The sequence below is a fragment of the Pelagicoccus mobilis genome (genome assembly GCF_016595505.1).
Taxonomy (GTDB): domain Bacteria; phylum Verrucomicrobiota; class Verrucomicrobiia; order Opitutales; family Opitutaceae; genus Pelagicoccus; species Pelagicoccus mobilis.
This window is the reverse complement of record NZ_JAENIL010000002.1, coordinates 1-57,671: the sequence shown is the minus strand read 5'-3', so window position 1 is coordinate 57,671 and position 57,671 is coordinate 1. Positions and strand designations below refer to the sequence as shown.

Genomic DNA, 57,671 nt, shown 5'->3' with positions numbered 1-57,671 from the left:
CTGTCTGTCTTAGAGGCTTGGTCGGACACTATTCCGATGCGGACATTGCCTTCCTGGTCTGTCATCCATCCAACCACTTTTCCTGGGTTCGAGAGAACGATCTTTTTGCGTTGCTCCTTCTGAATGTTCATCAGGTAGACGTCCGGGTAGTCCTGATGCTTGTCGTTGCTGGAAACGAGAATGTGGTCTGGGTCGTCTTCGAGCAGATCGATGATGGAGGTGATCCGAAGTTTGATTTTGGACTGTGACTGGACTGTGGGTACGAGAATCTGCGGATTGCCCCCGTCCTTATCGATGGCAAACATGCCAAAGGTCTCGTTGCCGTCCTCATCCATTCGGTAGATGATGCGGTCGTTGCTGGCCCACACGATACCGCCAACGTTATTGCGTTTCATCTCTGTCAGGCGACGTGGCTGTCCGGTCTCTAGATTGAATACAAAGAGGTTGTATCGGTCTTCCCATTCGCCGAGGGCTGCTACGTGAGTGCCGTCAGGCGATATCTGGAAGCCGACGAATTCTGAGTTTCGAAAAAGGTCTTCAACGGGAATGGGCTTTGAAAAAGCGAGGAATGGGATTGCGATGAAAGCGATGATGTGGGCGCGCAGCATGGTCTCGAATCAGTAATTTGGGAGTTGCCTATTTGTGCTTAAGTTTGCCGCAGGTTGCGTATGTTGTTGTTACTCGTGATTTTGGCCGAGAAGGGCTCACAAGAAAAGAACCTCGCCGCCGCGATACGACAGCGAGGTTCCCGTTAAGTTGCTTTAAGTCGGCAAGGTTCGACTAGAAATCACGCTCGAAACGGAGGAAGAAGAAGCGAGGCTCCCATGGATAAACTCCGGAGAGGTATCCGCCGTTTGTTTGAGTGATGTCGCGTGGTGGCTCTTCGTCGAGGAGGTTGCGAATACCGAAGGTGATCTTGGTATCCCAGTAACCTGAGTAGCTGACTTGCGGATTGAAGATGAAGTGGCTTCCGAGGTCGGGAGCTGGCCAAGTAGCGTAATCCAAACCACTTACGTAAGTGGTGTAGAGCGATGCTGCCCAGTCTTCGCGTCTCCAAGCGATGGTACCTGCGGCACGCCACTTTGGAGCGAGGCCATTCCATTCACCAACGAGGTTACCTTGGTCGTCACGCTCGCCAGTTGTCTGGTCGATGGTGACGGTGCGGTTTTCGAAGAGAACGGTTGAGGATACTTGGAAGCGGAAGTCGCCGTGGTTTTCAGTTTCCCAGAGGTAGCGGAAGTCGAGGTCCATACCTTCGTAGGTGTACTCGTCTGCATTGTAGAAGGGACGAGTGATCTGCTCGATAACGCCGACTGTGTATGGATCACCAGTGATTGGGTCCACATCGCCAGGGATGAGCGGCTGACGGATTACGCGGCCGCCTGCGAAGTTTGGATTGAGCTCGTTCGCTAGGATGGTGTCCGCGCTTGATTGCGTGAGGAGGTTCTCCTGGTCGAACTTGAAGTAGTCGATACCGATTTCGAAGTTGTCGAGCTTGTCCCATAGTTTGCCGGCCTCGATGACGACACCAGCGTAGTCGACGTCGGTTTCCTCTGGATCGAGGATCGGGTTACCTGGAGTGAGCTGCTTCATTTGCTCTGGGGCGTCGTTCGGACGAAGCGGGTCGACCTTACCGCCGGAAGTGAAGGTTACCTGACCTTGCGAGTAGAGTGCTGCTAGGTCTGGAGCCTTGAATGCTTCTGAGTGGGAGGCACGAACGAGTAGCCAATCGAGCGGACGCCATTTCGCGCCGATCTTTGGCTTGGTTGTGGTACCGAAGTCGCTGTAGTCCTCGTGGCGAGCAGCGATTTGGATGTCGATTGTCTCGTGGACTGGGATATCCATTTCGGCGTAGAGAGAGACGACGTTACGGTCGCCCTCAGTGCCGAAGCCTTCTGAACCACCGATGATGTTGCCTGTGGCGTTTTCGATCGTGCGAGTGTCAGACAGGGAGCTCTTGCGGAACTCAACACCCGCAGCCAAAGAGGCAGCTCCGGCTGGCATGTCGAAGAGTTCGCCAGCGGCGCTAGCGGACGCTTGGAACATGTTGAACTGCGAACGTGTTGGGTTGGTGCCAGTGTAGTAGGTGCCGACCCAATCGGTCTCTGGTCCGAACGGATTGGAGAACTCAGTGATACCGGTGCTTGGGTTTACAACGCCACGGAGCGACTCTTGGAGACGGCTTTCGAAGGCTGTACCTGGGTTTGCATTCTCGTAGGAGCTTTGTGAATACGTTAGGTACGCATCCCACTCCCAAGTGAATCCGAGTTCGCCGCGAAGGCCACCAACCATACGAGGATAGTTGACTACGACGTCGTTCTGACGCTTGGCGCCGCTATTCAAACGCCAACCGGTGATCTGGATGTCTTGGTTGTACGGGTTGTTTGGATTCTCAACCGGCATAACCATGGCCCCAGGAACGTTTCTCAGGATTACCTCTTGGTCGTTGTATGGGTTAAGTGTGTTGCCAATGGCGAGAACGCGATCGCCGTCGGTGATCAGTCCATCTGGGTCACCTACGGAATCGTATCCAATTCCGAGTGGAATGCGCATTTGGCCGTCTCCCTTATCCGCAGTCGAATAAGGAGCTGCTGCTGCGTAGTTGTAGATGTCGATGTGACGGTAGGAGAGATCTGCGTACGCTGTGATCGTATCGGAAACCTCGTGCTCGATGTGAGTGTAGAAACCGTAGTTCTTCAACTCGGGGAAGAGGAGAATATCTTCCTGATAGTTGTAGAAACCGTGTCCGGTGACGTTGCTCGGAGGCACCGCGTTCGCTGGGTCTTGATTTTGACTGAGCGATGGGAAGGTGAGGGTCCGGCCTGATGCGGGGTCGACGAAACGACCTGGGTAAGGACGAGAGGATCTCCAGTCGACACCGTCGATTCTTTCGCCTGCGTCATCAAATGTGAACCAGGGACCGTCACGCTTGTCGAGTGGACGAGTGTCGGCGTCGCGAGTGAAAGGAAGATCGCGGGTGTTAACCGAGTTGCGAGTGTAGAAATCGATCGTCGTGACCATGCTGGTCTTGGCGCTCGAAGTACCTGTGATGAAGAAGATCTTCTGCTCGGCGCTGTCGTGTCCTTCTGTGTTGCCGTAGTAAGCTTGGGCAGACATGCCTTCGAAGTCTTTGGCGAGCTCGATGTTGATAACACCGGCAACCGCGTCGGAACCGTAGATTGCAGAGCCACCGTCCTTCAGGATTTGGATTTCCTCAATCGCGTCCACTGGAAGCGAATTGAAATCGAATACGGATTGGAAGCCGTTGAATCCAGGTTGGGAGAAAGGAACGGCACGTACCCCATTTATGAGTACAAGCGTGTTTCCGTTGCCCAAGCCGCGGAGGTTGAAGGAGGAGGCACCAGGAGTGAAGCTGTTGGAAGCGTCGTCTGGTGTGAGTGATTGGCCGCTATTGAAAGGAACCGCACGAAGTGCGTCACCCACAGTAGAGAAGCCAGTGTTCTCCAGATCTTCCGCAGTCATGCGAGTTACTGGAGCGATCGGTTCTGCATCGATACGGCTGATACGCGAGCCGACGATGCGGATTTTCTCTTCTTCTTGATCGTCTTCGCTTTGTGCGAAGAGAGGAGCTGCGAGAAGAGATAGTGCAGCAGATCCGAGCAGTGCCTTTTTGGATACAGCACAGCCACGGAGTACGTTTAGGTACTTCATATGTTTATACAGGTCTCAGTTCAGTTTGAATCTAGAATCTGACTCAGCATGACAGATCTAGAGATTAGTTTGAAAATAAGCAGCTAGCATCACCCGCGCCTCTAGTCAACTTGCGCTCTTCAAATGAGGGTAAAATGCTCGTTATTTCAACAAACTATTAGTTTTTTTTATGGTGCATTCTTTTGCGCCTTATCGTTTGCTACTAGCGTAGCGTATCGCAGCCTCGATTATCTGGAAATCCTCCTCGGTGTGTCGGGCGGAAATGGCTGTTCTCACCAGGTCTTTTCCTGGGGGAACGCCGGGAGCGGTGGATATGATGGAGAAAACGCCTTTCTCCCATAGGTGCTTCCAAAAGTAGTATGCTTTTTCTCGGGTGCCTAAAACGATCGGGATGGCGGGAGTTTCGCTCTCCCAGGTATCCAGTCCGAGCTCGTCGAGTAGCGCTTTGTAGCGACGAGTGTTTTCCCAAAGCTTCTGATTCCACTCCGGTTCCTCTTGCATGACTTTGAGCGCCGCTCGAGCGCAGGCGGCCTGAGAGGGGCTGATGGCCGCGGAGAAGATCGACTGCTTGCAGTGAGTACGCATGTATTCGATACAGGCTTTGCTGCCGGCTACGAACCCACCCGTGCTGGCGAGCGATTTGGAGAGGCTGCCTGCGATGATGTCGATCTTGTCGGTGAGACCAAAGTGGTTGGCTGTCCCGCGTCCTTGATTTCCCAATACGCCAAGACCGTGCGCGTCATCTAGAGAGACGAAGCAGTTGTAGCGCTCTGCGAGTTCGCAGATTTCGGGAAGAGCTCCGATGTGGCCTTCCATGGAGTAGATTCCTTCGACGGAAATCAGTTTTGGGGTCTCGGCTTCGAGTTGCTCAAGAACGCTGGCAAGGTGTGCCGGCTTGTTGTGGCTGAACCTTTCCACGCTCGCCATGGAGAGGCGGATCCCGTCCCAAAGGCTGGAGTGGAGGTTCTTGTCGGCGAGGACGATGTCTCCTCGCTGGGCGAATCCGGTGATGGATGCCATGCACGCGAGATAGCCTGCGGCAAAAACGTGGCAGGCTTCCTTGCCCAAGAATTCGGCGAGTTCCTCTTCGAGTTCACGATGAAAGCCGCGACCTCCGTTTGCAGAGCGGGCGCCCATGGTGCCGCTACCCCATTTTTCGAGGGCTTTTTTTCCGGCCTCGACGACCTTAGGATGTTGGGAGAGACCTAAATACTCGTTGCTAGCGAGCATAACGAGCTCTTTGCCATCGATTGTGATCCGCGTACCGGATTGGGATTCGGCGATTCGGTAGTACAGGTCGTACTTTTGGCGGAGTTTTGTGAAGTTGTCCTTATCGCAGCGTTCGGCGATTGGATTGCGAGACTTGGACTGGAAGAAGTTGCGGATCATTTAGGGAGTTGAACAAGCCGAGGAGATTGCGCGGGAAGATCGATTTGAGAAGGCAATTCTCTCTGGTCACGTTAAGTGCCAGACGAACGGGGGCGGGGATAAGACCTTTGAATTTTATTTTGTAACGTTACAAAATAGATTTCAAAGCGGATACAGGGATCGGAGCGGCTAGGTTGGGAAGATGAGTCTGCTTAGCGCTTTGCAGGCGAGGGAAGGGTTTATCCTCCACCAAAAACGGGCGTAGCGGCGAAAGTACTCACGGGCCCATTCCTGTTCTCCGAAGGGCTTGGCGAAAGCGCTCCAGCGTTCGCGGAAGATCTTGGTGTTGTTGTCGTTGTGAAGGTTTCGGCCCGGCGAAACGCTGATGTGGTGGCGAATGACGCTGTCGAGGGCTACGTAGATTCGGTAGCCTCGGGATTTGAGTTTCATGCACAGGTCCACATCTTCGCAGCCATTCCGGTAGGAAGTGTCGAATCCGCCAATCTCTGCGAAGGTTTCTTTGCGTATGGCAAGGCAGGCGGCGGTCGCGGCGTTTCGCTCGATGATTTTGCCTCGCGGAGGATTTGCTCGGTTTTTGTGGGCGTGGGTGGGGAGGCCCTCGAGATCGAAGTAGATACCTGCGTGGTCGACTAAGCCGCTTTTGAAGTTTCGCTGCACGTTGCCAACGGCTCCTGCTTGGGGTTCGTTTTCCAACGCGGTTACCACAGGGGCGAGCCAATCGGGTGAAAACTCTAGGTCGTTGTTTATAAAAACAAGAATTTCGCCGGATGCCGACTCGGCGGCTCGGTTGTTTGAAATCGCGAAGCCTTGATTCTCGCTGTTATTCAGGAGTCTGAAGTTCTCTCGTTCTTTGAGAGTGTCGATGTAGTCGCTCGTGCCATCACTCGATGCATCGTCTATTAGCACCACCTCTTTGTCGGATAGGTCCACTGTGGCCTCGAGGCTCTCGAGCATGGCTTTCGTGAGCGGAAGGCAATTGTGCAACGCCGAGATGAAGCTGATGCGGACTGGTGGATTAGAGCCCAAGCGTTAGTTGAGTCGATTTTCCAAGTAACTAGCCAAACCGACTAGGAAGTCTGTTTCACCCGGGAGGGTGGAGCAGATCTCAATCGCTTTTTGAGTGCGGGAGGCTGCGAACTCGCGTGACTTCTCCAAGCCGTGAAGCTTGACGTAAGTTGTCTTGTCGAGTTCGGCGTCGGAGCCGATACTTTTGCCCATGGTGGCTTCGTCGCTCGTCGCGTCCAGGATGTCGTCGATGATCTGGAATGCGATACCGATCTCGCGCCCGTAGGCTCGCAAGGCGTCAATTTGCTCCTGATTTGCGCCTCCGATGACACCGCCCATTACGAGACTGCATTCGATGAGGGCGGAGGTCTTGTTCAGGTGAATGAAATTCAGAGTGTCTTCGGATAGGGGAGCTCCTTCGCCGAGGATATCTTCCATTTGCCCACCGATTAGTTTTTCGCTACCGGCGGTTTCTCCCAGCTCCCCAACGAGTTTTGCGCAGACTTCCGGTTGATCCGAGTAGTGACGAGCTAGGAGCTGAAATGCATAGGTGAGAAGGGCATCGCCCGCGAGGACGGCAGTCGCCTCATCGAATTGCTTGTGGCTTGTGGGGGAGCCGCGACGGAGGTCTGCATTGTCGATCGAGGGGAGGTCGTCGTGGATGAGCGAATAGGTATGAAGGCTCTCGACAGCTATCGCTGCAGGCATTGCATCCGAAGTGTTCTCGAAGAGTTCGCTTGCCGCGAGAACGAGTACAGGGCGTAGGCGCTTCCCTCCGGCCCTCATGCTATAGAGCATCGCATCGTGGATACGGCTGGGGCGCGTTCCCTCAGCGGGTAGGTATTGATCCACAGCGGACTCAATTTCGCTTTGGTAGGTTCGTAATTTCTCTTTGAACTCGATCATAAATGCGCGTATTGCAGACAGTTAAAGAACCAGAGCATCCTCAATGCCCACAATCGAGCAAGTATCTAAACAGGTCTTTTCAGACAATAATTGGCTTAAGAAGTGCGCCATTGGCGGTGTCGTGAGCCTCATCCCGATCGTGAACATTTTTGCGCTGGGTTATCTCTACCGGATTTTTATGCAAGGTCGCACCGAAAAGACGATCAGTCTTCCGGAGTGGGACGACCTCAAGACGCTGTTTATCGACGGTCTTCGATTCCTCGTCGTGGGGCTCATTTTCGCTGGCTTGCCGATCGGGCTTGTGACCCTTTGCGCGGAATTCGCCTTCGATGGTATGATCGCACGGATCCCTGTGATTCCGGTTTTGTTCTTAGCGGGGCCTGTGATGAGCGCTGCACTCTATTTGTATTCAGTGAAGCAAGACATAGCCGACTGTTTTAATATCGATGCCTTGTCTGTCATGCTGCGCAAAACCGCGATCAACTACACGGTGCCAACTTTGGCTTACCTTGGTTTGTGTTTGCTCGGACTCGTTTTGCTCCCGTTTCCATTTTTCTTCGGGGGCGTATTTTACTTTTACCTGATGGGATTCGCCTTCCGTGATTTGGAAAATCGAGCGCGTAAGTAACAAATTTTCAGCTTAGAACGTATGAAGAAAATGAAACCGAAGGAGCCAAAGCTCCTAACGCTGATTCTAACAGCCACTTCTGGTGTGGTTCTGGGCGGATTGCTTGGTATTTCTGTGCTCTTGTCTCGCTCACCTGTCACGGTGACTACGGTTCCTGAGGAGGACGAGTATACGAAGGTTGGCGATTATAATACGTACTTCACTCCGGGAAGAGTCGATGCAGGTGAGTCTGCAAATCTTCGAAGTGGGACAAGCCGCATTAAACGTCGCACGAATGGACCGGTTTCTTTTAGCGAGGCTGAGGTCAACCGCTTTTTCAAGAACATCAAATTTGGCGACCCCGTCGTGGAGGAAGGGGGGAAGAAACCTGCGAATATTGGACCGTTTAATGTCCGTATCAGCGGCGATCAAATTTACGCGACTCTCAAGATTACTGTAGACCCGGAGGGAAGCCCGTTTGAAGTGCTCGTGCTTGCTGATCTCGGGTTTGAGAACAGCGACGCTGGGCCGGAGCTGGTTGTTAATAGTCTTCGCGTGAATTCCCTTCCTATTCCTGGTTTTGCTGGACTTGTTACCTCGATGATCGAGTCGAAAGTCGCTGAAACCCCGTGGCCGGAAGACATCCTGGAGATGTGGCAGAATATCAAGAGCATCGAAGTGGAATCGGGTAAGTTGATTACCGAAGTTGGCCTTCGTCGCGCCTAGTTTCTGGATACGTCTTGCTCTAGTGCTGAGCCTTTGGGGTAAAGGCTTGCTGTTCGGTTCCAAGCAAGGAATATGCCTTGCTGATGGCTAAGCTTGTTAAACGTATCGGACTCGTATCCGCGTTCACCATGATCTCGCGCGTAGTGGGATTGCTGCGCGATATGATGACGAGCTATATGCTTGGTACTACCGTATGGAACTCCGCCTTCATAACAGCGTTTACCCTGCCAAATTTGTTCCGTCGTTTGCTGGGAGAGGGGGCGTTGACGGCTGCCTTGATGCCGAATCTGAGCGAAGAGCTAGAGGAAAACGGGCGGACTGCGGTACACGTTTTGGTAAACAAGATTCTAAGCTGGCTTGTTGTGATCTGCCTTGGAATCACGCTTTTGGCCTTCGTTGGTTTGGAAGTGCTTCAGCATTTGAGTGTATCCGAAAAATGGGTTATCGCTGCTAAGCTCGGTCAAATCGTTTTCCCTTATGTATTGTTGATCTGTGTCGCTGCGATCTTGTCGGCGGCCTTGAATCTGTTCTCTCGTTTTGGCATTCCAGCTCTGACTTCCGTTTGGTTGAACACGAGTATCGTAATTGCGTTAGGGATTGCCGGGTGGCATCTAGGCGCTGATCTCGAGACGAAGACGTATTGGCTTTGCGGGGGAGTTATGGTCGGCGGGACGCTGCAAATGCTAGCTCCGGCTGTTGCTTTAACCAAAGAAGGTTGGAGGCCACGGATTGACTTCTCGGTTTCGCCACGCGTGAGAGAGGTCGCGTTCCTTACCGTTCCTGGAATTCTCGGGGCCGCCGTTTTCCAGATCAACATCATGGTTAGTCGCGGATTGGCGCTCGCAGTTGATGACTCGGCCGCGTCCCTTCTGTATTATGCTAATCGTTTGGTTGAGCTTCCGGTTGGCGTGTTTGCGATCGCTATCTCCACAGTTGTTTTTCCGAGTCTAACTGCAGCGATTGCTGGCAATCGGCTGGGGGAGTTTTCCGAGACTTACCGAAAAGGAATCTTGCTTTGCCTCTTGATGGCAGTGCCTTCGGCGATCGGTTTGTCGGTTTTGGCGCCGGAGATCATCGGACTATTATTTGAGCGAGGAGAGTTCGCGAGCAGCGATACTGCAGGAGCTGTTCCACTGGTAATCGTATTCGCTATTGGCATGCCGTTCTATTCGTTCGTTTCGGTAGAAACTCGAGCGTTCTATTCGTTGAAAGATACTAGAACCCCTGTTCGGGCTGCGGTTGTAGCGTTTATCGTGAATGTGGTGTTGAGTGTCATGCTGATGAAACCGTACGGCGCTGTTGGATTAGCCATCGCGACCAATACGGCCGCCATTGTTCAAACCGTGATTCTTCATGTTGCACTTAGTCGCAAAAATGTGGATACGAGTTTGCGGAGTCTGATTCCGGATGTCTCACGCATCGCGGTGGCTGCAGTATTAATGGGGCTATTGGTGATTGCTGCTTCAGGCTGGTTGGCGACCCGATGTGGAGAGGGTTCGCTTGGTGGCTTGCTGATCGTCTTTGGTTCAATTGGCGTTGGAGTTGCGGCGTATTTTGGAGTTCTTCTACTCTCTGGAGCTAAGCTCAAGCAGCTGCTAAAATAGACGATTGCGATTCCTCGGGGGCGTGTTGTAGTTCTCCGCCCTTATGGCACGCACATCCAAGAAACGGCAATTGGCAACAAAAGCGCTTCTCGACAAACTGGGGAAAGGAAAGGTCAAGCTTGAGGGCGACCAGAAGTACATGGCGTCCTTCGACAGCCTCAAACTTGCGTTCGCTTATGATGCTTTAGTCATTGCACGATCGGAGAAGGATGTGGGAGTTACCCTGAAGCTAGCTAACGAGCACGGTGTGCCAGTGACCACGAGAGGAGCGGGGACTTCCTTGACCGGGTCTGCGGCACCGGCAAAAGGAGGCTGGGTTTTGGATGTGTCGAAGATGAATCGCATCAAGATCGAGAAGACCAAGTCTATGGCGATCGTTGGCCCGGGTGCGGTTGTAGGGCAGATTCAGGCAGCGGCAGAAGAGCTGGGACTGTTTTATCCACCCGATCCATCATCCCTCAAATACAGTACTATCGGTGGAAACATCGCATGTAATGCGGGCGGGATGCGTTGTGCGAAGTATGGCGTGACTCGTGATTTTGTATTAGCTCTCGAGGGTTACTTACCGACTGGAGAGAAGGTGTCTTGGGGTGGTGAATACAAGAAGTTTGCGACTGGGTACAACATCCGCGACTTGTGGGTTGGAAGTGAAGGTACACTTGGTGTCGTGACGAAGGCCGTCCTGCGCTTGCTGCCCAAGCCAGAGAAAAAGTGGACGATCCTTGTGGCGTTTGATTCCGACATTAAGGCGCTGGAGGCGGTCCAAAAATTGTTGGGAGAGGGACAGAATCCCTCGATTTTGGAATTTTTGGACCAGAACTCAGTCTACTGCGCTGAAGAGATCGCTGGTGTTAAGCTCTTTGAAGGTTTGTCGCTGAAGCCGCTGTTGCTGGTAGAGTTTGATGGAAATGCGGCCCAGTTGCGTGCCGACAAAAAGAGAGCGCTCGCGTGGGCGACTGAAAATGGCTTGGCCTACCGTGAGGCGAAGACTGAGAAGGAGACGGAAGTTCTTTGGTCAGCTCGACGTGCGTGCTCGCCAGCGATGTTCTCGATGGGTGATTCAAAGATAAACGAGGATATTGTAGTGCCGCTGGAGAGTCAGGCGAAGTTTGCTCGCTTCTTGAAGCAAATGCAGAAGAAGTGGAAGATCAACGCTCCCACTTTCGGGCATGCTGCGGATGGCAATTTTCACGTGAACATCATGTACACCCGAAGTGATAAGGAGGAGTGCAAACGTGCGAAGTGTGCGGTCGCTGACTTGATGAAGAAGGTTTGTCAGCTCGGTGGTACGATATCCGGCGAGCATGGGATCGGCCTCGCGAAGACTCCGTTTATGACGGTGGCGCGTAACGAGGCGGAAATGGGAGCGATGAAAGCGATCAAGAAAGCCCTCGATCCGAAGGGGATTTTGAATCCCGGCAAGATTTTCCAAGAATACGAAGTCTGGGATAAGACGCTCGAGAAGGTGAAGCTCCCGTGGGACAAGAAACCGATCGTGAGGGGGTAGCGAGAAACATGACCTTGAGGAGGGGAATCACCGTGAAAAATGTAACGTTGCATTTTTCACGGTGGAGCTTTGTTGTTTGAGTGGTCGCGGGCTGAAGCACCGCGCTACGAAAAACGGCCACTCTGCTAGAGTGGCCGTTTCGTGTTTTAAATGCGATTTGTCTAGGCTCCTGCCTTCACTTCCGCGTAGGCCCAGTCGAGCCATGGGAGAAGGGCTTCGATGTCAGCGGTGTCGACAGTCGCTCCGCCCCAGATGCGGAATCCTGTTGGCGCGTCGCGGTAAGCTCCGAAGTCGAAACCAATGCCTTCGGCGTCGAGGATTGAGACAACCTTCTTCGCTGCTGCCGCTTGTTCCTCGTCGGAAAGCGCGGTGAACCAGCTGTCTGTGATTTTCAGGCAGATCGAAGTGTTTGAGCGGATGGCTTTGTCCTCTGCGAGGAAGCCGATCCAGTCGCTCTTTTCTACCCATGCCTCGATTGCCGCTAGGTTGGCGTCGGAACGCTTAACCAAGGCATCGAGCCCGCCGATTTCTTCAGCCCACTTGAGACCGTCGAGCGCGTCTTCCACACAGAGCATGGAAACAGTGTTGATGGTTGCTCCGGTGAAGATGCCGCTGATGAGCTTACCGCCTTTAGTGAGACGGAAGATCTTTGGAAGCGGCCAAGCTGGAGTGTAGGATTCGAGGCGTTCTATTGCGCGTGGGCTGAGGATCAGCATGCCGTGAGCAGCCTCGCCGCCCATGACCTTCTGCCAAGAGTAGGTCACAACATCGAGTTTTTCCCATGGTAGTTCCATGGCAAATACGGCTGAAGTCGCGTCACAGATTGTTAGACCTTCGCGATCGTCTGGAATCCAGTCTCCGTTTGGAACCTTGGCTCCGGAGGTGGTACCGTTCCAGGTGAAGACAACGTCGTTGTCGAAGTTGACTTGGCTGAGATCAGGGATTTCGCCGTAGGGCGCCTCGAGCTTGCGAGAGTTGTCGAGCTTGAGCTGCTTAACGACGTCGGTCACCCAACCGGAACCGAATGATTCCCATGCGAGCATGTCGACACCACGAGCACCGAGCAATGACCAGAGAGCCATCTCGACGGCGCCTGTGTCAGATGCTGGGACGATACCGCAGACGTAGCCTTCCGGGAGGTTGAGAAGCTGCTTGGAGCGATCGATTACTTCCTGGATGCGGGCCTTGGCGTTCTTGGCGCGATGGGATCGGCCGACTAATGCGTTTTCGAGGGCGGAGAGGCTCCAGCCCGGACGCTTCGAGCAGGGGCCCGATGAGAAGTAAGGACGATTCGGTTTATTGGCGGGTTTCATTCGCGTGTTCGATTAAAGGAGCGAGGTGTGTAAGCGGGGAGTATGTGGCTGTCAATCGCAGGGCTGCTCAGGGTATAAAAAGCCTTTGACCTAACGGTTAGCTGAGGAAATACAGGAGCTACATGAAAAAGCTCTTCTCGAAACTAAGGCTCCTGGATAAAAAGCGTCGTATTAAAAAATCAGCGAAGGAGTTGGAGGTGGATAAGTTCGAGACGGTGGAAGACCTTTTCACCAGCTATTACGAAAACAACACTTGGTCGGGTGGAGGCGAGGAGACGCGCTCTGGCTCTGGTTCGACTCTCAAGAAAACGGCCTTGTTGCGAGACGAGTTGCCTGCGTTTCTAGCGAAGCACAATTTCACGCGAATGCTCGATGCTCCTTGTGGCGACTACAATTGGTTCAGGGAAATCAAGCGGCCAGGAGTGACGTATATCGGTGGCGATATCGTAAAGGAAATGGTTGAGAAAAACCAGGCGTCCTACGGAGACGAGTCCACGTCGTTTATTCACTTCGACATCGTTTCGGGCGAGCCGCCGGAAGTTGATGTCTGGTTTTGTCGGGACGTGCTTCTGCATTTCTCGTACGACTTGATATTCTCTTTCCTCGAGAATTTCGTGAAGAGTGGCGTTCCTTATCTGCTCGTGAGCAACTACCACGAGTTCGAGGAGAATATCGATATACCCACAGGAACGGGCCGTCCGTTGAATCTTCAGGTCGAGCCCTTTAATTTGCCGGAGCCGAAAGACTACATCGACGATGACGTCGCGGGACGCCGCCCTAAGCGGATGGCGCTTTGGGCGCGTGAGACAGTCGCGGAAGCTCTAGAGAAATCGGGAAAGCTCAGCTAAGGCGGCCGATCTGTGAGAAATCGAGGCGTGAGTAACTGATGTTACCTGCCTTGAGCGTTTCTCTGTCGGTAGGTGTGGCTGCTTTGTTCTCGCCGAGTTCGCGGTAGATGAATTTGTAGGCGTTGCCGGTTTGGGCGAAAAAGCTACCTGCTTCGGTGCGGGCGGGATTTGAGTGCACTATTTCTGTTTCCTCGCTGATAGCGGCGGAAGGGAAGTTGAGTTTATGAACGACGCCGTAGGAGGGCTCGTTTGATCCAAGGGTGCGCTCGGCGAATTCGGCTAGGATTTCGGCGGCGAGTTTGGCTTTCGTTCCGAGCTTTTTGCCGAGGGCTTGGGGGTTGTCTTTGAGGCGATCGTAGTCGTCTCGGTCGAGACCTAGGGAAGCGGCGAATGATGGGATGTCGTGGAGCGCGCCCTCGAGGGCAGCACCGACGGTGCCCGAAGAAAGAATGTAGGCGAGGCCGGCGTTGTGGCCGACGTTGATGCCGGATACGACAGCGAGCGGCTTCTCTTGGAGTAGGTGGCCGAGAGCGAGGTTTACGCAGTCAGCGGGGGAGCCGGAGATCGAGTAGGCTTCGCAGGGGAGATCTTTGCGCTCGATGACGTCTACTTCCTTGAAGCGGCTCATGCATTTGCCAACCCAGCTTTGCTCGTATTGAGGGGCTGCGACTACGACTTCGCCAAGTCGTTGGAAGCTGGATACGAGAGCTTGAAGGAGGGGAGAATCGATTCCGTCGTCGTTTACGATCAGGATTTTTTTCATGAGGTTGGTTAGGCCTTAGTTGTTTAGGCTGTAGGTAGGAATGTGGCCATCGGGGGCGATGGCCGCTACCATAAAAAAAGCGTCCAAGGCTTGGGGCCTTGGACGCTGTATTCAAAGGGAGGTTACGACTCGGCCTTTTCCTCTTCGCTGGACTCTTCAGCTGCTGCTTCTGGAGCTTCGGGCTCTTCTTCGGAAGCAGGGGCTTCCTCTTCTGGAGCGGCTTCAGCCTCTGCGGCTGCTTGCTTAGCTGCCTTGCGAGCTTCGAGTTCTTCGAGAGCTGCCTTGCGGGAGAGGCGAACGCGTCCACGCTCGTCGACGCCGAGGCACTTGACTACCATTTCGTCGCCAGCCTTGCAGACGTCTTCGGTCTTGCGGACGCGGAAGTCTGCGAGCTCGGAGATGTGTACGAGACCTTCTTGGCCAGGGAGTACTTCGACGAAGCAGCCGAATTCCTTGGTGGCCTTGACGATGCCGCGGTAGATCTTGCCTTCTTCGATTTCGCCGCAGACGAGGTCGACTTCGTGAAGGGCACGCTTCATGGACTCTTCGCTTGTTGCGTAGACGTTCACGCGGCCGGAGTTGTCCTCGTTGATGTCGATCTGAGCACCAGTGATTTCAACGATGCGGCGGATGTTCTTACCACCTGGACCGATGAGGGCACCGATCTTTTCTGGGTTGATTTGAACAGTCGTGATGCGTGGAGCAGTCGCTGCAACTTCTTCACGAGGAGCGTCGATCGCTTCTGCCATGTTGGCGAGGATTTCGAGGCGAGCTTCGCGAGACTGAGCTACGGATGCCTTAACGATGTCGAATGGGAGACCGTTGATCTTAAGGTCTAGCTGGAAACCGGTGATACCGTTCTTGGTACCAGCGATCTTGAAGTCCATGTCACCGAAGTGGTCTTCTTCACCGAGGATGTCGGTGAGGATGTGGTGCTTGCCTGGCTTGCCGTTTTCGTCGAACTCGGAGACGAGACCAACGGAGATACCGGCAACTGGATCGGTGATTGGTACACCTGCATCCATGAGGGAGAGACAGCCGCCACAGATGGAAGCCATGGAAGTCGAACCATTGGACGCCATGATCTCGGAGCTGATGCGGATCGAGTATGGGAATACGTCTTCGGATGGAACGACTGGGAGGAGCGAACGCTCAGCGAGTGCACCGTGTCCGATCTCGCGGCGACCTGGGCTGCCGAAGCGGCCTGTCTCACCAACGGAGAATGGAGGGAAGTTGTAGTGCAGCATGAAGGACTTCTGAGTCGGGCCGCCAGTGATGGCGTCGAGGCTCTGTGCTTCGTTTGCAGGGCCGAGAGTTGTGAGGACGAGACCTTGAGTTTCGCCACGAGAGAAGAGGGCGGAACCGTGTACGCGAGGTACTACGCCGACCTTTGACTTCAGCTCACGGAGTTCGTTTGGCTTACGGCCACCGGAGCGGACGCCCTTTTCGAGGATAGAGCTGCGGTATGTGTGCTCGAGCAGCTCTTCCATTGCCATGTTGAGCTGAGCTGGGTTGTAGTCGTCGCCGTACTTCTCTTGGAGAGTGCCTTCGGCGAGGCCCTTGAGCTCGTCGATCTTCTCGTTGCGCTCTTGCTTGTCGCCTGCGGCACAGGCTTCGCCGATACGGTCACCAACGAGCTTGTTAACGATTTGGCGAACTTCGTCGTCGAGAACGCAGAGTGGGAAAGTCTTCTTTTCCTTACCGGCCTCTTCACGGAGCTGAGTGATGCCAGCGATGATTGGCTGGATGGCTTCGTGAGCGAACTCGAGGGCTTCGAGGAAACGCTCTTCTGAGATCTGATCCGCAGAACCTTCGATCATGAGCATTTCTTCCTTCGTACCAACGTAGATGAGGTCGAGGTCGGAAGCGTATTGCTCTTCGATGGTTGGGTTGGCGACGAAGTTGCCGTCGATCTGGCCGACGCGAACGGCACCGATTGGGCCGTTCCAAGGGATGTCGGAGATGGCGAGGGCAGCGGATGCGCCGTTCACCATGAGGATGTCCGCGTCGTTTACTTGGTCAGCGGAGAGAAGGAAACCGATGATCTGTACTTCGTTGAGGAAGCCCTTCGGGAAGAGTGGACGGCAAGGACGGTCACAGAGGCGGGAAGTGAGGATTTCCTTTTCGGAAGGACGGCCTTCGCGTTTGAAGTAACCACCTGGGATACGGCCTGCGGCAGTGTACTTTTCGCGGTAGTCAACGGTGAGTGGGAACCAGTCTTGGCCTTCGCGGATTGTCTTGGCGACAGTTGCGGAAACGAAGAGGGAGGTTTCGCCGGTTGAGACAGTCACGGCGCCGGAGGCGAGGTTTGCCACGTCGCCTGTGGAGAATGTGATGTCGAGGTCGTCTACAGTGATGCTATGTTTCTGTATCATGTATTTACTTACGTCTTTTTTGTCGACGGCTCGGCGAACGGGATCGGTCTAAATTCTGAAGAGATTTCGGGATGTGGCGACCTGCTTTGAAGCGAGGCGCGACATGCGGAAATTTCCCCAGACGGATCGGGTTCTACCGGGTCGTCGCGTGTGTTTTGTTTTTAGTTAGTTGGAAATTTGAAAACTGAAAAAGCCCGCGAATCGAAATTCGCAGGCTTGAAAGGGGATCATCACAGCTGAGTTTGCAATGCGTGACCGTTCGTTTGAGTCCTCGTGAGGATCCGCGACTATTTGCGGAGGTTGAGGCGCTGGAGAAGCTCGTTGTACTTCTCGAGGTCGTTCTTCTTGAGGTAGTTTAGAAGCTTACGACGGCGAGCGGCGAGGGCGAGGAGACCACGGCGTGTGTGGAAGTCCTTGCGGTTGGAGCGAAGGTGCTCAGTGAGGTGGTTGATACGAGCCGAGAGAAGGGCGATTTGAACGTCTGCAGAACCGGTGTCTGAGTCGTGTGTCTTGAAGTCGCCAATGATCTTGGCCTTATCTACTGCTTTGCTGTTTGCCATTTTAGTGTTCGTTTTTCGAATTTGCACGGAAGGACGGACGAGCAGTTTGGCTGGTCCCTAGCCAAGGTTTCGCTGGGCTAGACGCTGACACCTCAAGTGAGGTGCTCCCGCGGAGACGAACGGTGTAGCCGCTAGACTCTTGCGTGAAAGCGGTCTAAAAGAGAGTAAATCCCTCTCGGCGCAATAACAAAATGCAGGGAGAGTGGTGTAGGCTTCGAAATCCAGATGAGCTACTCGATGGAGCCGTTCTCAAGCCGATTCAGCTTCGCCTCGAAATCGCCGAAAGTGAAAGGTTTTTCGAGGAAGCAGGAGTCGGGTGAGGTCTTTTGCGAGTGCACCTGGGCATCGAAAGGGTTGCCCGACATGACGAGGAAGCGATTGCATGCTCCTGACTTGCGTGCGTGCTCGATAACAGCGTCTCCACTTGCCTTGGGCATAAGAAGATCGGTCACGATCAGGTCGAAGGGGGTTGAGGGATCCTCGTCGAGGAGCTGCAGAGCATCAGCTCCATTGGGAGCTTCTTTTACTATGTAGCCAAGCTCGTTGAGGTAGCCGGCCACGAGTTCTCTGATGAGGGTGTCGTCTTCGGCTAGGAGGGCTGTGAGAGTATTTGAGGAGGCGTTATGTTGGGGAGTCACTTAGCCAAGGGAGAATCGGTTGTTGTTTGGGGTTCGATTTAGAAGTAATGCATTCGCATCGCGTAGCGCATGAGATCCTGAGGGCTATCTAAGTGAAGCTTAGCTTTAATTCTAGAACGATGGGATTCTATCGTCTTTACGCTAATTTGCAGCGCCTGAGCTATCTCTTTATTGTTTTTTGACAGACCGATTTGCTCGACGATGAGGAGCTCGCGGTCGGAAAGGTTGTGGAAGGAGGCGTTGGCTTCGGGGGAGGACGGATTTGCCAAGCGGTTGATCATGAGGGATTTTACGTTTTCGCTGACGTAGAGTTCTCCTTCGGATACGGTTTCGATCGCCTGTTTGAGGTCGGTGAGTGAAGCCGATTTCATAATGAAGCCTCTTGCGCCTGCTTTGAGGCAGCGGTCGGCGTAGATACACTCATCGTAGGTGCTGAGAACGAGTATCGGGGTCTCGGGGTAGAGGTTTTTTAGATCTCGTACGGCGGAAATTCCCTGGGGTCTGGTGGAGGTGATCTCTATGATGGCGAGATCTACGGACTCGGGGAGATTGGGATCGTTCGAGGTGCGTGCTGAGTAGGCGAGCGCATACTGGGGATTGTCGTTGAGAAAGGCGTCTAGGCCTGCGTGGCAAACCGGTTGCTCGTCGATGTAGAGGACTTGCTTGAGGGGGGATGCTAAAATCATGTCGTGTTCGTTAAGTGACGACAGATTAGCATCTTGCGTATCTCTTTTACAATCGGGCGACGTCTGGAGCGAGACTGGCAAAAAGGAGTGAGTAATTTACTTCTCCGACGGCGATTCTCTGAATGGGCCCCTGAGCGCTTTGGGCTACGGGGAGCTTTGTGGGCACAGAAAAGGCGACTTCGATTGGAAGTCGCCTTGGAAAGTCTATTCTTGGGGGAACCTTAGTTCTCCTGCTGATCGACCCACTGGACCGAGAATTGGACGAGCTCGGTGGCATTGCGAAGATTGAGTTTTTCTTTCACGTGAGCTCGGTGTGATTCGATGGTTTTCACAGACAGGTGAAGGCTTTCGGCGATCTCGCGAGTAGAAAGGCCACGACCGATGAGTTGGACTACTTCGAGCTCGCGGTCGGTGAGGCGGTCGACTGGGGAGGCAGAGGCGTTGCTGGGGCCGTTTACAATCTGGTGTAGGACTTGATCAGCTACACGAGGGCTGACGTAGATCTCGCCTTTCAAGATTTTGCGAATGGCGTCTACTATTTTGTCAGAAGATTCCTTCTTCATGACGTAGGCCTTTGCTCCAGCGCGAAGGGCACGCTGAGCGTAGATAGACTCGTCATGCATCGAGAAGACGAGGATGGGCAGCTTCTCGTGGATGGCCTTGACGTTTTTGATGAGCTCGAGGCCGTTGTTGCCCTGCAAGGAGATATCAACGATGACCACGTCTGGATTCGTGTTGTCGATGCCGCGCATCGCGCTTGAGGAGTCTTCTGCTTCGCCGCAGACTTCGAGGTCCTCTTGCCCACCGATAATCTGGGTCAAGCCTTGGCGTACGAGTGGATGATCGTCTACGATGAATACTCTGGTGGACATGGATTTTTGTAGCTCGGTTGTAGGGGGCAGATCAGGTTTTACTTAAATGCTTAACTTTTATGAAGCTGCTTTGCAAGCAAGCATATTTAGTTGAAGCTAAAGCTCTTAAAATTACATCGGAGAGCTGTCCCTTATCTTAAATCTTGGACAATCTTATTAGAATTGGATCGTGGTGGATAGGGTAAATTGGGTGGAATCGTAGTCGCTGATGGCGTTGTTCGATGACGAGTCACGGTGGTCGATGCTGAAGGAAGCGAACCAATTCGATCGAATGCTGTAGTTTGCTCCGAACGAGAAGCGGAAGACATCGTCGTTGCGGGAATTTATATCGTAGATGTAGTCGTTGCTTTCGAATGCTATGGCACTGACGAACGAAAGCTTCTGTTTGGGGGTGTAGTCTAGAGAGAGTTCGAAAGTGCTGCTTTCAACTGTTTGGTCGTCATCGGTGATGTCGAGATTCCGGTTGTAAGTAAGAGCTACGTTGGTTTTGGGATTGAACGGGTAGGCGAGGCGACCGTTCAGAGTTAGGCGATTTTCATCTCCGGAGTTCGTGTTTGAGTTCGAAGAATCGACTCCTGTTGAAGTGAATCCGAATGAGAGGTCTGCGTCTAGTTTGGGGAATAGTCTTTCCGGGAGAATTTGCCCAGTAATTCCGAAATTCAGGCCGTCGTCGGTATCGTCGATACCTTCATTCTGCTGGTTGCTATTGGTTTTGCGCTCTTGGATTACGTATTCTGCGTAAAGTCCGATTCTACCTCTGATGAAATCTCGAGAGTGGAGTCCTGCTGCGAACAAAGTCGTCTTGTGATCGTTCGAAGAGATTCTCTCGATTCCATTGCTAGAGCGATCCTGATAGGAGATTCGTGATCGGAAGCTCAATTTACGTTGAAGGAGATAATCGATGTAAGCGTTGGCTGAGAAGTCTTCCGAATCTAGGTTTTGGTTGGTGAAGTAACTTGCCTGAACGCCGTCGAAATAGCTGATTCCCCAGTCGCCGGATAGCTTCGGTCCGTTTCCGAATGGCATCTCTCCATTCAGGCTGAAGCTGATCGAGTCTGAATCTAGAGCGTCGTTGTCTTCGTAACGACTCATCGGGAAGCTTAGGCTGGAGCTCAAAGCCATCCGGTTTGACTCGCGAGCCCAGTTGAAGGCGGGTGTGAATCGGAAAATCGTGTCTGAGGAGCTTGTGGCGTTGGGACTTGCGCGATCCGTTTCTGTTACTTCAACCGTTCCGAGAATCGTCAGATCGCCTCCGGCGACGCGGGGTCCGGCTTGGGTAATCGTTGTGGCGAAGGCGGCGATTCCGCTTAAGACGCAGATTAGGAGTTTGGTGGATCGGATCATTTTGAGAGAGGAGTTGCTGTAAGCAAATGCGGGACAAAGCCTTGGATTACAAGCTTGGGTCTAGGTTTGTAGATTTCGTTGATCGGCTATAAAAAGAGAATCTGCAGTCCAGTGGAAAGAATCCCGATCAAAGCGCCAAAAACGCCGCCCCAAACGACGAGCCAACCGAGGTGTTCCCGGATGAGGTCAGAGAGGATTTCTTTGACTTGGGTAGCGGTTAATTCGTCGAGTTTGCCACGCACGAGGCCTTCGATCAGCGGCTGGACTTTTTCAAAGGAGGAGTGCGAGTGGCTAATGTCGAGGGAGGCCACGATTTGTTTTAATCGAGCTCTAAACTCGTCCTTGAAGGGATCTCTTAGGGGCTCGAGCACTTTTGTCCCGCCGAACATGGAAAGCATGCCGCCGAATTTCGAATCGGAAACCACCTTCAGAAAACCTTCGAAGAGCTCGTCCATATCGATATTTCTCTCGATTGCTTCCGCATCGATACCCTGGTGCAGGGCGGTGTCGGCGAACTTCATGAAGTTTTCCTCGGTGAAGAAGCTTTCCATCACCAGTTTATGGATCGCGCTCTTAAATTCCTCGAAACGGGCGGCGATGACTCCTGATCCGTATAGTCCGGGGACTTTCTCGAAGAGCATGTGAACGGCGATCCAGTTCGTGATCGCTCCTGCGAGGGCGAAAATTCCGGCGTTGAGGACGAAGGGGCGAAGTTCTGATTCTGGCAGGATTGCTCCAATTAGCAGGAGCAGGGTCGCGGCAATATTTGTGGCGATGCTTTTGTTCATTCTGAAAATCGGCTTTAGGAAGCTGGTGCTTTCGAATCGGTATCAGGGGAGCTTCCTTCTTTTTCAAGTTTTCGAATGGGAAGCCACTCGAGGACTTTCTGAATCTGTACATCCCAGTAGGACCAAACGTGTTCTCCCGGACCTTCTTCGTAGGTGAGAGGAAGGCCGATTTTCTGGCTGTGCGAAAGGAAGCTTTGGTTTGCGAGGTAAAGATAGTCTTCCGTTCCGCAGCATTGGTAGAGCTTCGGGAGGGAGACTCCTTCCTTTTTTCGCTCAGATGCTAGATGGAGCAGATCGTCCTCGCTTGCTTCAACGTTTTGATCTGGACCGAAGATATGTGGCCATTCTGGGAAGAGTTCGTCCTTTTGGTGAACGAGGCTGGCGAGGTCGAGAGCACCGGATAGACTAGCGGCTGCAGCGTATTGTTCGGGATGAGTCAGAGCGAGCTTGAAGGCTCCATACCCTCCCATCGAGAGGCCTGCGACGAAGGTATCCGAGGGGCTCTTCGAGATTTGCAGATAGGTTTTGCACAATTCAGGGAGTTCGTGGGCAACGTAGTCAAAATATCGATACCCTGAGTATGTATTGCGATAAAAGCTCCGGTGTACGGCGGGCATGACGATAGTGAGATCGTACTCTTCGGCGTAGCGTTCGATGGAGCTCTTTCGGAGCCAGGCGCTGTGGTTGTCTGAGAGTCCATGCAGCAGGTAGAGCACCGGGCTTTTGTGATCGCTGCCTAATTGCTTTTTGCTTCGTTGGCTGAAAACGACGTTTACCTCTGAAGCGAGGCTCAGTGTCTCTGAAAAGAACTCAAAATTCATCAAGGCCATGACGGGACGCTAGGGGCGTAGTTCGAGAGATCAATGGCGTATCTTTGATTCTTGATCTGGGCGAATGCTGTTTTGAGGAGTGGTGCCGATGGAGGTGGTTGTTTCGTGGAAGCGGCGTATACGTAGTCTTAGGTTCTTTCGTTCATTCGATATGTTGAAAGACTCTATTCCAAATTCCTCCTGCGGGACGTATATATAGTGGTGTTTCGACCGATTCGTTGTCGGCACAAAGGCGTACTCATGCAGAATCCATTCCCAATCACACAGGCGCGAGGGCGGCCGCTTCCTTCCGATTCAGACTGGAGGGGGGCGTTTCTCTCTTGCATAGAGGCTTTTCCTACACCCACCGATAAGAGTCGTGCTCTTTACTTCTACACACAGGACCAATACGCGGACTTGGATGGAGCGGCTAGTTTGATCAGGAAGGATCCTTTTTTGTCGGTCGAAGTGGTTCGCAGCTCCAATTCCGCAGTCTATGGTTCGCGCGGCGCGGATTCATTGGAGGATGCTGTGAATGCGATTGGGTTGGAGCGTTTGGGACGCATCGCTCTGAGGATTTGGCTGAAGAATGTGATTCCGCAGAGCTTGGCGACTTACTTTCTGTCGGGCAGTTCGTTTGTGAACCGTTCCTTGGCGAGCGGCGCTGCGATGCGCTATCTGTATCAAGGCGAAACGGAGCAGGCCGAGACAGCTTACGCGATCGGGCTTTTGCATTCGATCGGGAAAATCGTCGTGAATGAAGCGGTGAAGCAAAGCAAAATGAAGGATCTTTGTTTCGAAGAGAAAACGCTTCGCCGTTTGGCTGAGGCTGAGCGGGCAGAATTCGGCATGACTCATGCGGAGGTAGGAAGCTATGCGCTCAAGTCTTGGGGCTTTTCCGAGAGTGTTTACGCTCCGATTGGTGTTCAGTTCTCCAAGAACAAGGGCGAGGATTCTGACGACTGGGCGCAAAGCTTGGCAGTGTCTCGTTTCGTGGCGGACCGAGTGATCGACTCGATCCGCGGAAATCCGGATCCGATGCGTAGCGAAGCGGCGTCTCGTTATCGAGGAATTCGGTTAGGCGATGTCTTCGAATCTACGCTTGCTGTGGTAGAAGCGGAGATGATTGAAGAGCTGAACTAGTCCTCTTCTGAATACGAGTCGAGGGGGAGGCAGGAGCAAACAAGGTTCCGGTCTCCATAGACGTTGTCTACTCGACTGACTGGAGGCCAGTATTTGTATTCACGTGTCCAAGACGCGGGAAATGCAGCTTGCTCTCGTGAGTACGGGTGGCTCCACTCGGATGCTGTTACTGACTGGCTGGTGTGCGGCGCGTGCTTCAGAGGGTTGTCATCCTGAGGCCATTCTCCGGAGGCGATTTGAAGCATCTCGGATTTTATGGCGATGAGAGCGTCGCAGAGGCGGTCGAGCTCGGCTTTCGATTCGCTTTCGGTTGGCTCGATCATCATGGTGCCTGGAACGGGCCAGGACATGGTGGGGGCGTGGAAACCGTAGTCCATTAGTCTCTTCGCGACATCTTCGACCTCGACTCCCGCTTGTTCTTTCCAGTCGCGGAAATCGATGATGAACTCGTGAGCGACGAGGCCGCTTTCACCGCGGTAGACGATTTTGAAATCCTTTTCGAGACGCTTGGCCATGTAGTTGGCGTTGAGAATCGCGATTTTCGTGGCGTCTGTGATGCCGTCCGCTCCCATCATGCGGATGTAAGCCCAAGAGATTGGCAGAATGCTGGCGCTGCCGTAGGGCGCTGCAGAGATGGCCCCGATCCGTTGATCTCCTTGGATTGAGTCGCTCAGCTTGTGTCCGGGAAGGAACGGAGCCAGGTGTTCCGCTACGCAAATCGGGCCGATGCCCGGTCCACCTCCGCCGTGAGGAATGCAGAACGTTTTGTGGAGATTAAGGTGGCAAACGTCGGCGCCGATTTCGCCTGGGCTGGTGAGACCGCACTGGGCGTTCATATTAGCTCCATCCATGTAAACTTGGCCGCCGTTGTCGTGAATAATTTGGCAAATCTCTCGTATCGATGATTCGAATACTCCATGTGTGGATGGGTAGGTGATCATCAGGGCGGAAAGCTTTTCCGCGTGTTGTTCGGCTTTCGCTTTTAGGTTTTCGACGTCGATGTTGCCTTGCTCGTCACAGGCGACGGTGACGACTTTCAGTCCAGCCATGGCGGCTGATGCTGGATTTGTGCCGTGAGCGGAGATTGGGATGAGGCAGACGTTTCTGTCAGTGTCGCCTCGGCTCAAGTGGTAGGCTCGAATGGCGAGCAGACCGGCGTACTCGCCTTGGGATCCCGCGTTGGGTTGTAGCGAGGTGGAGTGGAATCCGGTGATCTCTGAAAGCCAATTCTCGAGCTGTTCGATTAGCTGAAGGTAACCGACTGCCTGGCTTTTAGGAGCGAATGGATGGATGTTTGAGAATTCTGGCCATGTTATGGGGAGCATCTCGGCAGCTGCATTGAGCTTCATTGTGCAGGAGCCGAGCGGGATCATCGAAGTGGTGAGCGAGAGATCCCTGTTTTCGAGGCGCTTGAGATAGCGCAGCATCTCGGTTTCTGTGTGGTACGAGTTGAAGACTTCGTGTGTCAGGAAATCTGATACGCGTACTAGTTCTTGCTCGGTTGGGCTGTTGGCTTGGGTGGCTTGGGATTCGAGTTCTGCAGGAGGCAGGACAACTCCGAAAACTGCAAGTAGGGCACTTAATTCTTCAGGAGAAGTTGTCTCGTCGAGGGAGAAGCCGAGGGAGGTTTCTGAAATCTTGCGAAGGTTGATGCCGGCATTTTCAGCGGAAGCTTGGATTTCTGAAATCTTCGCCGCGTCTGATTCGACGGTGACTGTGTCAAACCGTGTTCCTGCTTGTATTTGGTATCCAGCGTTTGTGAGCGCGTTGGCACTTAGTTTTGTTAGCAGCTGAATTCTGGCTGCAATGTCCCGTAGCCCTTGTGGTCCGTGGTATACCGCGTAGGCGGCCGCGATGTTTGCGAGGAGCGCTTGGGCTGTGCAAATGTTGCTCGTCGCTTTATCGCGGCGAATGTGCTGCTCGCGGGTTTGCAGAGCGAGGCGAAGCGCGGGGTTGCCTGAGCGATCTTTGGATACGCCGATGAGACGGCCGGGGATTTTGCGTTTGTAGGCGTCTCGTGTGGCGAAGAAGGCTGCGTGTGGTCCGCCAAAGCCCATGGGGACTCCGAGGCGTTGAGCGCTCCCAATCGCTACGTCGGCACCAAGTTCGGCGGGGGATTTGAAAAGCGTGAGAGCGAGCAGATCGGTGGCCACGATGGTGATCACTTTTTTGCTTTTCGCTTGTTCGGAGATCGCGGAGAAATCTTTGGCGAGTCCGTTCGCGTCTGGATACTGTAACAAGACTGCGAATACGCCCTCGAGATCGAATGGCTGACTAAAATCTACGATTTCCGTGTCGATGCCGAGCGGTTCGGCTCGAGCGATTGTGACCTCTATTGTTTGTGGGTAGCAGTCTTTAGAAATGAGGATTTTCTGTTTTTTTCCGGAGCGTCCAACTTGGGAAAATGCGAGCCCCATCGCTTCAGCTGCGGCGGTTCCTTCGTCGAGGAGGGAAGCGTTGGAGATTTCCAATCCTGTCAGGTCGGAGACCATGGTTTGAAAATTGAGGAGGCCCTCCATACGGCCTTGGGAAATCTCTGCTTGGTAAGGGGTGTATTGGGTGTACCAGCCTGGGTTTTCGAGGATGTTTCGCTGGATGACAGGGGGAGTGATCGTCGGGAAGTAGCCGAGACCGATGTAGGATTTGTTTACCTTGTTTTGGCCAGCGATGCCTTTCAGTTCGGCGAGCATGTCGTGTTCGCCGATGGGGGCTGGAAGTTGATCGAGCGAATCGATCCGGATGGACGCGGGTACCGCTTGATCGACGAGTTCGTCTACTGAATCGAAGCCTACCGTTTGGGCTAGCTCGTCGGCTTGTTCGCCTACTGCGCCGAGGTGGCGTGGCGCGAATTGGTCGAGCTTTGCGAGCGGGCTGATGTTTGTCGTTTTCTGCGGATTGGCCTCGGTGCTGGTTGGCATGGGCGGGAGAGTAGAAAAGGACGGGTGCAAATCAATGCGACATTTTGGAAAATTCGAGGAGTGGAGGGAATCGCTCGCTGTTGGAGAATTTTGTTGTTTTGCGAGTCTGAGGTTGTCTTTGGCGGAGAAGGTCGCTGCTAGCTATTTTATGACTAAGAAAGAGCGAGCTGCCTACGTGGATGCGGAGTTGGAGAGACGTTATCCAAATCCACCCATTCCGTTGGACCATAAGGATGCGTATACCTTGCTGGTAGCAGTGTTGTTGTCGGCTCAATGCACGGACGAACGGGTGAACAAGGTGACGCCTGATCTTTGGAAGTTGGCGGATGAACCGGAGGGGATGCGAAAGATCCCGGTCGACGAGATCCGTGAGGTTATTCGGCCCTGTGGGTTGTCACCGCGTAAGTCCCAGGCGATACGGGATCTGTCTGAAATCTTGGTGGTGGAGCATGGGAGCGAAGTGCCGGCGAGTTTCGAGGCGCTCGAGGCCCTGCCAGGTGTGGGACATAAGACGGCATCTGTGGTAATGTCTCAGGCGTTTGGCCATCCCAGTTTCCCTGTGGATACTCATATTCACCGCTTGGCTCAGCGTTGGGGGCTTACAAACGGGAAGAATGTAGCTCAAACCGAGGCGGATTGTAAGCGACTCTTTCCAAAGGAGCGGTGGAATCACCTTCACTTGCAAATCATCTACTATGGGCGGGAGCACTGCACGGCACGTGGTTGCGATGGGACTGTTTGCCCGATTTGTACGACGCTTTATCCAGATCGGAAACGTGCTAAGGTGACGAAGAAGGCTTAGGCGAAATTTCAAGCGCTGCGATTTGGGGACGAAAAAGCCCCAACCGTTTCTGGTTGGGGCGTGAAGGAAATTAAGATTGCTCTATTGACCTGCGGCGACCGGAAGGAGGATGCTGCTTTGTCCGCCAGGTACTGCGTCGGCGAGGCTGTTGGTTGATGTCCCGTCGCTCACGTTGATCAGTTTGCTATCGATGGTGTCGAACCAGCTAACGTTTCCGCCTAGGAACGCGATGTGACCGCCGTCGGTGCCATAAGGGTCTGTTGCTGCCCAAGTCGCATCTGTCAGCGATGACTTTCTGGTGAAGACGACTGGTGTGGTCGCGCTGTCTGACGTTCTTAGGCCTGTGACGTAGGAGTATGATAAGTCCTCAGGAGCGTAGCCTGATCCGGCTGCATATACGATGTTGGCTGGGTCTGTGTCGTCTTCCGTGAAGAGGGCGCCTGATCCGTTGCCGCGGCTTGCATCATTCGCGCTAACCCAGTTCGCAGGGTCAGTCAGTTCTCCACCGTAGGCGAGGATTGATGCGATGTCCACCAAGTCGGCAGTACCTGTGGTGACTCCATTCGTGCCAAGAACTTGGTCGGCTCCCACGAGGCGTTCGCCGTTTTGGGCTGCGAACATCTGGGAGGCTTGAACGATATTTCTCAGGTCGTTCGAGTCGCTCGTCTTTTTGGCGAGTGTGCGGAATTGACCGACAGTCGGGAAGATGATCGCGCCGAGGATTGCGAGGATCGCAATGACGGTCAGGAGTTCGATGAGCGTGAAGCCCTTCTTGGTGTCGCTTGGCTTTAACATGGCTGAAATACGTGGGTTTTGGGTCGAATTGAATAACAGGCCGCAATCGCCCATTAAGCTTTTACATAAGCGTTACACTTGGATTTCTTCAAGTTAAGACAGGCTCTGTGGGGGATCAGCGGATTTACTATGATGACGGGATTGGAAAATACATTACGGGTCTCTAAGGGAAAAGCTGATACGTAAGGGGCTTCACGCTCTGTTACGGCGGGTTGGGTTGTTAATCGTCTAGGGGGAACTTGCGGTGGTCTGGGACTGCGAACAGGGCATCGTTTCACTATTTATTTGCCAGTGCACGAAGGGCTTACACTTATACGCGAGGTATGAAGATCTATCTGGACGGAGAATTTGTAGAGAAGGACGAGGCAAAGATTTCGGTGTTCGATCACGGGCTTTTGTATGGTGACGGCATTTTTGAGGGGATTCGCATCTACCAGAATTGTGTCTACCGTCTCGATGAGCACTTGGAGCGCTTGGAGTATTCGGCGAAAGCGATCGTTTTGGACATGCCTTGGACTCGGGACGAGTTGTCGGAACTCGTCTGTGAGTCGTGTCGCGTCAATGGCTTGAGTGACGGTTATATTCGACTGATCGTCACTCGTGGCCCGGGCAGTTTGGGGCTTTCGCCGAGCTCGTGCCCGAAGCCGTCTTTGATCATCATCGCGGACAAAATCGCCCTCTACCCGGAGGAGTGCTATACGGAGGGGCTTAAGATCGTGACGGTGCCGACCCGGCGTACCAATTCGGCGGCCCTGAACCCTGGAGTGAAATCCCTGAACTACCTCAACAACGTGATGGCTAAGGTCGAGGCGGCTCAAGCGGGTGCGTTGGAGGCGATCATGCTCAATGACCAAGGCAACGTGGCGGAGTGTACGGGAGACAATTTGTTCATCGTTCACAAGGGAGTCATTTTTACTCCGCATGCCTCAAATGGGGCGTTGCGCGGGATTACTCGCCAAGCGGTCATGGATATCGCTACCTCGCAAGGCTATGAAGTAAAGGAGGTAAACCTGACCCGTTACGAGATTTGGAATGCCGACGAGTGTTTCCTCACGGGAACGGCTGCGGAGCTGATTCCGGTGGTTGGATTGGATTCGAGAAAGATCGGAACTGGATCCCCCGGTCCGGTGACCAAAAAGTTGCACGCTGCCTTTCACGAGGAAGTGAGCACTCACGGAACTCTGATCTAGGAGGCTGCTCGCCAGCCTGATTGAGGGCTTTTGCAGGCAAGAAGGGCGAATTATCGTAAAATAAGCGGAAATCGCTCGTGACGCTTTGAGCTTGAGCGATTCGTCTTCAATAATGTTGGACAGTACGCATACGGTCCGGCAAACATGGCATGGCGTTTGCATTGTCAGGCCCGTGCCAGAGCCTACGGCGCAAATTGCCTAGTTTAACCAATCCCAACAAATTTTTAGAACCTAATGGCGAAGCCACTGAAATGCGATGTCTGCAGCGAACCTGCTACTGTTCACCTGACGCAGATCATCAACAATCAGATCCACAAAATCGATCTTTGCGAGAATTGCGCGGAACAGAAGGGGATTACGGATCCTTCCGGCTATTCGCTCGCTGATCTGCTCGTAAAACCAGAGTCGAACCAAGGAGCGGAGACCTCGGCCTTGTCGTGTCCGGAGTGTGGTTGCACGCAGCGTGAATTTAAGAAGTCGGGGCGTCTCGGCTGTGCGGTCTGCTACGAGACCTTTGAAACCGTCGTTTCGCCTGCATTGCTGAACATGCACAAGGGCGATTCTCACAAGGGGAAGGTTCCGCAACGGGCTCTCGAAAGAGCGACGTTCATGGACCGCCTCGGAAGCTTGGAGAACGACCTGAAGGAAGCGATTTCGAGCGAGCGTTACGAAGACGCTGCCCGGATGCGGGACGAGATCATTGAACTTAAAAAGGCGATGGAAGCCGCAGCCCTCGAGGATTAGGCTAGATGTTGATAAAAAGCATATTTGGCGGGAAATCCGAAGTAACCGAGTCGGGCTCGAAGAAGTGTCCGGTGGTTTTGATGACCCGTATCCGTTTGGCTCGAAATTTGGCGGATACGCCTTTCCCCGGGTGGGCCAAAGAGACACGTCGCAAGGAGGTTCTTGAGACATGTTTGCCCTCCGTGGCCTCTCTTTCGCAGATGAAGCGGGGGATTTCCGCGGAAATTGAATCGCTCTCCGACCTTGAGCGACAGATTTTGGTCGAGCGTCATCTGATTAGTCGCGAGCTTTCGGGCCATGCGGATGCGGCTGGGGTAGTGATCAGCAAGGATCAATCGATCTCTGTGATGATCAACGAAGAGGACCACTTGCGAATCCAGGTCATCAAATCTGGCTATCGATTCAAGAGCGTCTGGAATGCGGCGGATGCGATCGACACGGCGCTCGAGGAGCAGCTCGATTTCGCGTTTTCATCCAAGTTGGGTTACTTGACGGCTTGCCCGACCAATGTGGGTACGGGCATGCGGGCTTCCACCATGATGCACCTGCCGGCTCTCGTCATTTCCAACCAGATGGAGAAGGTCGTTCGGGCCGTGAACCAGTTGGGAATCGCGGTGCGTGGCTTGTTTGGAGAGGGCTCGGACGCAAGCGGCAGTATTTTCCAGATTTCCAATCAAACGACTCTTGGTGAATCGGAGGAAGAAATTGTGAAACGACTTTCTTCGGTGCTTCGTACTATTATCGACCAAGAGATGAACGCCCGGGAGAAGATATTGGAGAAGGACCCTAATAAGCTCTACGACAAGATCGGCCGAGCTTACGGTATCTTGCAGAACAGCCATCTCCTTACCTCGTCCGAGTGCATGAATCTCGCTTCGCTTGTGCGTTTTGGTGTGGACCTAGAGATGTTCCCGGAAAAGACGCGCAACATCGTGGATCGGATGTTCATCGAGTGTCAGCCGGGACACGTCCAATACCACGCCGGCCAAGAGATCGACTCTAACGCTCGCGATGCGTTTCGAGCTGAATATATGCGTAAGCAGTTCGAAAACGTTTCACGCCCCATTTTTAACCTTCACGAAACGTCCACCGAGGACGATACCCCAAAACCAGATTCTGAACCGGAGACAGACTAACGCTTTATGGAACCAATGAACAATTTCACTCCTCGCGCTCAGCAAGTTCTTGCTTTGGCGCGCAAGGAGGCAGACCGCTTTCACCACAATTACGTCGGCACCGAGCACATTTTGCTCGGCTTAATCAAACTTGGGCAAGGCGTGGCGGTGAGTGTGCTGCAAAAGATGGGTCTCGATCTTGAGACTGTACGCAGTGCCGTTGAAAAGCAGGTTGGTTCTGGACCGGAAGGCAAGGCCGCAGGAAGCATCCCCTACACGCCGCGCGTCAAGAAGGTGCTCGCTCTCGCTGGAAAGGAAGCGAAGGCGCTCAATCACAGCTATGTCGGCACCGAGCACATCCTTTTGGGACTCCTTCGGGAGGGTGAAGGCGTCGCAGCTCGAGTACTCAAGTCTCTCGACGTCGATATCGAACGCACTCGCAACGAGATTCTTCGCGAGCTCGATCCCCAATTTTCTGGAGAAACGGAAGAGGCTGTTTCTCCGGGCCGCAGTCAAAGTCCGGAAGAGAAGAAGGAGGCGAAGACTCCTGCTTTGAAGGCTTTTGGTCGCGACCTCACTGAACTCGCTCGCAAGGGAGAACTCGACCCGGTCATTGGCCGTAAGAACGAGATTCGCCGCGTTATCCAAATCCTGTGTCGCCGAACCAAGAACAATCCGGTTCTCATCGGAGAAGCGGGTGTGGGTAAGACGGCGATTGTTGAAGGGCTCGCTCTCGAGATCGCCAGCGGTGTCGTTCCTGAGATTCTCGTCGATAAGCGCGTGGTCACGCTCGATCTCGCTCTGATGGTGGCTGGAACGAAGTATCGTGGTCAGTTCGAGGAACGCATCAAAGCGGTGATGGACGAGATCAAACGTGCCGGAAACGTGATCATCTTCATCGACGAGCTCCATACCATCGTAGGCGCAGGTGCCGCAGAAGGTGCGATGGATGCGTCGAATATCTTTAAACCAGCGCTCTCTCGTGGCGAGTTGCAGTGTATCGGCGCGACAACGCTTAACGAGTACCGCAAGTTCATCGAGAAGGACAGCGCACTCGACCGTCGTTTCCAGAGCGTGAAGGTGGAAGCTCCAAGTATCGAGGACACTGTTCTTATCTTGAAGGGTATCCGCGGCAAGTACGAGGAGCACCACAAGGCTGTATTCACAGATGAATCACTTGTAGCTGCTGCTAAGCTTTCTGAGCGCTACATCACTTCACGTTTCTTGCCGGACAAGGCGATCGACGTGATGGACGAAGCCGGAGCTCGAGCGCGTATCCAATCTTTGAATCGTCCTCCTGAAATCGAAACCCTTGCCAAGGACATCGATGAGGTTTGTGGCAAGAAGGAAGACGCTATCAGCAAGCAACACTTTGAAGAAGCGGCGAAGTTCCGCGACGAAGAGAAGCGTCTCCGCAAGCAGCAGGAGGACGTGCTTGAGGCTTGGAAGACTAGCCGTGAGGAGAATCGCATTACCATCGACGAGGACGACATGTTGAAGGTTGTCTCGGATTGGACTGGCGTTCCTCTGCAACGTCTCGAAAAGAAGGAAACCGAGCGTCTCCTGCAGCTCGAGAAGGAGCTTCAGGAAATCGTTATCGGCCAGGACGAAGCGTGTGTGGCAATCTCCAAGGCCTTGCGCCGCAGCCGGGCTGACCTTAAGGATCCAAATCGTCCGATCGGTTCGTTCATGTTCCTCGGCCCGACTGGCGTTGGTAAGACTTTCCTCGCTCGCACGCTTGCCGAGAAAATGTTTGGCGATCGCGATGCGATCATCCAGGTCGACATGTCGGAATACATGGAGAAATTCTCGGTCTCCCGCATGATCGGATCTCCTCCTGGTTACGTGGGGCACGAGGAAGGTGGTCAGCTTTCCGAGCAGGTTCGTCGTAAGCCGTACTCGTTGGTGCTTTTCGACGAAATTGAGAAGGCTCACCCGGATGTTGTGCAGATCATGCTACAGATCTTCGAAGAAGGCCACCTGACTGATAGTCTTGGCCGAATCATCGATTTCCGCAATACGATCATCATCATGACCACTAATGTGGGAGCGAGCGTGATCCAAAAGCAGACTACTATGGGTTTCGGCGCGGCGACTTCCATGTCGGATGATTTCGAAGGGATCAAATCGAAGGTTATGGACGAGGCGAAGAAGGCGTTTAAACCTGAGTTCCTCAACCGTATCAACGACCTGATCGTTTTCCACAGCCTTGCTCGCAAGGATCTCGTCAAGATCGTGGATCTCGAAATCGCCAAGCTGCAAAAGCGTCTGGTTGAAAAGGAAATCAAGATCACCCTCGACGAGGATGCGAAGGAACTGCTCATCGACGAAGGCTATGACGAAAAGTACGGTGCGCGTCCGCTTCGTCGTTCTATTGAGCGTTTCCTTGAAGATCCTCTCGCGGAAGCCCTTCTGGGCGGTCAAGTGGAGGAAGGGGACAATATCCTCGTCATTCGCGACGGCAAGGAGCTGAAGTTCACCAAAGCAGCTGATAGCGAGACTGAAGAAGTCCCATCTGAATCAGAGAAGTAGTTCAGCTTCATTTACTTCAATTTAAACGAAAGATCGTAGACTCCTCTGGGGCTACGGTCTTTTTTTTGAATACACGCGGGCACCTTGCTTCGTAGTCATAGGAGTGGATGTGAGTCGACGGTAAATGGCTCGGAGCATCCAAGGGGTGACGAGGTAGAATCAACGATGAAGACAGCAGGTATCGCGAAGATCGGACTCATACTCCTCCTAGTCGGAGTGGGTTTCTGGTGGGCGATCGACGACCGTGAGAAGGTTGAGGGGGGCGAAAAAACAAGGTTGGCTCACGGGGCGCAGGTTGAGGAGATGCTCTTTGAAGAAACGTTGGCTCTCGATTCAATCGTTGTTTCTGTGACTTTCGAAGAGGCGTCGACTATTCCAGCCCTAGAATTGAATGGGTGGACCGAGCGGTATCCGAATGGCGAGATCGCGGAGTCTCGCTTGAAGTCCCTCGGAGGGGGACGGTTTCGTTTGCAACATTTGCTAGAAACGGGCTCGGAGAGTATTCCATGGGTTCTGTGGGAGGAGAAACTTGTGCGAGAACCGAGCGGTGATTTCAGCCACTTTGGTTCGGTGGCTCACATGGGGAACGTTTTCCTGATCGATGCTCGAGAGGAGTTGGTTCCGGCATCGGCTTTGGACGCGTTTGTTTCTGAATTCGGTTTGTTTGTTGAGCGACGGTCACGGGTCGCAGACTATGTTTGCTTGGGGTTCAGCGATCCTAAGTTGGGTAAACTTGAAACTATGGTCGACGCTTTTCAGGACCAATTCCCTGGGGCTCTCGTGGAGTTTGATACCTTGAGTTATCCCAGCTCGACTCCTAATGATTGGGATGGTTCACGTATGTGGGGGTTGGATACTATTAGAGCTCGGGATGCGTGGACATTCGAGAAGGGGAGCTCGGATACCGATGTCGTGATTGCTATCATCGATACTGGGATGCAGAGGAATCATTTCGATATCGTCGATAATCTCTTCATTAACCCGAACGATAGCACCATCAACGCTCAGGATAATGACGGCAACGGATTGGTGGATGACGTGAGTGGTTGGGATTTTTATAACGACGACTCCGAGCCGAACGATGATGATGGGCACGGAACGCACGTAGGAGGGATCGCTGGTGCGAAGGGGAACAATGGTAGTGGCGCGGTTGGCGTAAACTGGGGAGTGAAGCTTTTGCCTCTCAAAGTCGGAGATGCGGAGGGATTGAGGACTTCGTCGATTAATGATGCTCTTGCGTATGTGCGCCGTCTTAAGAACGCGGGTATCAACATTGTTGCTACAAATAATTCTTATGGTTCGGGCGGGGCGAACACTTCGACGAGGAACGAGATTTCGCTGCACGAAGAATTGGGGATCTTGTTTGTCGCGGCTGCAGGTAATGACGGACGAAATATGGACATCGCTCTTGATGCTCGTGGATTTCCTGCAGGTTATACGCTGGATAACATCATTTCCGTGGCGAACTCGCGACAGGATGATTCTTTGAATGGCTCCTCGAACTACGGAACGACCAGTGTTGACCTGTCCGCTCCGGGAAGTGAGATATACGCTCCGTATCCGGATAATTCGTACGCCTTTCTGTCTGGGACCTCGATGGCTTCTCCGATGGTTGCAGGCGCGGTAGGGCTTCTTGCTCAAGCTGAACCCGACCTTACGGCGAGCCAGATAAAGTCGCGTTTGCTTGATACGGGAGATCCTGTCCCGTCTCAACTAATGAGCACGGTGTCTGGTCGTCGACTGAATCTGCTAGCGGCTTTGAAGCCGGAAATGAGCGGGCACGAGATCAGCGTGAGTAACGTCTCCGATTTTGTTGTGTTGTTTGACGATTTGGAGGGGGATGCGGAGTTTCAGGTTGCGGCTCACGATGACGCTCGTGTGACAGCTAGCGTTGTTTTTGGCCCGGGAGTTGGCAGGATCGAGCCACTTGGCAATCGTGTCTTTCGCTTTGTGCCGACTGGCTTTGGCCAAGCCAAGGTCCGTTTCGTCTCTTCGCTGCTTGGCGTTTCGAAGTCGATCGAGAAGACGATTGTTGTGGGGGATAAGAGTCCAGTTAGCGATGGCTTGATTCATCATTTCTCGTTCGACGGTTCGGGTGCTGTTGTCGAGGACCTAGCGGGCCAGTCCGATGGTACGGTGGTTGGCGCGACTCGTGAGAACAGTGAGTTCGGTAGAAGCATGCGTTTCGACTCCGTATCCGAGAATGTGAGCTTCAATGGTCAATTCAGCGAGCTCGTCACGATCACCGCGTTGATCCGTTCCGATCGTATGACCGCGAGTCCGCACCCGCGAATTGTGAACATGCCCTTCTACTACCTCTATATTTCATCTGGGTCGGGACCGAATGTGCCTGATGGAAATAGGGAAACGTTGAAATTCTATTCGGACTTCACTGAGTTCGGTGTTTGGAATGCTCCGCCAACATCGATCCGAGATGGCCAGTGGTATTTTGTCGCCGCGACTTATGACAGTAAGAGTGTGTTGAATACGCCTAAGCTGTTTATCAATGGGGAGAGACTTATTGCTCGAATGCAGCAAGAGCCGAAGGGAACTATCAATCAAAGTGCGGCATTGTCCTATCTTGGAAACAACGGGGAAGGGGCACGCGCTTTTGACGGCTTGATGGCTGACATTCGTATCTACGATCGCGAGTTGAGTCCCATCGAGATCAGCGATTTGGGCGCCTCTTTAGTGCAGGATAAATGGGATTCAGTTGAGCTTCTGGGCCCGCATATCGTGGGGCTTGGGGCGGTATCGGATTTCACGAGTGTCGACAATAGCGATCTAGGATTGCCCGTGACTGCTCGCTGGCATGTGGCGGGGGATAGCGATTATGAGATCGTATCGGAAAATGGATCGGAGGGGCGCATCAAGTTCAACGAAGCGGGTCGCTTCGACTTGGTGGCGCAGGTTTCTGACGGAGTAGCGACTCGCGTATTCGTTAAGCAAGTCGATGTCTCGGATGGAGAAGTCACTTCCGGACGTTATCATGGGACTACGGAATCTGGAGGGATTGTTTGGCTCGAGGTTGAAGAAGGGTTGGAGACAGGGTTTGTAAGTATCTTTGATCCGGATACGGGATACTATCGTATTCGAGAAGCGGTTACGATCGACGATTCAGGTTCATTCCGATCGCTAGAGGGATCGGTTGGGCGGATATCTGGTACGGCTCTCTCGGGCTTGGTAGGAGTCGTGCCGGGGTACGGGATCGAGTTTAGCGGACAGTTCCAAACGAGCCCTAGTTCTGAGACCTTGTTCGCGGGACAGTATTTAGGCGGCGTTTTGGGCCGCGGGGGCGATGCGATCGATTTGGAGATTTTGAATGACGGTCGTGCCTATTTGCTGCGAACCGGTCCGTTTGCCGATATAGCTTGGGGTGCGATAGATGATGAAGAAGGTCGCCTTAGTGTCACGTCCGCTCGCGGACTTGAAGTGTCGCTGGAGGTATCGCTCGAAGGAGACTCGGTTGCCGGTGATTGGGGAGTTGAACGCTTTTTTATGAAGACGAAGGGAGTGGTCTCGGAAGGCGTCTTGATGGCTGGTCTAGCGGGTGGGCAACCTGCCGGAAGCGGTCTGAGCGGACTCTATTCTGAGTTTGTTTCGCCGGGCCAAGAGGCGAGCGGGAATTTGGTCGGTGGCGGTTTTGCTGGCGTCGGATCTGAGTTTGAAGGAGGTGGCCCCTTGGTTCTGCTCGCTGCTGATGGTAAGGCTTATCAGGTCATTGCAGCCGCGGATCAGGATATTGCGGAAGCGATTGGCGAAACAATCGAAACGTTTGAGGTGGATCTAGCTGTGGCTGAGATTGATGCGGTCCGCATTCAAGCTCCTGTTTCGGAGGCGACGGTTTCTGCGGTTGCTTTCTCGGTGACTGGAGCAGAGCCGCTTGAAGTGCTTTTGAGGGGGATCGTCCCTTCGTTCAACCTGGAAGAGGGGATTGATCCGGCGATCAAGCTGTATGGATTTTCAGAGACTGGTATCGCTGAGCTTTCTTCGAACGATGATTGGGCGGAGGGGATGCTGTTCACTGGGATTAATGAGTCTTCGCAGGGAGCGTTTCTGGGCTTGGTGCAGAGTTTCGAGGAGCTTGGCCTGCCTGAGTTGGATTTGTTGTCCTCGGACGCGGCCCTGCGGGTTTGGCTAGAACCGGGGCGGTATCTGCTTGTTGTCGAGGGGACGGACAGCGGTGATGGCGCTGGGCTAATCGAGCTGTTTAGGCTCTGATCAGAGTCTGCACGGCGGGGTTGCATTCTGCGAAACTAGTTCTATGGGTTTCGCTGCATGTTCGTAGATGAAACTAGAATCATTGCCCAAGCGGGTGACGGCGGGAATGGCTGTATCAGCTTCCGTCGGGAGAAGTACGAGGCCTTTGGCGGCCCCAACGGAGGGGACGGCGGCAAAGGTGGCGACGTGATTCTCGAGGGCACGAACAACGAGAACAACCTGATCAAGTTCCGTTTCCAGCAGCATTGGAAGGCGGAGAAAGGGCAGGGCGGCATGGGCTCAGATCGGATCGGTCGTAGCGGTAAGGACGCTGTTCTTTTGGTTCCCTTGGGGACGATCGTGACTGACTTGGCTACCGATCAGATTGTTGCGGAAATAATGGAAGTCGGGCAACGGGTTCGAATTCTAAAGGGTGGCAATGGAGGTTGGGGCAACGCCAAGTTCAAGAGCTCCATCAATAGAGCTCCTCGTCGTGCCAATCCCGGTGACCCCGGTGAAACAGGCGAGTTTAAGCTAATTCTGAAGAGTATCGCGGATGTCGGCTTGGTGGGGTACCCGAACGCGGGTAAGTCGACTTTGACGAACATGATCACCAACGCTCGCCCGAAAATGGCTCCGTACCCGTTTACGACTCTGCATCCCGGTATTGGGGTGATCGAGTACCCGAGTCGCTACGAACGCCTGCAAATGGCTGATATTCCGGGGATTATCGAAGGCGCAAGTGAAAATCGTGGTTTGGGGCATCGTTTTCTGCGTCATATCGAGCGTTGTTTCGTTCTTTCGTTTATCATTGATATGTCCGGTATCGACGGGCGTGCCCCTTGGGATGATTACTCCCAGTTGATCAATGAGTTAGGGGCATACGACGCGTCTCTTCTAGACAAGCCGCGGGTGGTTCTCGCCAACAAGATGGACGAAGAGATCGCGGAGGAGAACCTCAAGGAGTTCCGTAAGCGTCACGACGTGACAGTGCAGCCAATCTCCTGTTTGACCGAGGAAGGGCTAGAAGAATACAAGGAAGTTCTCTGGGAAAAGGTGGCAGAAGCTAAAGCTAGTGAAAAAGAATCCGAAGCAGTTGATAGCGAATCCGCGAACGACGACTCGGATATCACTAGTTAACAGTTTCTCCCACCTATCAATGGCCAGTCTAAAGCCACTCATTATGCGTGCCAACCGCCTGCTCGGAGCGAGTCTGGTGGAGCGTGGCCTCGTTACAATCGAGGACCTCGACGCCGCGAACGAGCGCTTCCTGGAGCTTCTCTCGAATGCTTCCGGCGAGCTGCGCTTGAGTCTGCTTTCGATTCTGCTCAACGAGAAACAAAGCCTGCAAGAAATGGCTTTGATGGAACATCTCGTTGAAGAGGAAGGGCTTGGCATTATTGATGTTCGTAACATGGAGGTGCCGGAAGAGCTGGCGTCTACCTGCGAGAAGTCCGAGTGCTGGGCCACTTGGACCGTACCTTTCGACTTAGTGGAAGACACGCGCTACTTGGCGACTGCTTACTACATGAGTCCAGCCGTTCGCACTTATTGGGAGCAAAAGATTCCGGGCAATATCGTCTGGTTTGCGGCTCCCTTGGAGACGATTTCGGACTACCTGGAAACGTTAGAAGCAGAGGAGGCCAAGGCGGCGATGGCTGCCAGCTAAGTCATAGATGGCACTCGGTCGCTTACAGTCAGGCATCGTTGACCACCTGCACGAGCTCAAGTATCTCGATGCGGAGCAGGCGGATTCGGTCAAATCGCATCCGGACGAGTTGAATGGTAACGCTTTCGACGACCTTCTCCTCGTCGATTACCGGATTTCTTCCCACCAATTGAATGTCGCCAAGGCGAAGACCTATGGGGTGTCGCCGATCAACGTTAAGAACGTAGCGATCAACAAGGGGACTTGGGAGCTGCTGGACCAGGAGTTTTGCGAAAAGAACCAAGTAGTGCCGGTCAGCACGTATGGACGCTACATCGCGGTTGCTCTGGCCAATCCCTTTGAGCTGACGGTTACTTCTCGAATTTCGGAAATCAGTAAGAAGACGGTCGTCGCCTTGCTGGCTCCGGAGAGCGATATCAAAGAGATCCTCAAGCAGGATCAGCAGGTCGAGGAAACCCATTTTGAAGATGTGGTCGAAGCGGTCGGCATGGAGTTCGACGAAGGCGAGATGGAGGAGGTCGAAGAGGGGCTCGATGACGAAGAGTCTGCTCCGATCATCCAGCTAGCCAACCGCATTATCGAAGACGCCTATTTTGCGGGTACTTCAGATATCCATATTGAACCCCGGGAGAAAGAGCTCGTCGTTCGCTACCGTATTGACGGGGTTTGCCAGGAGAAGCTGAAGTTGCCGCCAAAGGTATCGGGCTCGCTTGTCGCTCGTCTTAAGATCATGTCGAACCTGGACATTGCGGAGCGTCGTTTGCCGCAGGACGGGCGTATCGTCTTCAAGCAGTTCACGAAGAAGAATGTCGATATTGACCTTCGTGTTTCAACTGCCCCGCTTAATCACGGCGAAGGGGTGGTGATGCGTATTCTCGACAAGCAGAAGTCGACTTTGCCGATGCCGGCTCTCGGATTTTCCGATGAGAACCTCAACAGGTACCGTGAGGTGATTACTCAGCCTTACGGCATGATTTTGCATTGCGGTCCGACAGGCTCGGGTAAGTCGATGACCTTGTACTCGGCTCTGAATGAGATCAACGATCCTGGCTTGGTCGTGAGAACGGCGGAAGATCCGATCGAGTACACCTTGAACGGCATCAATCAGATGCAGATGAATCGCCAGATTGGTCTGACGTTTGCGAGCGCTTTGCGTGCCTTCTTGCGTCAGGATCCGGACATCATTTTGGTGGGGGAAATTCGTGACCAGGAAACGGCGAACATCGCAGTGGAAGCGGCTCTTACAGGTCACTTGTTGATCAGTACGCTCCATACCAATGATGCTCCCGGCACGGTGGCTCGTCTCACCGACATGGGGATCGAGCCGTTTATGATATCCTCGTCGTTGCTTTGCGTTTGCGCTCAGCGTTTGATGCGACGCGTCTGTAAGACCTGCCGTATTCAATACGAGCCGGAGGGGCGCGAGCGTGAGATTCTGGAGAATGGTATTGGCTGGACGGGGCCGATTTTCAAACACAACCCGAAAGGCTGTCCTCGCTGCAACAATACAGGATACAAGGGACGTGTCGGTATCCATGAACTCATGACGAGCAGCGAGCAGTTGATTGAAGATATCAACAAGGGACGCGAAACGGCTGATATCAAGCGTACCGCTGTCAAGAATGGCATGAAGACACTCCATCAGGACAGTCTGCTTAAGGTCAAGGACGGCATATCTACCCTTGCTGAGGCTCTGTCGACTGTCCCGGTGGATATGTTCTAGGGCCTTGCCTGTTTCGTCGGATTGCCTGTAGCCTCGCCGCAATGAAACGTTTACCCCTTCTCGGTCTTGTAGCGCTTGCTTTTCTGACTGCCTGTGGCCCCGGTCCTGAGCCGGATGTATTGCTAGGGGAGGATAAGGCGGCTTCCGTCGTTTCGACCTTTCTCTCTGCAGTGCAGAGCAAAGATGATAAAAAGGCGAAAGCCCTTACTCACAGCCGTCCGGATTCGATCATCGGTGACTTGGAGGCATGTCGCGGCTACTTTTTTGAGAGACGGCCCACTGGTAAGAAACTACTCGAAATCGGCCATGAAGATTACGGAGGCGAGTGGCATATCTATGTCGATTACCAGCTCAACTATTACGGCAATCAGATCAAGCAGCTCCACTTCGTCCTAGCTCCCGGAGAAATACCGAAAGTACGGGGCGTTACTCCGATTAAGCCAGGGCAGCGTTAAGCTGAGCGGGCTAATCCTTTTTGAGTGATTTGGCAGCAGCGACCAAGAGATCTCCGGGGATGCGTTCCCGGTAGTTCGGGTTGACGTAAGAGAATGCGATCTGGTTGTTTGGGGTGACAATAAATACGGAGGGAACCGGTAGCTTTCTGTCTTTCTTGCCCTTGGGGTGGAAATCGATTCCGAATCCTTCCATTGCAGAGTATCCACTGTCGGAATACACGGCGTAGTTGAGTTCGCCGTCCTTTTCAATAGTGGCAATTTTTTCGGGAGCGTCTGGGCTTATGCCGATGATCTGGTACCCGAGTCCCAGGAATTCTGATTCCCGCTCAGCGAGCTCCTGCATTTGCAGACTGCAATAGGGGCACCAGCCGCCACGGTAGAATACGATGATGCTATGCTTGTCTTTAAGGAGTGCAGGCAGGGAGTGTTCGGCTCCTGATTCGTCAAAAAGCGTAGCTTGGGGTGTGTCGCTTCCAATAAGGACTGGAGTGACCTCTTCAGCTTTGCGAGCGTGTAGAGTTGTGAGAGAGAGGGCGAGGGCGAATAGAGCGATGAAATGCTTCATGCAAAGGTAACGTTTGATCACGCCGAGTATTGCGGCGAACTGCGCTACTTTGTCTGGGAGAAGGGAGGTTTGGTGGGGAATCCAATCCAGCCGATTATTTTTTCCCAAAGCGATGGGGGCTTCGTCCAGACGGTGCCGCTTCGTCGATCACGAATACTCCATGGGTCGACTGGTGAGCCATGCGGCTCGAGTTCGAGATCGACCTCGGCTACGGCGTTGTATTTCGGGTGCTTGCCTGTTCTAGCTGAGCCTGTAATTAGGGATTTGTTTTTTACGGCGGACTGGAGGATGAGTTTCTTGTAGCGTTTGAGCCATTTGGGAGCGGTTACCTGCACCCGAATTTGCGCTTTTTGCTGTAGGTTGAAGGTTTCTGTGATTCTCTTCTGCCCTTGGCAGGTTTTGCAGGAGCCGACGAAACCATTGCTACAGCTAGTACAACGTGACTTACCCTTGCCTCCGCATTGGCTGCAACTGCCAGTTTTGGTAGAGGAACCCCATTGGGTCGTCGTGTACGCTTTCTGTACGGTACCGTGATTTCCAGGACAGGGTACTTGGGTCACGCCCATTCCGTCTGAGGACGCTCTGGAGACGTAACCGCTGCCATTGCAAAGCGGGCAGTTTGGAGCTGCGGAGTAGGTGGTTTGAGTACGCGCAGTAGGGCTGTTGTAGGTTCTTGTTCCTTTTCCGCCACAGCCGGAGCAGTGGATCCACCCGCTACCGCCGCATTTTTGGCATTTCGCTTTTCCGGAACCGCTACAACTGCCGCATCTCTTGTGTTTGATCCGTAGCGGGGCCTTTTCGCGGAGTTCTAAAATCGAGCCCTCTAGATAGCGGTGTCTGGTGAAAAATTCGCTTTGTTCAAGTTGAGGAGTAACCCAATTGATGAATCCTTTTTTGAGAGACCAGCTGAGTTCACCTTGGTTGTGTTCCTTCGTGGCTGTGCCTGGTGTTATCGATCGGGACTCTTCATAGACGATTTTGATGTTTGCTGTGAATCTGATCTTTGCGGGGACAGGCATTGTATTAAAATTTTCAGGACTTGAGGCAGTCGAGACGCTGGGCGATCTCCATGAACTTGTAGATTAGGTTTGCTACGAGGAAGTCGGGTGCGTGCTGGCCGGGTTGAGGGGCAAGCTCTACGAAATCTGCACCAAGTAGTTTTCTTCCTTTGAGAGCACGTTCCAGGCCATCGATAGCTTGATACCAATTGAGCCCGCCGGGAACAGGCGTTCCTGTTGAGGGCATGATAGAGGGGTCGAGTCCGTCGACGTCGAACGTTATGAATACGTGCTCCGGAAAGTCTTCTGGGAGGAGTTGCTCAGGATAGCCTTTCCAATAGAGCTCGGCTGCGTCCAGGTGGGTGACTCCACGTTCAGCACGGCAATCGACTTCTTCTTTGCAGAGTGCTCGGACTCCGATTTGGTGCAGTGGCACACCGAGGTCAGTGCAGCGTTCCATGACGCTTGCGTGACTGTATAAGTTTCCTTGATACGCGTAGCGTAGGTCCGCATGGGCGTCGAATTGAATGATTCCAAATGGGATATCGAGTTCTTCGCAGGCTTGGATGGGACCAAGGGTCATGGCATGCTCGCCTCCGAGGAGGATCGGACACTTGCCTAGATTCAGAGCGCCGCGGGTGGCTACTTTGATGTTTTCAACAACGGTAGAGGCTGGCGCATCGCAATCTACAGGTTCGGCTGTGTAGATTCCGGCGTCGCCTGGGAAGGAGCCGTCGAGGTAGTGTTCGAGTTGGACGGAGGCATGAAGGATGGCGTTGGGGCCGTTAGCGGTTCCGCCTTCGTAAGAGACGCTGGTTTCCCAGGGGACTGGGATAATGTGGAAAGCGGCGTCGTACTTGTTGGAGGGTTGGATGTCGTCCGAGTGGAACGCGGGGGGATTGGCGTAAGGGTTCGTGGAGGGCATAGGTCGAGTCTTTGGATTTAAGAGAGTCGGTCGCGGTAGTCTTTGTATTCGAAATTTCTGACGATGGTGAGTTTCTCGGTTTCTGGATCCCAGGTCGCGATCGCGGGGTGCTTGATTCCGTTGAAGGTCGAGGTCTTCACCATCGTGTAGTGAGCCATGTCGAGGAAGTGGAGTCGGTCGCCGGGGACGAGTGGTTTGTCGAAGGAGTAGTGCCCGATCATGTCTCCGGCTAAGCAGGATAGGCCGCCAAGGCTGTAGGTGTGTGGCTTTACGTTGGGCTCGGCCGCGTCCACTATCTCAGGGCGGTAGGGCATCTCTAAGACATCGGGCATGTGGCACGTTGCCGACAAGTCTAGGACTGCTATGGGGGGAGCCTCTTCAATGGTATCGAGCACGGTTGCTACGAGCACGCCTGTGTTGATAGCCATCGCTTCGCCCGGTTCGAGGTAGACGTCGAGATGCGTGTATCGGGATTTGAAGTCTTTGAGAAGCTTGACTAGGCGAGGGACGTCGTAGGTGGGGCTCGTAATGTGGTGCCCACCTCCGAAGTTCACCCATTTCATCTGTGGAAGAAGGTCTCCGAACTTCTCCTCGAAGTGTGGGAGTGTTCGTTCAAGTGTATCCGAATTTTGCTCACACATTGTATGGAAGTGTAAGCCTTCTACCTCACTAAGATCTTGGCCCTCGAGTGCGGAGCGGCGGATGCCGAGTCGCGAACCTGCTACGCAGGGATTGTAGATATCTACTTCGACCTCGCTGTACTCTGGATTGACCCGTAATCCGCAAGATACAGAGCGAGCGTGAGCCTTAACTGCGGGTAGGTGCTTCCGGAACTGGGTGAGCGAGTTGAAGGAAATGTGGTGGGCGCAGGAGAGAACTTCTTGCAGGTCGACATCGGTAAATGCGGGTGCGAAGCAGTGAACCTCTTTGCCAAACTCCTCCGCTCCAAGTTGAGCTTCCCAAGGTCCGCTCGCGCACACGCCAGCGACGTAGTCTCTCATGATTGGAAAAACGCTATGCATCGCGAAACCTTTGAGAGCGGCTAGAATCTTGCAGCCTGTCAGGTCTTGGACCGATTTGATGACCTCAAGGTTGGAGCGGAGTCGCTTCAGGTCGACCACGTAGGCTGGCGAGGGAGTGTCCTCGGGAAGTCCGGGATCGTAGTGGATAATGTGGTCCATGTGGTTAAATCCTAATCTTGCTCTTAATCCTCCTCGTAATCTCCCTCCTCGTATCCGTAAGAGTTTTGTTCCTCTGATACGAGGAATGAATCGAAGCGTTTGAGGAGACCATAGATCAAATTTACAATCTCAGTTAGAAGGTCTTTCCCAGACTTTACCTGATCTGCTTCTTTGTACTTTTGAGCTACCAAGACATCCAAGCATGCCGCACACTCTAAGGCTGATCCGTGAGCAACCTGAAAGAACCGGCAACGGTCTTTATCAGAAAATTTTCCGTTTCCCTCGGCTATGTTCAGCGGGATGCTCATAGATGCCCGTTCGAATTGGTTTCGAATATTATAGGATCCTGAAGGGAGAGAATCGAGGAGCTCCTTGGTCCATCCAACGAAATGGATCGATTTCTGGTAGACGATTAGCTTCTCGTGGGAGAAGGGCATGGGATAAGGAGGAGGATTAGGATTAAGAGGAAGATTAAGATTAGGATTTTAAACCAGCGGAGTTGGTTTAGCGTCGAGCCATTGTTCGGTCCAGGGGAGGCCTTGGACGTTTAGTTGCTCCATGAAGGGGTCGGGGTCGAATTGCTCCATGTTGAAGACGCCTTTTCCTCGCCAGGTGTCGGTGAGCATCATCTTGGCGCCGATCATGGCCGGAACGCCTGTGGTGTAGCTGATAGCTTGCGAGTTGACCTCCTCAAAGCACTTTTCGTGATCGCAGATATTGTAGAGGTAGTAGTGTTTGTTTTCGCCTCCTTTGTGACCATCCGCGACGATGCCGATGCAGGTGCGGCCCTTGGTTGACTCGCCGAGCGAGCCGGGGTCGGGAAGGACGGCTTTGAGGAATTGAAGGGGGATGATTTCCTGCCCGTTGTAGATCACGGGATCGATGCGGGTCATGCCTACATTCTCGAGAACCTTAAGGTGAGTGAGGTACTGCTGACCAAACGTCATCCAGAAACGCATACGCTTGATGTCTGGGAAGTGTTTGGTGAGGGACTCCATTTCCTCGTGGTACATGAGATACATGTCTTTCTCGCCGATTCCTTCTGGGAAATCGAAGACGCGGTGCTCGGAGAGTGGAGGCGTTTCTTTCCACTCGCCCTCTTGGAAGAAGCGTCCGTTGGCGGTGACTTCGCGTATGTTGATCTCTGGGTTGAAGTTGGTGGCGAAGTGTTTGCCGTGGTCGCCTGCGTTACAATCGATGATGTCGAGGGTGTCGATAGTGTCGAAGTGATGCTTCTTGGCATAAGCGGTAAAGACATTGGTCACGCCGGGGTCGAAGCCGGAACCGAGCAAGGCCATGATGCCTGCGTCCTTAAATCGCTCCTGATAGGCCCACTGCCAACTGTACTCGAATTTCGCTTCGTCGCGCGGCTCATAGTTGGCAGTATCCAAATAGTCGGTACCTGTCTCGAGACAGGCATCCATGATTGCTAGATCCTGGTAGGGCAGGGCGACGTTGAGGACGAGATCGGGTTGGAAGTCTTTGATGAGGGCGACTGTCTCGGCGGTATTGTCTGCGTCGACTTGGGCGGTGTGGACTTCGCTCTCTATCTGGGCGGCTATCTTGTCGCAGCTACTCTTGCGGCGGCTGGCGAGGAGGATTTCACCAAATACGTCGCGATTCATGGCGCACTTGTGAGTTACGACGCTGCCGACTCCGCCGGCTCCGATGATAAGGACTTTTTTGCTCATGGTTGAATAGAGGAAAGATTTAGCTTGTCCCAAGTATTGAGACGGAAAGTAGCCCCGTTTTCGTAGAATGAGCGTTAGGGTTCAAGCGCATTTCAGGTGGGGAATGGTTTACAGGGAATTGACTGGGGACTTGGGCATTTGGGGGAGATTCTCTAGGCCTTGCTGCGAGCCTTAAGGTGCCCTTTGGGGGAGAAACGAACGCCTGACTCTATTTACTCTAATCCTAGGGAAATGCTAGAATGCGGATGTAACTAATGATCCGGATCGCAATCGGATCTCGTATGAGAACTAACGAAAGGAACAGGTATGGATTTCCCTCCCATAATCCGACTCATCAGCTCGACGTTTGATGCGTTAATGAAGAAGGAATCTGCTCAACCTCAGAAAACGGCAGCGGAGGCACCCAAGGCGGTAGCAAACGCTCCGGGTATGGGTGATCCAGAGACTTTAGGGGTCGGGTCTGGCGCTACGAGTGGAACGAACCGTATCGGTTCGATATTGGATACTGTAGCTTAGGGAGCGTTTTGCGCTTTGCCTTTATTCTGGGGTCGTCGGCGATTATTGCTGGCGGCCCTTTAGGTATTTACGACTTAGAAACGCTAGTCCCGTTGGAGAGGGCTTGCTCGATCGATTCTTTGAGTTTGGGGCGTTCGAGTGGCTTAGTCAAAAAGCCGCACATGCCGGCCTCGGTTGCGACTTCTCTGTCTAGGTCGGATGATTTAGCTGTCACTGCGATGATCGGCGGTGTTTTCTCGCCTAGCTGATCGAGCATGCGTTTGGTGCATTGGATCCCGTCCATCTCTGGCATCTGAATATCCATCAGAATGACTTGGTAGGACTTTTTGGCCGCGATTTTTAGAGCGTGCTCTCCATTGTTGGCGATATCGCAGCTATAGCCGATGCGGCGAAGCATCATGGCGGTAACTTGTTGGTTGATGGGGTTGTCTTCTACAAGGAGTACGTCCTTTTCGCCTGTGGACACAGAACTGGGGCGCGGGAGTTCTTGTTTGGGTGTTAGGTTCGCGATTGGGGCATTGTAGACAGGCTGTATTACCGAGGTGCGGTATTGTTCGACTTGTTCTGGGGTGGCTGGGTTTAGGAGAATCGAGAAGGAGAACGTGGAGCCTTGTCCTAGTTGGCTGGATACGCCGATGTCGCCATCCATGAGATTTACGAGGCGTTTGCTAATGGCGAGGCCGAGGCCGGTGCCTCCGTACTTGCGAGTATTTGACGAGTCAATCTGGCTGAAGGCTTTGAAAAGGATGTCCATCTTTTCAGGTTCGATGCCGACACCGGTGTCCTTGACTGTGAAGAAGAGTTTCGAACGGTTTTCGCTTTCGGCTTTGACTCGAAGACTGATGGTGATGAGCCCGTGCTGAGTGAATTTTCGGGCGTTGCCGACAAGATTGATGAGGACTTGTTTTAGGCGGACCGGATCTCCGATAGCAACCTCGGGTATGCCTTCTTCGACCTCAGTTTTAAGGGATATGTTCTTTTCGTCGCAGGAACGTACGAAAAGGTTGAATACGTCTTTTACCGTCTGGGTAGGCGAGAAAGGAATTTGTTCGAGTACGATCTTGCCGGCTTCGATTTTTGAGAAATCAAGGATGTCCGAAATTATCGCCACGAGGGACTGGCCGCTGGAGTGTATGGATTGCAGCATCTCGAACTGCTCCTTTTCGAGCGAGGTTCCGAGCAGATTATCGGCCATGCCGATTATGCAATTCATCGGGGTGCGGATTTCGTGGCTCACCATGGCGAGGAACTCGCTTTTCACCAGGTTCGCTTTTTCCGCTTTTTTCTTGAGCTCGCGTTCGCTGAGGAAGGCTCCGTGCAGTTGTATGTTTTTGTCTCTGAGAGCTTTTGTTTGAAGAACGACCTTGTCCTCTAGTTGTCGTTGGCGGCGAAGTAGCTTTAGGTGGCGAATCTTCAGGAGGAGCCAAATCGCGGCCAGAGCTAGCGTAGAGTAGGCAACGTAGGCGGGAAGTGTGCGATAGATTGGTGGAATAACCGTTATTGGAAGGGTGGTCGCTTCGCTTTCGATGCTATCGGCGAATATGGCTTTTACTTCGAAGGTGTAGTTGCCGGATGGGATGCGATCTAGGACGATGTGGGCATTCGCTATGGAGTCACTCCACTGTTCATTGTATCCGGATAGGCGGTACTGGTATTTGATGCCTCCTGCTCCGAGGTAGTTGGGCGTGCTTAGGTCTATCTGCAGGCTGTCTTGATCTGAGTTGAGAGTTTCTGGGAACGTCAGATCAGTACGTGCGAAGTGATATAGGATCTTGTCTTCTGAAAGGCTGTGGATCGCGTTTATTTGAGGTTTTGAAAACGGGACCCGTTCCAGTGTGTTGCCGTTATCGATTCGGGTTAGGGTTTTCTTGCTGGTGAGCCATGCTATGTCGTTCTCGAAAGTGATATCGTCGATCTGGAGCCGACCTAGATGCTGAAGAACTGAGTTGTCTTCGAGGTAGCTGCCGTCTGGCTGTTTTCGCATGACGACGGGGTTCTCGTTGGCGAGCACCCAGAAGTCTCCATTTGGCGCGAAAGCTGGCCGAGTGAGCTTCTTGACTTTGCCCGGGATAATATCTGCGATTTCGGTAGCGATATCGAAGCGATTTGTCCCTTGGTTAAAGCGCAGTGGTCCCTTGCGGCTGGAAAAAAGGACTTCGTTGCCGTTCTGCCAGATCGGGATCCACTGTTCTGTTGTGAGTCCGTCTCTGTCGCTGTATTCTTGGTATGAATACGCTCCGTTTGTAGGGTGTATGCGGCCTACGTTTGATATGCCTCGCTCGAGCCAAATATTGCCTTGTTTGTCGTCGAGAATCTTGTTCGCCAATCCAAGAGAAGGGATTTTTTGAACGATGGTCAGGCGATCGTTCTCTAGCTCAGTGATGTAGTTGAATTGCGAGTTGGATAGTACGAAACGGTTCTGGGGTCCGAAGCGCATTTTATGAATGCGGTAAATGTAGGGAATATCCAAAAGAAACTCAGGGGGCTTGCCTGCTCGTAGTCTATAGACCCCTTGATCGGTGGATACGATGAGTTGCCCGTTGTACCCGATCATCTCGTACACAGTTTGCTGCGCTAGATGTTCAAAATCGCGGAATTTCGTGAATTTGCCAGACTCCGAGTATTGAGCGAGGTGGAGGTTGCTGCTGGACCGGATCATTAGGTCTTTGCCAAGTCGAGCGTGGTCGAAGTACTGGAGTGCAACCTTGTGTCTTTGATCGAAGTAGGTGATCGGGTAAGGAGGGGTTATTTGTGCTACTCCGTCGGAGAGAGTCACCCACAGGCTCTTGTCTGGAGCGACGGCTATTTTTCCAGTATCGAGAAACCGGTGGTCCAATGTCTGGTCCAGACGCATGATCATTTGGCCTTGCCGATTGATCAGTACGAGTCCGAACTCGAAGAGGCTGATAGCGAAGGTCTCGTCGTCGAGAATCTCCATATCGTTGGACCAAAGACTCTCTCCGAGCGATTCTAGGTCATCGTCCAGGTCCTCGAATGTTTGGCCGTCGAAAAGGATAAGGCTGTGGTCGGTATGGAAGAGGGCTATCCGATCGTCGAACCACGGGGTCGTTTGCATTATTCTTCCTCGTTCGAGGTCGAAGGGCAGTTCAGATGGGAAGGGGACTATTTCGTCTCCCTCGATTTGGCTAAGGCCGCTTTTGCTGGTGATGAATACTGTCCCATCTATTTCAAAAAGCGTGTCTATGTTTTGCTCGTTCCAGGTTCGCGTTCCGTGCTCCGGATGCCATCGGACGAGGGAGTTGAGGCCTTTGAAAAAGACATAGCCTTGAGCGAAGGCGATTTGGTCGAAGTATTCGATGGAGGCCTTGCGGCGGGTTTCTTCATCCGAGAAAAATTCGACCACGTATTTGCCTTGGTCGTTGACGACTAGCTTTCCCCAATAGCCGAGGCCGCTAGCGTAGAGCACTCCGTCGGGGCCGAGGGAAATATGGTTTAGGTCTTCGTTGGAGCGTTCGACGGGGATACTGATCCGGTTCCACTGGGTGCCGTCGTAGGCGGAGAGTTCTCCCTCGCTCGAGTAGAGAATCCTGCCGTTGGTATCTATGGTGACGAACCGGCTTCCGAGGGTGGTTCCGATTTCCTGTGTTGTATGTATCCGAAAGTTGGGATACCCGAGTTCAGTTCGTTCAGCATCTGGTGACTGTCCTAGGGTGAACGCAGTTAGGAAACTGATCAGGATTGTTGCGAGAGACAGCGCCACCTTGGGTCCAAAACGGTGTGATTGGATTTGGGTGAGGCGTTGTGGAAGCATCTGTATGGCGGAAAATTCGGTCGTCTAGTTAGCATCCTATCGGGAAGCTGGGGGATTGCGAGCCGATGGGTATTTTGACGCCTTATTAACTGCCGGATCTCCGCCGCCGAGCAAGAGAAAATACGTACTCCACTCTTAGGAGTATTCTATTAGGTGAGCTTCGGTTGGGCGGGACCTATTCGAGCCCTAGCTTTTTGAGCTTCGGGGTGATGACTGCTCTGCAGTACGGGTAGCTCTTGTTGAGGTCGTAGTACTCTTGATGGTAGTCTTCGGCTACGTAGAAGGTGCTCGCTGCGGTTATTTCCGTGACGATTGGATCGGCGAACTTGCCGGATGCGTTCGCCTCGTCGCGGGACGTTTCGGCGATTTTTCGCTGCTCTTCATTTTCGTAGAAGATTGCGGAGCGGTACTGCGTGCCGACATCGGCTCCCTGGCGATTGAGAGTCGTGGGGTCGTGAGCTTCCCAGAAAAAATCTATAAGCGTCTTTGCGTCTGTCTTACTCGGGTCGAATGTCAGCTGCACGACCTCGGCGTGGCCGGTTCTCCCGGTGACGACTTGTTTGTAGCTAGGATTCGCTACATCGCCTCCCATGTATCCGCTTACGGCGTCGACTACGCCGTCGAGTCGCTGGTAGACCGCTTCGACGCACCAGAAGCATCCGGCTCCGAAGGTTATGGTTTCGAGGTTTTGTTCTTTTGCGTCGGTGAGCATGCTTGATTGTAGAAAAAGGAGGATGCCGAGGGTTAGTGCGAGTCGTTTTCTCATAATGGATTGGGGCTGTATGCTGTTGGGAAAAGAGCATTTACAGAGCCTTCTTATTCCATGCAAACGATTCGGGGCGGAATTTCATTGCCACAATTTCCGTCTCCGCAAGTCTCACCGATCCCCAAAAATCGCCAACAAAGTATCGGCTGTTTCACTACATGAATTTGCAACGTATCTCACTCGAAGAAATTGACATCTACGCAGGCACGCAGACGCGTGTGGCGACTAACGACGAAGCGGTCTCCGGCTATGCCGAGGACATGAAGCAAGGGGACAGATTCCCTCCGATCGTGCTTTTTTTCGACGGATCGAAGTACTACCTCGCCGATGGTTTTCACCGCTTCTTGGCGGCTAAACGTATCGAAGAGAAGGACATAGAAGCTAATGTTTGCGAAGGATCGCGAACGGACGCTCTGATTGCCGCCCTAGGAGCGAATGCGACGAACGGGCTTTATCGTACGAATGCCGATAAGCGTCATGCGGTAGAGATCGCTTTGGAAGAGTGGACGGGTCACTCAAACGCTTATTTGGCTGATATCTGTAAGGTTTCCATCGAGCTCGTGCGCCGTGTTCGCAAGTCCATGGGCTTGGACAATCCGGACAAGGTGATCGGCAAGGATGGCAAGAGCTATCCGACTGGCATCGAACGTACGCCTCGTCACGGCGGCGAGGAGCGTGAGAAAAACGATGGAAGCTCTGGCGAGGGCGCTGGAGGCGGCGGCGGCGGGTCTGCTCCTTCCAAGAAGAACGCAAATTACTCAGACACTGCGGGTGGCACCCGTAACGAAATCGAGGAAGAGGCTCGCAAGATGATTCGCGACGGGGAGATGGATCCTCGTGAGCTCGATACTTTGCCGACTGCGATCCCCAACGACTATGCGGTGGCTGCGATTGGGATTCTGGATCGGATGAAGAAGGAAGATCCAAAATATCCTGCTGCTCTCGACCGGCTTGAAAAGTGGATCAATCAACGTCGAGCAGAGCTGCTCGTGGCTTCTGAGAAGGCTGAGTAAACGCAAGGTTTTCGCATTAACTTATGCAATGGGCTTGCGTTAAAGCAGGCTCGGAGGGTTATAGTGCGCACAAATGGAAGTGGTTATGCAGGAAGGTGAGACCAAGAAATGGGATATCCTAGGAATCGGGCTATCTATTCTTTGCGGGATCCATTGCTTGTCGGTGCCTTTTTTGATGGGCGTGCTTCCTATGCTTGGCCTCGATTTCATGGCCGACCACGGATTCGAGTGGGCGATGATGGGGATCATCTTCCTGGTCGCCGGCGTAACCTATTTCAACGGGTATCGTCGCCACCGTCGTGCCGGAGTTTGGGGATTCTTTGCGGTCGGCGTGCTCATTTTCGCGGTGATTCGCCCGATGCTCAGCCATGATCATGGGCATGACCATTTTCACGGTTTTGAGGCGCATCATATCGCTACGATTATTGGTGGCTCGGTATTTGTCCTAGGGCACTGGAAAAACTGGCACTGGCACAAGCCGAGCTGCAAGAAAGAGTGCTGTTCGGGGCATTAAGTCCTCGCTATTGGATGAGCCTGAAGGGGCCTTCGATAAAGGTCGATGGATTGGATCCCGCTTGATTATTGTATCGAAACTGAGCGATTGACTTTGTCGATCGCTCAAGCGGATGAGATCGATTTTGTGTGGGAAGCGACTCAGTATCCGGGCTTTAACGACGGGATGGTCTGGGGGACGCCGTCGAGCAAAGAGGAGCTGGAAGCCATCGTGGGGAATGTGGCCGAGCGGTGGAGTAGAGGGGATGGCTATCTCTTTACCTTTCACGACCAGGCTTCGGATAATCCGTTAGGGCGAATCGTGGTCGAGCAGCGCTGTTCCGGATGGAGTGTAGGCTTTTGGACACACCCGAAGTGGCAAGGGGCTGGGTATGCGAGCGAGGCTTTGGGCGGTGTTCTGAGGTTTTGTTTCGAGGTGTTGAAGCTCAAGCTTGTGACTGCCTGCCACGCTGAATGGAATCTCGCCAGCCGGAAGGTGTTGGAGCGAAATGGTTTCCGGTTTAAGGTGCGTATCGAAGAGGGCTTCGAAAAAAACGGAGAGTGGGTTGCTCAGGACACGCTTTCTCTTTCGCGTGACCAGTGGTTGGCAACCCGGTGACCTATTCGCGTCCCTCGAGGATGCGATCGACGATCTCACGGACTTCTCGAGCGATGTCTGGAGAGAGGTTTTCGCGGCGGATGCCGGCGTCGTCGGCCATTTGTTTGGCTTTTGCGAGCGCGGCGAAAAGCTCTTCGTCGGTTATATCTGTGCGAAACTCCAAATTTTCAATACCGTCTCCACGGCTTGAATCGAGAATGAAGGGTTCGAGGATGTCTTCGACGGCGGTGTCGGGTATCCTTTTTTCAAATACACCAAAGACGAAGCGGCGAATAGTCAGCATGGCCGATTCGCGTTGAGCGTCGGTAATGCTTGGGCGTTCGAGCGGATTGCCTTCGGCTTCGTAGTATTTGATCACGCTCAAGGCAGGGCTTTGCTCGAGGCTTTCGATGATTTGCATGAGCTCCTCGAAGGTGATGTCTCCTTCTTGAAAGCCTTCCGTGATGCGGTCTATCTCGCTTTTTAGGGCGGCTTGCTGGGCTTCTGGCAGACCTGAGTTTTCGATTTCCTCTACGATTTCCTTACGGATTTCGTTTGTGATTACAGTTTTGCCGGAGTTGATGAGCCAGAAGATTCCGCCTCCAATTAACAGAGCGACAAGAACGAGAAACCCAAGACAGCCTACGAAGAGGGGGCGCTTGTAGAAACTCTTCCGTTCGCGGCTGTGAGATGAAAGTGGGCTGGAGTCGGACATAAAGGTGGGCAAAGGCTATTTCTTCCACGGACCCGTTATTGCTAGGGTCTGGCCAGGAAGGTTTTGGATGTTTACGAATAAAGTGCTGCCGTCCGGTGAGAAGCAAGCCCCGGCGAGTTCGCTTTTTATGGAAACGTGAGCGATGTGGTAGAGCTCGCCTCGAGGCGTGACACCTACGATAGCGCTCGATTCGTTGTCGTCCTCACAGATTACGATATCACCCCATGGAGCGACGGTGAGGTTATCGCAGGCTTTCATGAGCTGGCTGTCGTCGGATTCGACGAAGAGCTCTAGGGTGCCGGGATTCCTCTTTTCCTCTTCGGCGCCTTCGAACTTACTGGGAGTGTACTTGAATATCTGGCCGAAACGATTTTTCCCTCCGTTGGTGCAAGCGAAGTAGATGCCGCCATTTCCGTAGACGATACCTTCTCCACGTGCGAAGCGGGCTGCTCCTTTCGAAAAGCCGCGGTAGCGCAGGTCGTCGTTGGGGGCGTCGATGTCTTCGAGGTCGATCCATTCCGTGGATACGGCTTTTTGGCGGGGGAATTCTGGTAGTTGTTCTTCAGGCCAGTTGCGGGTGTCTCGAGACGGTTGGCTGCTGATCGCCAGGGCTTGAAGTTTTCCGCCATTGAGCAGCTTACCCGGTTCGTTAGGAATATATCGGTAGAGCAAGCCGTCCCAGCGATCCTCGGTTAGATAGACGATGCCGGATTCTGGATCGACGGCGATCGCTTCGTGGTTGAAGCGTCCCATGCCTTTGATTGGAACGGGGATGGCGAGCCCCATGTTGGCGGTAGCAGGGACTTCGAAGCAGTAGCCGTGGTCTTTGTCCAGTTGCTCGTTTGCCCGGTCGACTGTCTCTTCGCAGGTTACCCAAGTGCCCCATGGGGTTGGGCCGCCTGAGCAGTTTCTCAGTGTGCCAGTAAGGCTGAGTGAGTGCTGTTCGAGGGTTTGTGTCTTAGTGTTGAATACGAGGGTGGAGGTTCCGCCGCCGCAAACTCCGGTGCCGCGGGCGGTATCGTATTGCTTGTCCAAATACTCTCGGGAGAGATCCTGTTGGTGAGCGAACGGTCCTTTTCTGAACTGCTTGGGGTCAAGCTCGTGGTTCCGAACTAGGATGACACGTTCTTCGTCGAGTGGAAAAGCAGCCATGCCATCGTGAGCTCCGGGAACGGAAAGGCCGTCGTCCATTCGTTCGCCGGTTTTTGAAAACGTGGTGTAGGTGAAGCCTTTGGGGAGTTTGAGGAGCTTGTTGGGGTCTTCCAGGAGTGGACCGTAGTCGATGGAGGAGCCTTTCCCGCATCCGGTCATGTATGACTGGAGGCCAAGGAAGCCTGCGGCGAGAGCGGTGTTTTTAAGAAAGGTGCGACGAGTTGTTTCGGATGACATCGTGGGTGGGTATACGGGGTGTATTTTGCGAGTCGAACGAAACTAAGTTACGATTGAGTGGCTAAAAGGCTCAATCTTTTTGAATGAACGGATCGATGACGCCAGACAACGCGGGCGGGAAAATGCCCTCGATGTAAACTCCCTCGTCTTGTGTTTCCTGGTGGCGGATGCCTCCAGAACTGTGAAGTTTGGAAATGACATCGTAGCGCTCGTGTGGGATGAGGAGCTCGGTCGACTTGTACTTCGCGTTCAGGTGGTGAGCGATGGCGGCCTTAAGTTCGGTGAGGCCTTCGCCGGTGTTGGCGCTGATGTAGAACGCGTCCTTGTGGGTGAACATGAAGCGTTCCTTGTCGCTCGGATCCTCAAGGGCGTCGATCTTGTTGAAAACGACGAGGGTCTCGTTTTTCGCGGCATCGATCTCCTTGAGCACTTCCATGGTCGTTTCGAAGTGCTTCTCGGCGTCAGGATTGGTGACGTCGATAACATGTATCAAAAGGTCGGCTACGACTGCTTCTTCGAGCGTGGCTTTGAAGGCTTCGACGAGACGGTGAGGAAGGCGGCGGACGAAACCGACGGTGTCGGTGACGAGGACGTGTTGGCTGTTGTCTAGTTCGAGGCGTCGCGTGGTCGGGTCTAGCGTGGCGAAGAGTTTGTCTTCAGCGAGCACGTCGGAGTCCGTCATCTTATTGAGCAGGGATGACTTACCGGCGTTTGTGTATCCAACAATGGCTACGGTTGGGACCGGTTTGCGGAGACGCTTGGCGCGTTGGACGTGCCGGTGCTGGATGACTTCCTTGAGCTCCTTCTTTACGACTGCGATGCGTTCGCGGACCATGCGCGAGTCGGCTTCGAGCTGGGTTTCACCTTGTCCGCGAGCTCCGGTGCCGCCACCGCGTTGGCGACTCAAGTGGGTCCAGGCTCGGCGGAGGCGAGGGAGTGAGTACTCCATGCGGGCGAGCTGGACTTGGAGAGCGGCTTCACGGGTGTGAGCGCGCTCGGAGAAAATATCGATGATGATCTCTTGGCGGTCGATGACCGCGATCTTGGCTTCCGCTTCCCAGTTACGCTGCTGGGCAGGCGTTAGCTCGTCGTCGAAGATGATGACGTCGGCCTTAATCTCTTTGGCATGGGCGATGATCTCCTGGACCTTGCCGGTGCCTAGAAGGAAGGCAGGGTGGGGCTTGCGGAGCTTAACGACGACGCGATCGACGGTTGGGATGTCGAGGTTGTCGGTGAGCTCGTCCAGTTCATCCAGCAGACGATCCGCGTCCTCGTAGCTCATGCGGGAGTCTTGGATGCCGACGAGTAGGGCCGCTTGTACTTTCTTTCTGTTTTCTTCGAGATCGAACATT

48 protein-coding genes (1 of these 48 running past the window's edge) are annotated in these 57,671 nt (G+C 53.4%); 20 read left to right on the top strand and 28 right to left on the bottom strand.

Annotated features, from left to right (window positions below; translation table 11 throughout):
• From JIN87_RS01035 to JIN87_RS01015, 5 genes are all read right to left on the bottom strand, one after another.
• Nucleotides 1-608, bottom strand: partial view of a S9 family peptidase gene (locus tag JIN87_RS01035; RefSeq protein ID WP_200353645.1) — the start only. The gene continues 1,300 nt to the left of window position 1, outside the view; the window shows 608 of its 1,908 coding nt (coding positions 1-608); its start codon is at nucleotides 606-608; the stop codon falls past the left edge of the window.
• Between the two features lie 172 nt (nucleotides 609-780).
• Entirely contained in the window at nucleotides 781-3,672 is a 2,892-nt protein-coding gene (locus JIN87_RS01030) for a TonB-dependent receptor plug domain-containing protein (RefSeq protein WP_200353644.1), read from the bottom strand.
• A 189-nt stretch (nucleotides 3,673-3,861) separates the two neighbouring features.
• Nucleotides 3,862-5,061 (bottom strand): aminotransferase class I/II-fold pyridoxal phosphate-dependent enzyme, encoded by a 1,200-nt coding sequence (locus JIN87_RS01025; RefSeq protein ID WP_200353643.1) that lies wholly within the window; start codon nucleotides 5,059-5,061, stop codon nucleotides 3,862-3,864.
• Nucleotides 5,062-5,229: 168 nt separating this feature from the next.
• A complete protein-coding gene (locus JIN87_RS01020; protein ID WP_325176357.1) occupies nucleotides 5,230-6,087 on the bottom strand; it encodes a glycosyltransferase family 2 protein in 858 nt (285 codons plus the stop codon).
• Nucleotides 6,088-6,090: 3 nt separating this feature from the next.
• Nucleotides 6,091-6,972, bottom strand: coding sequence for a polyprenyl synthetase family protein (locus JIN87_RS01015; RefSeq protein WP_200353641.1), 882 nt, complete (start codon nucleotides 6,970-6,972; stop codon nucleotides 6,091-6,093).
• Nucleotides 6,973-7,015: 43 nt separating this feature from the next.
• Between JIN87_RS01015 and JIN87_RS01010 the strand changes: the two genes are divergently transcribed.
• The 4 genes from JIN87_RS01010 to JIN87_RS00995 all read left to right on the top strand — a co-directional run bounded on the left by JIN87_RS01010 (nucleotide 7,016) and on the right by JIN87_RS00995 (nucleotide 11,416).
• Nucleotides 7,016-7,600: a DUF4013 domain-containing protein gene (locus JIN87_RS01010; RefSeq protein WP_200353640.1), complete on the top strand. Its 585-nt coding sequence runs from the start codon at nucleotides 7,016-7,018 to the stop codon at nucleotides 7,598-7,600.
• Nucleotides 7,601-7,621: 21 nt separating this feature from the next.
• The gene (locus JIN87_RS01005) at nucleotides 7,622-8,305 is read left to right on the top strand and encodes a hypothetical protein (protein ID WP_200353639.1); all 684 of its coding nucleotides are present in this window, start codon (nucleotides 7,622-7,624) and stop codon (nucleotides 8,303-8,305) included.
• A gap of 83 nt (nucleotides 8,306-8,388) precedes the next feature.
• Entirely contained in the window at nucleotides 8,389-9,909 is a 1,521-nt protein-coding gene (gene murJ / locus JIN87_RS01000; protein ID WP_200353638.1) for a murein biosynthesis integral membrane protein MurJ, read from the top strand.
• Between the two features lie 43 nt (nucleotides 9,910-9,952).
• A complete protein-coding gene (locus JIN87_RS00995; RefSeq protein ID WP_200353637.1) occupies nucleotides 9,953-11,416 on the top strand; it encodes an FAD-binding oxidoreductase in 1,464 nt (487 codons plus the stop codon).
• A 161-nt stretch (nucleotides 11,417-11,577) separates the two neighbouring features.
• Here JIN87_RS00995 and JIN87_RS00990 read toward each other — a convergent pair whose 3' ends face one another.
• A complete protein-coding gene (locus JIN87_RS00990; protein ID WP_200353636.1) occupies nucleotides 11,578-12,729 on the bottom strand; it encodes a phosphoserine transaminase in 1,152 nt (383 codons plus the stop codon).
• Nucleotides 12,730-12,851: 122 nt separating this feature from the next.
• Between JIN87_RS00990 and JIN87_RS00985 the strand changes: the two genes are divergently transcribed.
• Nucleotides 12,852-13,577 (top strand): class I SAM-dependent methyltransferase, encoded by a 726-nt coding sequence (locus tag JIN87_RS00985; RefSeq protein WP_200353635.1) that lies wholly within the window; start codon nucleotides 12,852-12,854, stop codon nucleotides 13,575-13,577.
• On the opposite strand, the gene surE is transcribed toward JIN87_RS00985, so the two are convergent.
• From surE to JIN87_RS00940, 9 genes are all read right to left on the bottom strand, one after another.
• Nucleotides 13,570-14,340, bottom strand: a complete 771-nt coding sequence (gene surE / locus JIN87_RS00980; protein ID WP_200353634.1) for a 5'/3'-nucleotidase SurE — start codon at nucleotides 14,338-14,340, stop codon at nucleotides 13,570-13,572. The genes JIN87_RS00985 and surE overlap by 8 nt on opposite strands.
• Before the next feature lie 122 nt (nucleotides 14,341-14,462).
• Nucleotides 14,463-16,715: a polyribonucleotide nucleotidyltransferase gene (gene pnp / locus JIN87_RS00975; protein ID WP_200353633.1), complete on the bottom strand. Its 2,253-nt coding sequence runs from the start codon at nucleotides 16,713-16,715 to the stop codon at nucleotides 14,463-14,465.
• A gap of 287 nt (nucleotides 16,716-17,002) precedes the next feature.
• Nucleotides 17,003-17,275, bottom strand: coding sequence for a 30S ribosomal protein S15 (rpsO, locus tag JIN87_RS00970; protein ID WP_200353632.1), 273 nt, complete (start codon nucleotides 17,273-17,275; stop codon nucleotides 17,003-17,005).
• 230 nt (nucleotides 17,276-17,505) lie between these two features.
• Nucleotides 17,506-17,913 carry a response regulator gene (locus JIN87_RS00965; protein ID WP_200353631.1) on the bottom strand — a complete coding sequence of 136 codons (408 nt, stop codon included), beginning with the start codon at nucleotides 17,911-17,913 and terminating at the stop codon, nucleotides 17,506-17,508.
• 38 nt (nucleotides 17,914-17,951) lie between these two features.
• On the bottom strand, nucleotides 17,952-18,599 hold the full coding sequence (locus JIN87_RS00960; protein WP_200353630.1) for a response regulator transcription factor: 648 nt from the start codon (nucleotides 18,597-18,599) through the stop codon (nucleotides 17,952-17,954).
• A 221-nt stretch (nucleotides 18,600-18,820) separates the two neighbouring features.
• Complete coding sequence (locus JIN87_RS00955; RefSeq protein ID WP_200353629.1) at nucleotides 18,821-19,471, bottom strand: response regulator; 651 nt, start codon at nucleotides 19,469-19,471, stop codon at nucleotides 18,821-18,823.
• Nucleotides 19,472-19,627: 156 nt separating this feature from the next.
• Nucleotides 19,628-20,815, bottom strand: a complete 1,188-nt coding sequence (locus JIN87_RS00950) for an outer membrane beta-barrel protein (RefSeq protein ID WP_200353628.1) — start codon at nucleotides 20,813-20,815, stop codon at nucleotides 19,628-19,630.
• Between the two features lie 86 nt (nucleotides 20,816-20,901).
• Nucleotides 20,902-21,603 (bottom strand): DUF445 domain-containing protein, encoded by a 702-nt coding sequence (locus JIN87_RS00945; RefSeq protein ID WP_200353627.1) that lies wholly within the window; start codon nucleotides 21,601-21,603, stop codon nucleotides 20,902-20,904.
• 14 nt (nucleotides 21,604-21,617) lie between these two features.
• Entirely contained in the window at nucleotides 21,618-22,433 is an 816-nt protein-coding gene (locus JIN87_RS00940; RefSeq protein WP_200353626.1) for an alpha/beta hydrolase, read from the bottom strand.
• 240 nt (nucleotides 22,434-22,673) lie between these two features.
• Here JIN87_RS00940 and JIN87_RS00935 point away from each other — a divergent pair, with 240 nt between their 5' ends.
• Nucleotides 22,674-23,555, top strand: coding sequence for an HDOD domain-containing protein (locus JIN87_RS00935; RefSeq protein ID WP_200353625.1), 882 nt, complete (start codon nucleotides 22,674-22,676; stop codon nucleotides 23,553-23,555).
• Here JIN87_RS00935 and gcvP read toward each other — a convergent pair.
• The gene (gene gcvP, locus JIN87_RS00930) at nucleotides 23,552-26,473 is read right to left on the bottom strand and encodes an aminomethyl-transferring glycine dehydrogenase (RefSeq protein ID WP_200353624.1); all 2,922 of its coding nucleotides are present in this window, start codon (nucleotides 26,471-26,473) and stop codon (nucleotides 23,552-23,554) included. The genes JIN87_RS00935 and gcvP overlap by 4 nt on opposite strands.
• Before the next feature lie 148 nt (nucleotides 26,474-26,621).
• Between gcvP and JIN87_RS00925 the strand changes: the two genes are divergently transcribed.
• Nucleotides 26,622-27,275, top strand: a complete 654-nt coding sequence (locus JIN87_RS00925; RefSeq protein WP_200353623.1) for an endonuclease III domain-containing protein — start codon at nucleotides 26,622-26,624, stop codon at nucleotides 27,273-27,275.
• A gap of 81 nt (nucleotides 27,276-27,356) precedes the next feature.
• Here JIN87_RS00925 and JIN87_RS00920 read toward each other — a convergent pair whose 3' ends face one another.
• A complete protein-coding gene (locus tag JIN87_RS00920; protein WP_200353622.1) occupies nucleotides 27,357-28,070 on the bottom strand; it encodes a prepilin-type N-terminal cleavage/methylation domain-containing protein in 714 nt (237 codons plus the stop codon).
• Nucleotides 28,071-28,393: 323 nt separating this feature from the next.
• Here JIN87_RS00920 and ilvE point away from each other — a divergent pair, with 323 nt between their 5' ends.
• The 9 genes from ilvE (at nucleotide 28,394) to JIN87_RS00875 (ending at nucleotide 41,698) form a co-directional block, all read left to right on the top strand.
• Complete coding sequence (ilvE, locus tag JIN87_RS00915) at nucleotides 28,394-29,260, top strand: branched-chain-amino-acid transaminase (RefSeq protein WP_200353621.1); 867 nt, start codon at nucleotides 28,394-28,396, stop codon at nucleotides 29,258-29,260.
• A gap of 234 nt (nucleotides 29,261-29,494) precedes the next feature.
• Entirely contained in the window at nucleotides 29,495-30,004 is a 510-nt protein-coding gene (locus JIN87_RS00910) for a UvrB/UvrC motif-containing protein (RefSeq protein WP_200353620.1), read from the top strand.
• 5 nt (nucleotides 30,005-30,009) lie between these two features.
• The gene (locus tag JIN87_RS00905; RefSeq protein ID WP_200353619.1) at nucleotides 30,010-31,140 is read left to right on the top strand and encodes a protein arginine kinase; all 1,131 of its coding nucleotides are present in this window, start codon (nucleotides 30,010-30,012) and stop codon (nucleotides 31,138-31,140) included.
• 6 nt (nucleotides 31,141-31,146) lie between these two features.
• Nucleotides 31,147-33,651, top strand: coding sequence for an AAA family ATPase (locus JIN87_RS00900; RefSeq protein ID WP_200353618.1), 2,505 nt, complete (start codon nucleotides 31,147-31,149; stop codon nucleotides 33,649-33,651).
• A gap of 165 nt (nucleotides 33,652-33,816) precedes the next feature.
• The gene (locus JIN87_RS00895) at nucleotides 33,817-37,872 is read left to right on the top strand and encodes a S8 family serine peptidase (protein ID WP_200353617.1); all 4,056 of its coding nucleotides are present in this window, start codon (nucleotides 33,817-33,819) and stop codon (nucleotides 37,870-37,872) included.
• Nucleotides 37,873-37,929: 57 nt separating this feature from the next.
• Nucleotides 37,930-38,991, top strand: coding sequence for a GTPase ObgE (gene obgE / locus JIN87_RS00890; protein WP_200353616.1), 1,062 nt, complete (start codon nucleotides 37,930-37,932; stop codon nucleotides 38,989-38,991).
• 19 nt (nucleotides 38,992-39,010) lie between these two features.
• Complete coding sequence (locus JIN87_RS00885; protein ID WP_200353615.1) at nucleotides 39,011-39,520, top strand: hypothetical protein; 510 nt, start codon at nucleotides 39,011-39,013, stop codon at nucleotides 39,518-39,520.
• A 7-nt stretch (nucleotides 39,521-39,527) separates the two neighbouring features.
• Nucleotides 39,528-41,243, top strand: coding sequence for a GspE/PulE family protein (locus JIN87_RS00880; protein ID WP_200353614.1), 1,716 nt, complete (start codon nucleotides 39,528-39,530; stop codon nucleotides 41,241-41,243).
• Nucleotides 41,244-41,284: 41 nt separating this feature from the next.
• Nucleotides 41,285-41,698: a hypothetical protein gene (locus JIN87_RS00875; RefSeq protein ID WP_200353613.1), complete on the top strand. Its 414-nt coding sequence runs from the start codon at nucleotides 41,285-41,287 to the stop codon at nucleotides 41,696-41,698.
• A 10-nt stretch (nucleotides 41,699-41,708) separates the two neighbouring features.
• On the opposite strand, the gene JIN87_RS00870 is transcribed toward JIN87_RS00875, so the two are convergent.
• The 6 genes from JIN87_RS00870 to JIN87_RS00845 are packed head-to-tail and all read right to left on the bottom strand — an operon-like array spanning nucleotide 41,709 to nucleotide 47,058.
• Nucleotides 41,709-42,263: a peroxiredoxin-like family protein gene (locus tag JIN87_RS00870; protein ID WP_200353612.1), complete on the bottom strand. Its 555-nt coding sequence runs from the start codon at nucleotides 42,261-42,263 to the stop codon at nucleotides 41,709-41,711.
• Nucleotides 42,264-42,307: 44 nt separating this feature from the next.
• The gene (locus JIN87_RS00865) at nucleotides 42,308-43,282 is read right to left on the bottom strand and encodes a thioredoxin domain-containing protein (RefSeq protein WP_200353611.1); all 975 of its coding nucleotides are present in this window, start codon (nucleotides 43,280-43,282) and stop codon (nucleotides 42,308-42,310) included.
• A 13-nt stretch (nucleotides 43,283-43,295) separates the two neighbouring features.
• Nucleotides 43,296-44,186, bottom strand: coding sequence for an agmatinase (gene speB / locus JIN87_RS00860; RefSeq protein WP_200353610.1), 891 nt, complete (start codon nucleotides 44,184-44,186; stop codon nucleotides 43,296-43,298).
• 17 nt (nucleotides 44,187-44,203) lie between these two features.
• Nucleotides 44,204-45,367, bottom strand: a complete 1,164-nt coding sequence (gene nspC / locus JIN87_RS00855; RefSeq protein ID WP_200353609.1) for a carboxynorspermidine decarboxylase — start codon at nucleotides 45,365-45,367, stop codon at nucleotides 44,204-44,206.
• 23 nt (nucleotides 45,368-45,390) lie between these two features.
• A complete protein-coding gene (locus tag JIN87_RS00850) occupies nucleotides 45,391-45,804 on the bottom strand; it encodes a four helix bundle protein (RefSeq protein WP_200353608.1) in 414 nt (137 codons plus the stop codon).
• 48 nt (nucleotides 45,805-45,852) lie between these two features.
• Nucleotides 45,853-47,058 (bottom strand): saccharopine dehydrogenase family protein, encoded by a 1,206-nt coding sequence (locus tag JIN87_RS00845; protein WP_200353607.1) that lies wholly within the window; start codon nucleotides 47,056-47,058, stop codon nucleotides 45,853-45,855.
• A gap of 306 nt (nucleotides 47,059-47,364) precedes the next feature.
• On the opposite strand from JIN87_RS00845, the gene JIN87_RS00840 reads away from it, so the two are divergent.
• On the top strand, nucleotides 47,365-47,574 hold the full coding sequence (locus JIN87_RS00840) for a hypothetical protein (protein ID WP_200353606.1): 210 nt from the start codon (nucleotides 47,365-47,367) through the stop codon (nucleotides 47,572-47,574).
• A 67-nt stretch (nucleotides 47,575-47,641) separates the two neighbouring features.
• Here JIN87_RS00840 and JIN87_RS00835 read toward each other — a convergent pair whose 3' ends face one another.
• Both JIN87_RS00835 and msrA read right to left on the bottom strand, forming a co-directional pair.
• Nucleotides 47,642-51,346 carry a hybrid sensor histidine kinase/response regulator gene (locus JIN87_RS00835; RefSeq protein ID WP_200353605.1) on the bottom strand — a complete coding sequence of 1,235 codons (3,705 nt, stop codon included), beginning with the start codon at nucleotides 51,344-51,346 and terminating at the stop codon, nucleotides 47,642-47,644.
• A 175-nt stretch (nucleotides 51,347-51,521) separates the two neighbouring features.
• A complete protein-coding gene (gene msrA / locus JIN87_RS00830) occupies nucleotides 51,522-52,112 on the bottom strand; it encodes a peptide-methionine (S)-S-oxide reductase MsrA (protein ID WP_200353604.1) in 591 nt (196 codons plus the stop codon).
• A gap of 158 nt (nucleotides 52,113-52,270) precedes the next feature.
• Here msrA and JIN87_RS00825 point away from each other — a divergent pair, with 158 nt between their 5' ends.
• The 3 genes from JIN87_RS00825 to JIN87_RS00815 all read left to right on the top strand — a co-directional run bounded on the left by JIN87_RS00825 (nucleotide 52,271) and on the right by JIN87_RS00815 (nucleotide 54,236).
• A complete protein-coding gene (locus JIN87_RS00825) occupies nucleotides 52,271-53,125 on the top strand; it encodes a ParB/RepB/Spo0J family partition protein (RefSeq protein WP_200353603.1) in 855 nt (284 codons plus the stop codon).
• Nucleotides 53,126-53,198: 73 nt separating this feature from the next.
• On the top strand, nucleotides 53,199-53,639 hold the full coding sequence (locus JIN87_RS00820; protein WP_200353602.1) for a MerC domain-containing protein: 441 nt from the start codon (nucleotides 53,199-53,201) through the stop codon (nucleotides 53,637-53,639).
• A 45-nt stretch (nucleotides 53,640-53,684) separates the two neighbouring features.
• Nucleotides 53,685-54,236, top strand: coding sequence for a GNAT family N-acetyltransferase (locus JIN87_RS00815; RefSeq protein WP_200353601.1), 552 nt, complete (start codon nucleotides 53,685-53,687; stop codon nucleotides 54,234-54,236).
• A 1-nt stretch (nucleotide 54,237) separates the two neighbouring features.
• Here JIN87_RS00815 and JIN87_RS00810 read toward each other — a convergent pair whose 3' ends face one another.
• The 3 genes from JIN87_RS00810 to hflX form a co-directional block, all read right to left on the bottom strand.
• Nucleotides 54,238-54,930, bottom strand: a complete 693-nt coding sequence (locus JIN87_RS00810) for a hypothetical protein (protein ID WP_200353600.1) — start codon at nucleotides 54,928-54,930, stop codon at nucleotides 54,238-54,240.
• Nucleotides 54,931-54,945: 15 nt separating this feature from the next.
• Nucleotides 54,946-56,319 carry an alkaline phosphatase PhoX gene (locus JIN87_RS00805; RefSeq protein WP_200353599.1) on the bottom strand — a complete coding sequence of 458 codons (1,374 nt, stop codon included), beginning with the start codon at nucleotides 56,317-56,319 and terminating at the stop codon, nucleotides 54,946-54,948.
• Nucleotides 56,320-56,389: 70 nt separating this feature from the next.
• The gene (gene hflX, locus JIN87_RS00800; RefSeq protein WP_200353598.1) at nucleotides 56,390-57,670 is read right to left on the bottom strand and encodes a GTPase HflX; all 1,281 of its coding nucleotides are present in this window, start codon (nucleotides 57,668-57,670) and stop codon (nucleotides 56,390-56,392) included.
• Nucleotide 57,671 lies beyond the last annotated feature (1 nt).

Coding starts and splice junctions, on each gene's coding strand:
- JIN87_RS01030 (WP_200353644.1), bottom strand. CDS start 3,672: ATGAAGTACCTAAACGTACTCCGTGGCTGTGCTGTATCCAAAAAGGCA.
- JIN87_RS01025 (WP_200353643.1), bottom strand. CDS start 5,061: ATGATCCGCAACTTCTTCCAGTCCAAGTCTCGCAATCCAATCGCCGAA.
- JIN87_RS01015 (WP_200353641.1), bottom strand. CDS start 6,972: ATGATCGAGTTCAAAGAGAAATTACGAACCTACCAAAGCGAAATTGAG.
- JIN87_RS01010 (WP_200353640.1), top strand. CDS start 7,016: ATGCCCACAATCGAGCAAGTATCTAAACAGGTCTTTTCAGACAATAAT.
- JIN87_RS01005 (WP_200353639.1), top strand. CDS start 7,622: ATGAAGAAAATGAAACCGAAGGAGCCAAAGCTCCTAACGCTGATTCTA.
- murJ (WP_200353638.1), top strand. CDS start 8,389: ATGGCTAAGCTTGTTAAACGTATCGGACTCGTATCCGCGTTCACCATG.
- JIN87_RS00995 (WP_200353637.1), top strand. CDS start 9,953: ATGGCACGCACATCCAAGAAACGGCAATTGGCAACAAAAGCGCTTCTC.
- JIN87_RS00990 (WP_200353636.1), bottom strand. CDS start 12,729: ATGAAACCCGCCAATAAACCGAATCGTCCTTACTTCTCATCGGGCCCC.
- JIN87_RS00985 (WP_200353635.1), top strand. CDS start 12,852: ATGAAAAAGCTCTTCTCGAAACTAAGGCTCCTGGATAAAAAGCGTCGT.
- surE (WP_200353634.1), bottom strand. CDS start 14,340: ATGAAAAAAATCCTGATCGTAAACGACGACGGAATCGATTCTCCCCTC.
- pnp (WP_200353633.1), bottom strand. CDS start 16,715: ATGATACAGAAACATAGCATCACTGTAGACGACCTCGACATCACATTC.
- rpsO (WP_200353632.1), bottom strand. CDS start 17,275: ATGGCAAACAGCAAAGCAGTAGATAAGGCCAAGATCATTGGCGACTTC.
- JIN87_RS00960 (WP_200353630.1), bottom strand. CDS start 18,599: ATGATTTTAGCATCCCCCCTCAAGCAAGTCCTCTACATCGACGAGCAA.
- JIN87_RS00955 (WP_200353629.1), bottom strand. CDS start 19,471: ATGTCCACCAGAGTATTCATCGTAGACGATCATCCACTCGTACGCCAA.
- JIN87_RS00950 (WP_200353628.1), bottom strand. CDS start 20,815: ATGATCCGATCCACCAAACTCCTAATCTGCGTCTTAAGCGGAATCGCC.
- JIN87_RS00945 (WP_200353627.1), bottom strand. CDS start 21,603: ATGAACAAAAGCATCGCCACAAATATTGCCGCGACCCTGCTCCTGCTA.
- JIN87_RS00940 (WP_200353626.1), bottom strand. CDS start 22,433: ATGGCCTTGATGAATTTTGAGTTCTTTTCAGAGACACTGAGCCTCGCT.
- JIN87_RS00935 (WP_200353625.1), top strand. CDS start 22,674: ATGCAGAATCCATTCCCAATCACACAGGCGCGAGGGCGGCCGCTTCCT.
- gcvP (WP_200353624.1), bottom strand. CDS start 26,473: ATGCCAACCAGCACCGAGGCCAATCCGCAGAAAACGACAAACATCAGC.
- JIN87_RS00925 (WP_200353623.1), top strand. CDS start 26,622: ATGACTAAGAAAGAGCGAGCTGCCTACGTGGATGCGGAGTTGGAGAGA.
- JIN87_RS00920 (WP_200353622.1), bottom strand. CDS start 28,070: ATGTTAAAGCCAAGCGACACCAAGAAGGGCTTCACGCTCATCGAACTC.
- ilvE (WP_200353621.1), top strand. CDS start 28,394: ATGAAGATCTATCTGGACGGAGAATTTGTAGAGAAGGACGAGGCAAAG.
- JIN87_RS00910 (WP_200353620.1), top strand. CDS start 29,495: ATGGCGAAGCCACTGAAATGCGATGTCTGCAGCGAACCTGCTACTGTT.
- JIN87_RS00905 (WP_200353619.1), top strand. CDS start 30,010: ATGTTGATAAAAAGCATATTTGGCGGGAAATCCGAAGTAACCGAGTCG.
- JIN87_RS00900 (WP_200353618.1), top strand. CDS start 31,147: ATGGAACCAATGAACAATTTCACTCCTCGCGCTCAGCAAGTTCTTGCT.
- JIN87_RS00895 (WP_200353617.1), top strand. CDS start 33,817: ATGAAGACAGCAGGTATCGCGAAGATCGGACTCATACTCCTCCTAGTC.
- obgE (WP_200353616.1), top strand. CDS start 37,930: ATGTTCGTAGATGAAACTAGAATCATTGCCCAAGCGGGTGACGGCGGG.
- JIN87_RS00885 (WP_200353615.1), top strand. CDS start 39,011: ATGGCCAGTCTAAAGCCACTCATTATGCGTGCCAACCGCCTGCTCGGA.
- JIN87_RS00880 (WP_200353614.1), top strand. CDS start 39,528: ATGGCACTCGGTCGCTTACAGTCAGGCATCGTTGACCACCTGCACGAG.
- JIN87_RS00875 (WP_200353613.1), top strand. CDS start 41,285: ATGAAACGTTTACCCCTTCTCGGTCTTGTAGCGCTTGCTTTTCTGACT.
- JIN87_RS00870 (WP_200353612.1), bottom strand. CDS start 42,263: ATGAAGCATTTCATCGCTCTATTCGCCCTCGCCCTCTCTCTCACAACT.
- JIN87_RS00865 (WP_200353611.1), bottom strand. CDS start 43,282: ATGCCTGTCCCCGCAAAGATCAGATTCACAGCAAACATCAAAATCGTC.
- speB (WP_200353610.1), bottom strand. CDS start 44,186: ATGCCCTCCACGAACCCTTACGCCAATCCCCCCGCGTTCCACTCGGAC.
- nspC (WP_200353609.1), bottom strand. CDS start 45,367: ATGGACCACATTATCCACTACGATCCCGGACTTCCCGAGGACACTCCC.
- JIN87_RS00850 (WP_200353608.1), bottom strand. CDS start 45,804: ATGCCCTTCTCCCACGAGAAGCTAATCGTCTACCAGAAATCGATCCAT.
- JIN87_RS00845 (WP_200353607.1), bottom strand. CDS start 47,058: ATGAGCAAAAAAGTCCTTATCATCGGAGCCGGCGGAGTCGGCAGCGTC.
- JIN87_RS00840 (WP_200353606.1), top strand. CDS start 47,365: ATGGATTTCCCTCCCATAATCCGACTCATCAGCTCGACGTTTGATGCG.
- JIN87_RS00835 (WP_200353605.1), bottom strand. CDS start 51,346: ATGCTTCCACAACGCCTCACCCAAATCCAATCACACCGTTTTGGACCC.
- msrA (WP_200353604.1), bottom strand. CDS start 52,112: ATGAGAAAACGACTCGCACTAACCCTCGGCATCCTCCTTTTTCTACAA.
- JIN87_RS00825 (WP_200353603.1), top strand. CDS start 52,271: ATGAATTTGCAACGTATCTCACTCGAAGAAATTGACATCTACGCAGGC.
- JIN87_RS00820 (WP_200353602.1), top strand. CDS start 53,199: ATGGAAGTGGTTATGCAGGAAGGTGAGACCAAGAAATGGGATATCCTA.
- JIN87_RS00815 (WP_200353601.1), top strand. CDS start 53,685: ATGGATTGGATCCCGCTTGATTATTGTATCGAAACTGAGCGATTGACT.
- JIN87_RS00810 (WP_200353600.1), bottom strand. CDS start 54,930: ATGTCCGACTCCAGCCCACTTTCATCTCACAGCCGCGAACGGAAGAGT.
- JIN87_RS00805 (WP_200353599.1), bottom strand. CDS start 56,319: ATGTCATCCGAAACAACTCGTCGCACCTTTCTTAAAAACACCGCTCTC.
- hflX (WP_200353598.1), bottom strand. CDS start 57,670: ATGTTCGATCTCGAAGAAAACAGAAAGAAAGTACAAGCGGCCCTACTC.